Source organism: Actinacidiphila sp. bgisy160 (assembly GCF_057707815.1).
In genome coordinates this window covers 1-56352 of record NZ_JBYIQW010000001.1, presented here as the reverse complement: position 1 = coordinate 56352, position 56352 = coordinate 1, and the positions used below count along the sequence as shown (strand labels likewise).

Here is a 56352-nt window from a genome sequence, read left to right as displayed (position 1 = left end):
ACATCGTGTTGTTGCTGGCCGCCGTGTGGTTCGCGATCGTGGGCTACCGCCAGGGATTCGTCGTCGGCGTGATGTCGGTGGTCGGGTTCCTCGGCGGTGGTCTGGTCGCGGTCTACGTACTGCCCGCGATCTGGAACGCGGTCACCGGCAACGCCCAGCCCGGCACGGTGGCGGTCGTCGCGGCGGTGGTCCTGATCATCGTGTGCGCCTCGGTGGGCCAGGCCTTCACCACGCACCTCGGCAACAAGGCCCGTACGCACATCAGCTGGTCCCCGGCGCGGGCGATCGACGCCGTCGGCGGCGCCCTGGTCAACGTCCTGGCGATGCTGCTCGTCGCCTGGCTCATCGGTTCCGCGCTCGCCACCACCACCACGCTGCCCAGCCTCGGCCGCGAGGTCCGCTCCTCCCGGGTGCTGCTGGGGGTGGCGCAGATCGTGCCGCGCGAGGCCGACAACTGGTTCGCCGACTTCAGCTCGGTGCTCGCGCAGAACGGACTGCCCCAGGTCTTCTCGCCGTTCGGCAACGAGCCGATCACCGCCGTCCCCGCTCCGGACCCGGCGCTCGCCGACAGCGCGGTCGTCGGCCGCGCGCGGCGCAGCATCGTCAAGGTCGTCGGCACGGCACCGAGCTGCGGCAAGGTGCTGGAGGGCACCGGCTTCGTCTTCGCGCCGCACCGCGTGATGACCAACGCCCACGTCGTCGGCGGCGTCGACAACCCGACGGTGCAGATCGGCGGCGAGGGCCGGGTGTACGACGGCAAGGTCGTGCTCTACGACTGGCAGCGCGACATCGCGGTCATCGACGTACCGTCCCTGGACGCGCCCGCGTTGTCCTTCAGCACCACCGACGCCCGGTCACGGGACGACGCGATCGTGGCCGGCTTCCCGGAGAACGGCGGCTTCGACGTGCGAGCCGCCCGGGTGCGCGGCCGTATCCCCGCCTCGGGCCCGGACATCTACCACCGGGGCACCGTGGAGCGCGACGTCTACTCCCTGTACACGCTCGTCCGCCAGGGCAACTCGGGCGGACCGCTGCTCACCCCCGAGGGGCGGGTCTACGGCGTGGTGTTCGCCAAGTCCCTCGACGACGCGGACACCGGCTACGCCCTGACGGCGGACGAGGTCGGGCCGGACGTCCGGGCCGGCCGTACGGCGAACCGGCAGGTCGACACACAGGGCTGCGCCCTGTAGGCCTGCCGGGGGAGCCTGCCGGCCGGTGCGGGGCCGGGCGGTCAGTCGCTGCGGGTATGCCTCAGCCGAGCGCCCACCCAGCGGGCGCGGCGCCTGAGGATATGGGGAATACCGAGTCGGGAGCCTCCGGACCGATGGTCCGGGGCCTGCGTCCCGGTGGTGATCCGCGCTCCGTCGGCGCGGCGGTCGCGTGACACGTCACGGTAGTCGTGCGTCCAGCCCATACCGAGCTGTCTGCCCGGGGTCCATGGTCGGTAACCGCCTGGCGCTCCATCAGTTGGCCTATGCGCCCGGCATTTGGCTGATCGTCGTACGAGATTAACGATCCGGTTCGGGGTCCTTGAGCCAGTTGACCAGCTCGGTCGAGAACGCCGCCGGATCCTCCTCATGGGGGAAGTGCCCCAGACCGTCGAAGAGCCGCCAGCGGTACGGCGCCTCCACGTACTCCCCGCTGCCCGCGGCGTGCCGGGCCCGCATCGCCGGGTCGAGTGAACCGTGCAGATGCAGCGTGGGCACCCGCACCGGACGCTTCATGCGGCGGTTGAACTGGAAGCCGTCCACGCGGGCCAGTGAGCGCACCATCCAGCGGTACGGCTCGATCGAGCAGTGCGCCGTCGACGGGATGAGCATCGCCCGGCGGTAGGCGTCCACCGTCTCGTCCTCCGGCAGCCGGGGCCCCGACCAGTCCCGCAGCAGCCGTCCCACCAACGCCGCGTCGTCCGCGACCAGCTGCCGCTCCGGGATGAACGGCCGCTGGAACCCCCACACGTAGCCGCCGGCCGCGCTGTGCCGCAGGTCCGTCAGCATCGCCGACCGCCAGCGCCGGGGATGCGGCATGGAGCACACCGCCAGCCGCCGGACGAGCTTGGGCCGCATCGCCGCCGCCGTCCACGCCAGGTAACCGCCGAGGTCGTGCCCGACCAGCGCGGCGTCCGGCTCACCGAGCGAGCGGATCACGCCGGTGACGTCGAGCGCCAGGTTCGCGGGGTCGTAGCCGCGCGGTGTGCGGTCACTGCCGCCCACTCCGCGCAGGTCCATGGCGACCGCGCGGAAGCCCGCGTCGGCCAGCGCCATCAGCTGGTGCCGCCAGGTCCACCAGAACTGCGGGAAGCCGTGCAGCAGCAGCACCAGCGGGCCGTCACCGAGCTCGGCGATGTGGAAGCGGGCACCGTTCGCGGCGACGTCCCGGTGGGTCCAGGGCCCGTCGATGCGTACCACCGGGGAACTGTCAGCGACCGTCATGCCCTGAGCGTGTCACACCTTGGCCTCAACCGCGGCCCCCGTCGTGCCGGAGTGGGCGCTCCGGGGGTGCGGCTTGACACCCTGCAGCACCGCCGCCGTCTCCTTTGCCGAGGCGATGCTGCGCTCCGGCTTCTTGATCTTCTTGAACTTCGAGCGCGCCATCAGGCCCAGCACACCGGCCAGCACCAGATAGGCCGCGCCGACGATCAGGAACGACCAGGCGAGGCCCAGCCCGAGGTTGTGGATGCCGTACGCCGCCGCGAAGCTCAGCACCGGCAGCGAGAAGAGCGCCAGGATGCCGGCCGCGCCCACCGCGCCGCCGCCCATGCCGGCGCGCTTCATGTCCTGCCTCAGCTCGGCCTTGGCGAGGGCGACCTCCTCGTGGACCAGCTCGGACAGGTCCGCCGTCGCCGAGGCGAAGAGCTGACCGAGGCTACGGCTTCCGTTGGGGCTCACGGTCACCCCCACGTTCACGGGCTCGTCCGCTCGGCTCATCGGGTCCTCCGTCGTCGTCATGGTGCGTCAGTCGTCATCCGGGGCAAACGGGTTACCCCCCGATCATGCCCGACTCATCCTCGCCGCTGCCCCCGGAGCGCGCCACTTCCGCGAGCCTGCGGTGCTCGGCCGCCTTCGCCTCGTGGATCGCGGCCATGCGCAGGTGGAACTCGGGGTTCGCCCACTCGTAGACGTCGGGGACGCCGTCCCGGTCCTCGTCGCGCTCCTCGTCCTCGCACATGCGCCGGTACTTGGCGTTGCGGAGCTTCAGCAGCACCGCGGCGAGCACCGCGGCGATGAACGACCCGAGCAGGACGGCCGCCTTGACCTCCTCGGTCAGCAGCTGGTCGCCCTCGAAGGCCAGCTCGCCGATGAGCAGGGAGACCGTGAAGCCGATCCCCGCGAGCGTGGCGACGGCCAGCACGTCGGCCCAGGCCAGGTCGGGGTTGAGCGCCGCGCGGGTGAAGCGTGCGGCCAGCCAGGTGCCGCCGATCACGCCGAGCGGCTTGCCGACGACCAGTCCCAGCACCACGCCCAGCGTCTCGGGGCGGCCGAACACCTCGGCGACCGCGCTGCCGGCGATCGGCACCCCCGCGGAGAAGAGCGCGAACAGCGGCACCGCGAGTCCGGCCGACAGCGGCCGTACGAGGTGCTCGATCCGCTCTCCGGGGGACCGCTCCTCGCCCTCGCGGCGGTGGCAGCGCAGCATCAGGCCCATCGCGACGCCCGCGATCGTGGCGTGCACCCCGCTGGCGTGCATCAGCGCCCAGTTGACCAGGGCGAGCGGCACGTACACGTACCAGCCGCGCACCTCCTTGTGGAGCAGCAGCCGGAACAGCACGAGCCCGGCGAGGGCCAGCGCCAGCGCGACGAGGTTGATCCCCGAGGTGAAGAAGACCGCGATGATCAGGATCGCGAAGAGGTCGTCCACGACCGCCAGGGTCAGCAGGAACGCGCGCAGCGCCGACGGCAGCGAGGTGCCGAGCACGGCCAGCACCGCGAGGGCGAACGCGATGTCGGTCGCCGTGGGCACCGCCCAGCCCTGCAGGGAGCCGCCGCCGACGCCGTTGACCACCGCGTACACGACCGCGGGCGCGGCCATGCCGCAGACCGCGGCGATGACGGGGAGCGCCGCCGCCGACGGACGGCGCAGCTCGCCCGCGACCAGTTCCCGTTTGAGCTCGATGCCGGCGACGAAGAAGAAGACCGTCAGCAGTCCGTCCGCGGCCCAGTGCCCCACCGACAGGTCCAGGTGCAGCGACTCGGGCCCGAAGGTGAAGGCGACGGTGGACCGGTACGAGGCGCTCAGCGGGCTGTTCGCCCAGATCAGCGCGACGACGGCGGCCAGCAGCAGAATTACGCCGCCCACGGTCTCCGTCCGCAGCGCGTCGGCGACGTAGTTCCGCTCGGGGAGGGGCATCCGGCCCAGGAAGACGGAACGGCGGCGGTTGGTCGCGGTCACGGGGGGTGGACCTCCGGTCGGGCTCGGCATGGCTGATCACCTTGCCGACCAGACCTCCCCGCACGCCCCGATTCACTGTCGCGTTTCTTACGCGCGGTTACCGGGTCGGCGCCGGAGGCTCCGGCGTTCTTCACATTACGGACAATCGCCGGGGGTCGCAGGGGCGCTCCCGCCGCCGGGAAACGGCGAAGAGGCCCCCGCGGGGGCCTCTTCGGTGCGGTGACGCGGAACGGTCAGTCCTCGCTCGCGGCGCTCGGGAGCTTCGTCTGGATGAGGTCCATGACCGTGGAGTCCGTCAGTGTGGTGACGTCCCCCAGCTCCCGGTTCTCGGCGACGTCGCGCAGCAGGCGCCGCATGATCTTGCCGGAGCGGGTCTTCGGCAGCTCGGCCACCGTGAGGATCCGCTTCGGCTTGGCGATCGGGCCGAGCGTCTTGGCGACGTGGTCGCGCAGCTCGGCGATCAGCTCCTCGCCGTCCTCGGACGCGGCGGTGCCGCGCAGGATCACGAAGGCGACGATGGCCTGGCCGGTGGTGGCGTCGGCGGCGCCGACCACGGCCGCCTCGGCGACCTTCGGGTGCGAGACGAGGGCCGACTCGACCTCCGTAGTGGAGATGTTGTGGCCCGAGACGAGCATGACGTCGTCCACCCGGCCCAGCAGCCAGATGTCGCCGTCCTCGTCCTTCTTGGCGCCGTCGCCGGCGAAGTAGCGGCCCTCGAAGCGGGACCAGTAGGTGTCCAGGTAGCGCTGGTCGTCGCCCCAGATGGTGCGGAGCATCGACGGCCACGGCTCGGTGAGGACGAGGTAGCCGCCGGAGCCGTCGGGCACCTCGTTGGCGTCGTCGTCCACGACGGTGGCGGAGATGCCGGGCAGCGGGCGCTGCGCGGAGCCGGGCTTGGTCTCCGTCACGCCGGGCAGGGGGGAGATCATCATGGCGCCGGTCTCGGTCTGCCACCAGGTGTCCACGATCGGGCAACTGCCGCGGCCGATGTGCTCGCGGTACCAGATCCACGCCTCGGGGTTGATCGGCTCGCCGACGCTGCCCAGGACGCGCAGCGAGGACAGGTCGAACTTGGCGGGGATGTCGTCGCCCCACTTCATGAACGTGCGGATCGCCGTGGGGGCGGTGTAGAGGATCGTGACCCCGTACTTCTGGACGATCTCCCAGAAGCGGCCCTGGTGCGGGGTGTCCGGGGTGCCCTCGTACAGCACCTGGGTGGCGCCGTTGGCCAGCGGGCCGTAGACGATGTACGAGTGGCCGGTGACCCAGCCGACGTCGGCGGTGCACCAGTAGACGTCGGTCTCCGGCTTGAGGTCGAAGACCGCGTGGTGGGTGTAGGAGGTCTGCGTCAGGTAGCCACCCGAGGTGTGCAGGATGCCCTTGGGCTTACCGGTGGTGCCGGAGGTGTAGAGGATGAAGAGCAGGTGCTCGGCCTCGAAGGCTTCCGGGGTGTGCTCGGCGGACTGCCGCTCGACCAGTTCGTGCCACCACAGGTCGCGGTCCTCGGTCCAGGCGACCTCCTGGCCGGTGCGGCGCACGACCAGCACCTTCTCCACGCCGCCGGCGCGGGCGACGGCGTCGTCCACGGCGGGCTTCAGCGCGGAGGGCTTGCCGCGGCGGTAGCCGCCGTCGGCGGTGATGACCACCTTGGCGTCGGCGTCCTGGATACGGGCGGCGAGCGCGTCGGCCGAGAAACCGCCGAAGACCACCGAGTGCGCGGCGCCGACGCGGGCGCAGGCCAGCATCGCCACGACGGTTTCGGGGATCATGGGCATGTAGATGGCGACCCGGTCACCGGCCGTCACGCCCAGCTCGGTCAGCGCGTTCGCGGCGCGGCTCACCTCGTCCTTGAGCTCGGCGTAGGTGACGGCCCGGCCGTCGCCGGGCTCGCCCTCGAAATGGATCGCCACCCGGTCGCCGTTGCCGGCCTCGACGTGCCGGTCGACGCAGTTGTAGGCGACGTTCAGGGTGCCGTCGGCGAACCACTTCGCGAACGGCGGGTTGGACCAGTCCAGGGTCTTCGTCGGCTCCTTCGCCCAGGTCAGCCGGCGGGCCTGCGCCGCCCAGAAGCCCAGTCGGTCGTCACCGGCCTGCTGGTAGGCCTCCGCGGTCACATTGGCACCGGCCGCCAGCTCGGCGGGCGGAGCGAACCGGCGCTCCTCCTTCAAAAGGTTGGCCAGGCTCTCGTTGCTCACGCCGTGCTCCTTCGCAGGGTGTCCTCTTGTGTCCCAGGCCATAGCTCACCAGCCGGAGGGGCGAAATGACAAGGGTTCGCGGCAAAAATTGGTTTAGACCTGTCGCGGTGTCATGGGCGCCATGGGCGTCGTGGGTCTCGTGGGTGTTATGGGCGGAGTGCCCGGACATGGGCCGGCCCGCCGTCAGGTGCACGGCGGGCCGGGACGCGCGGGTCGCCTGATGCGGGCGGCCCACTCGGACGGTCTCAGACGGCGTCGAGCACTTCCGGCCGCACGGCGGCGAACGTGCCGGTCCCACCGTCGAGGACGTAGGCCTGGGCCTCGGCGACGTGGAAGTACATGCCGTGCAGCTGGAGTGATCCCTCGGCCACCCTGCGGGCGACGCAGGCATGGGCCATCAGATGGTCCAGCTGCTGTACGACATTGACGAGGCAGAGCCGTTCCAGCTCGTCGGCCACCGGGCGGTCCGCGAGGGCGACCTCGCCGCGTCCGGGCCGGCCGATGCGCTCCAGCCGCGCGAGGCTCGGCCGGCCGTGGCGGAGCCAGCGGGCCAGCGGGGTCTGCGCCCCCGGCTCGTGGCCCGCCCCGCTCAGCAGTGCCTGCATGGCACCGCACCCGGAATGCCCGCACACGGTGATGCTGCCGACCTTCAGCACCTCCACCGCGTACTCGATGGCGGCGCCCACGGAGTCGCAGGAGGCGTCGGCGCCGGGCGGCGGCATCAGGTTTCCCACGTTGCGCACGGTGAACAGGTCACCTGGCCCACTCGAGGTGATCATGCTGGTGACCAGGCGTGAGTCGGCGCAGGTGAGGAAGAGCTGGGTGGGCCGCTGCCCCTCGCGGGCGAGCCGCGCCAACTCGTCCCTGACCAGCGGCGCCGTGTTGCGCTGGAAGGCGCTGAGCCCGCCCACCAACTGCCCGGCGGCCCCCGCCTCCGTGCCCGGCTTGGTGCAGTGGTGGTTGCGCCACGGCGTCCAGGGGCGGCAGGCGTGCGCGCTCGACGGGACCGCGATCGGGGTTCCCGAGCGGCCCGTGAGGGTGGACCAGCCGCCGCGCGCCCGGTGGCCGTCGCACCAGTGCTGCAGCGATTCGTACGCCGCGTGGTCCATGAAGGAGCCGTCCAGGGTGACCACGGCGCGGGTCCCCTCCGGCACCTCCGCCAGCGCCCGGGTCAGCCGGGGCACCGCGAGGAAGGTCAACTGGCCCCGTACGTGCACCTGGTGGACGCCGGACTCCTCCGTCACCGTGATCCTGGTGTGCGTCAGCCGGCGCAGTGACAGGAAGACGGCCACCGCGATGCCGGTCAGGACCCCCTCCAGCACGCCGATCAGCAGCACCGCGCCGAGCGTCGCCGCGTAGACCGGGAACTCCCGGTGCCGTTGCACGTGCTTGATGTGCGCGAAGCTCACCATCTTCATCCCGACCACCATGACCAGGGCGGCGAGGGCGGCGAGCGGGATGTGCTCCAGCAGCCCGGCCAGCAGCCCGGCGCAGAGCAGCACCCACACCCCGTGCAGCGTCGTGGACCGGCGCGTCCGCGCGCCCGCGGCCACGTTCGCCGAGCCGCGGATCGCGCCGCCGGCCACCGGCAGCCCGCCGAGCAGGCCCGAGACCACGTTGGACGCGCCCTGTCCGAGCAGTTCCCGGTTGAGGCGGGCCGGCACGGCGTCCCCGGGCGCCCCGCGCCCGGAGCGCAGCTTGTCGATCGCCACCGCAGACAGCAGGGACTCCATGCTCGCCACCAGGGTGACGGTCAGGACGGCGGCGGCGATACCGAGCACCGGCCCGTGTGGCAGCCCTGGCAGCGCCACCGCCTGCCAGGCGGGCAGGTCGACCCGCGGCACCGCGATGGGCGCGCCGACGGCGGTCGCCGCCGCGACGGCTGCGAGCGGCGCGGGCACCGTGCGCAGTGTCCTGCCGGCCCGCCCGGGCAGGCGCGGCCAGCCGACCAGCACGGTCACCGTGACGCCTGCGATCAGCAGAGCGCCCGGGTGCGGGGATGACAACTGCTGTGGCAGGGCGGTGAGATTGGCGAGCGCCGAGCTGTCCGGGCGGGCGCCGAGCACGACATGAAGCTGGGCGAGCGCGATGGCGGCGCCGATGCCCGCCAGCATGCCGTGCACGATCGCCGGGCTGACGGCGAGCGCAGCCCGGGCCACCCGCAGGGCGCCCAGGGCGAGTTGGGTGAGCCCGGCCAGCACCGTGATGGCACAGGTGGTCCGCCAGCCGTAGCGCTGGACGAGCTCGGCGGTGACCACCACCAGGCTGGTGGCGGCACCGCTGACCTGGAGCGGCGCACCGCCCATCAGCCCCGCGACGATGCCGCCGACCGCGGCGGCGATCAGCCCCGACTCCAGCGGGGCGCCGGTGGCCAGGGCGATGCCCAGCGACAGCGGGACGGCGATCAGGAAGACGGTGACCGAGGCCGACAGGTCGTGCTGCCAGGCAGCGGTCCCGTCGTCGGCGCGGAGCGTTGGTGGCGGCAGATCCAGCGGTGGGATCTGCGACTGCTGCGGCTGTGGTTCTGGCGTGGCGTGCATGTTCCCGTCTCCTCCGGGGCGGCGCGGCTGCGTCCGGCTGGTGCGCGTACGCGGTCGTGGTCACGGCTGTTGCGGCGGGTGCTTCGGCCTTGCGAGTAACGGAATGCGATTGCCCGAACACTCTCAAGAGTCGGTAAATGGAGAGTAATGCAGACAAAGGGTCCGTGGATGAGGATTCGCCCGAACGGGCGAACGATTACCCGGTGAGAGTGAACCGTTCGCCCAGGACGAAGCCCGGATCGACCTGGGAGGCGAGGTCCGCGCCGGTCCTCGCGTTGCCCCAGCTCTCCGCGTTCTTGAGGTGGAAGTGGACCATCTGGCGGGTGTAGCGCCCCCAGTCGCGCCGCTCGTACGTGGCGTCCGCGGCGTCACGCATCGACCGCAGCGCGGCGCGGTTGGGCTCCTCCAGTTCCCCGAAGCACGGGGGGCGGCCCTTCTCCATGGCGCGGACCCAGTCCGAGTGCCCGACGGTGACCAGCAGGTCGTCGCCCACGTGCGAGCGCAGGAAGTCCACGTCGTCCGGGCCCTGCACCTTGTTGCCGACGACGTGCAGGGCGACCCCGAAGTCCCGGGCGTACTCCTTGTACTGGCGGTAGACCGCCACGCCCTTGCGGGTGGGCTCGGCGACGAGGAAGGTCATGTCGAAGCGGGTGAACATGCCGGAGGCGAAGGAGTCGCTGCCGGCCGTCATGTCGACGACGACGTACTCCTCGCGGCCGTCGACCAGATGGTTGAGGAACAGCTCCACCGCCCCGACCTTCGAGTGGTAGCAGGCCACCCCCAGGTCGGACTCGTCGAAGGGGCCGGTGACCATCAGTCGCGCCTCGCCGCCGTCGAGCGCGACGGGCCGGGCGCAGGCGGCGTAGACCGGGTTGTCCTCGGTGATCCGCAGCAGGCGGGAGCCCTCGCCGGGCGGGGTGGTCTTGATCATCGTCTCCGCGGACGCGATCCGCGGGTTGGTGCCACGCAGGTACTCCTTGATCTCCGGGAGGTGGGCGCCCATCGCCGGAAGGACGGCGGCCTCCTCCTCGTCGAGGCCGAGCGCCGGGCCGAGGTGCTGGTTGATGTCGGCGTCGACGGCCACGACGGGGGCGTGGGCGGCGGCGAGGTGGCGGATGAAGAGGGAGGACAGCGTGGTCTTGCCGCTGCCGCCCTTTCCGACGAAAGCGATCTTCATGTTCGTTAAGCGTAGTGACGGGGCGCGTCGCATGCGGATTCCGCCGCGGGAGTTCACCCGTCGGTGGACATCCGGGCTTGTCTGGGCTGCCCCCGCGGCCCGTCCTGGCTCCGGTCAGGGGTGGCGCGGGAGCCCGCGGCGCGCGTGACGATGCCCACTCGCCCACCGAGGCGCCGCCGGGGGTGCGTAGGGTCGTGGGTATGGGTACGACAGCTGATCCGCTCGCCGTTCTCGGTTCGCTCCCCGGTGTCGCCGAGTCGGTGGACACCGTACGGAATGCCGTGGACCAGGTCTACGGGCACCGGGTGATGCGCCGCCGCTCCGAGGAGGTGTCCTCGGAGGCGGCGCTGCGCGGCGCCCGCGGTTCCGCGGCGCTCGCCGGCGCCGACTGGGCGCTGGAAGAGGTGCGCAGGCGCAGCGACTTCTCCTCCGATGACGAGTCGCGCGCGGTGGGCGCCGCGCTGCGGCTCACCGCCGAGGCCGGCCAGTTGCTCTCCGTCTGGCGCCGGTCGCCGCTGCAGGCGCTGGCCCGGCTGCACCTGGTCGCGGCCGGCGGCGTCTCACCGGACGAGACGGTCGGCCGGCCGCGGCAGACGGGCGAGAAGGTCGAGGAACCGCTCCTGGACGTCGCCGAGTTCCCGCTGCCCGACACCGCGGAGGTCGTCGCGCGCCTCGACGGGCTCGCCGACCTGCTGCTGTCGGGCAGCCAGGCGCCGGCGCTGGTCGTTGCCGCGGTCGTGCACGGCGAGTTGCTGTGCCTGCGGCCCTTCGGCTCGTACAACGGCATCGTGGCGCGGGCCGCGCAGCGCGTCGTCCTCGTCGGGAGCGGTCTGGACCCCAAGTCCATCTGCCCGGCCGAGGTCGGCCACGCCGAACTCGGGCGCGCGGACTACCTGAAGGCGCTGCGGGGCTACGTCTCCGGCACGCCCGAGGGCATGGCGGCCTGGATCTCGCACTGCGGGCAGGCCGTGGGTCTGGGCGTACGGGAGAGCGTGGCGGTCTGCGAGGCCCTGCAGCGCGGCGCCGCGTAGCACGTAGCACCCGCCGGCCGCGCCCGGCGGGATCCGGGGGCACAAGGTTGCGGCGGCACCGCGTGGGTGCCGCCGCTGGCATGACGGTCGGGTTACCAGGCGTGCACGATGTCTGCCCATCAGGTCGGGGACTTTGCCCGTACCTGGTGCGGCCGGCCCGGTCAGCGGGTCCGCGTCGCGTGGGTTCCCAGCTGTCATGCTCGGTCCGTGGGGCCTGATTCGACGGGGTTCCTCGCGGAAGTCCGTGGTCTCGCGGGCCGTACAACCTTTCTACTGCACCTTCGGGAGAACCGGAACCCCTCACCGCAGTTCTTTGCTGCATACGGGGTCTGATCAGCGCGATCTCCCCGAAGGGTGCGTTCGGGTGCCTATCAGTACAGGACGGGCCTGCGCCGGCGGGCCGCGTACCACACGAGTCCCGCCGTGGCGGCGGCCGCGCCGACCGCGGCGAGCGCCAGCACCGGACCCGAGGGCATCGTCAGCGCGGGCACCCGCTGGTGCAGCCGGACCGGACGGCTGAAGGTGAGTATCGGCCATTCGCGTGACGCCGCCTCCCGGCGCAGCCCGCGGTCGGGGTTGACCGTGTAGGGGTGGCCGACCGACTCGAGCATCGGGATGTCGGTCACCGAGTCGCTGTAGGCGAAGCAGCGTTTGAGGTCGTAACCCTCGGCCGCCGCGAGCTCGGTGATGGCCCGCGCCTTGGCCGGGCCGTAGACGTAGTGTTCGATCCGGCCGGTGTAGCACCCGTCCTCGACCGCCATCCGGGTGGCGATGACGTGGTCCGCGCCGAGCATCTCGCCGATGGGCTCCACGACCTCGGCGCCCGAGGCGCTGACGATGACGACGTCGCGGCCGGCCAGGTGGTGTTCCTCGATGAGGGAGGCCGCCTCGTCGAAGATGATGGGGTCGATGAGGTCGTGGAGGGTCTCGGCCACGATCTCCCGCACCTGCTGCACGTTCCATCCCCGGCACATGTCGGAGAGGTACTTTCGCATCCCCTCCATCTGGTCGTGGTCTGCGCCGCCGAGCAGATAGACGAACTGGGCGTACGCGGTCCGCAGCACGGCGCGGCGGTTGATGAGGCCGCCTTGGTAGAACGGCCTGCTGAACGCCAAGGTGCTCGACTTGGCGATCACCGTCTTGTCGAGATCGAAGAACGCGGCGGTGCGCGGCGACAGGTGGTTTTCCACGAGGACGAGCATAGGGACCCACCATTCGGCGTAAGCTCCTGCGCGTGGGTTTGCCTGAGAAGGCCATCGGGTACACCATGGAAGTCACGGATCGTTCGCGACCGTGCTAACCCGGTCTGGCTCCTCCCCCCCCGAGTCGGACCGTGGGGACGACCCCCGCTCTCCCCCCCGGCGGGGGTCGTCGCATGTCCGGGGGCATATTCAGGCCTTGAGTCCGGACGCGCCCGGCATGTGATCGGCCCCCCGCGGCTTCCGCGGGGGGCCGGTCTTTTTTCTTGTGCGACTACCGTGAGTGACGGATCGCATTCGTTGCGCTGCCCGGCGGAAGCCACTCGGGTGGGTGGCGGGGATATCCACAACGGCCTGGTTATCCACGGATTACCACCAAGATCATCAATTTTCGGCGACTCACGAGACTCTGGCGGCAAATGCCGCGCCGGAGATGGGTCCGGTGCATGTGCCCGATACCGACGGGACGGGCCGGAACGAGCGAGGGGGACGCCGAGGTGGCCGAATCATTCAACGATGAAACAAAAGGAACGCGTGGCGGGTGGCCGTCCGGGCGGGTGTCCGGACGCCCGCGCGGAAAGGACGAATCCGATGGCGGCCCGCTGATCGTCACCGAGGACGGGGCCCTCCTGGACGACCTGCTGCGTCTGTGCGCCGCGGCCGGCGCGGAGCCGGAGGTCGCCTTCGGGGTCCCGCCGGCGCCGGGCAGCTGGGAGGGTGCGCCGCTGGTGCTCGTCGGCGCCGACGACGTCCGCCGGGTGCCGGACACGGCGCACCGCCGGCGGGGCGTGCTCCTCGTCGGCCGGGACTTGGACGATCCCGACGTGTGGCGCCGCGCCGTGGACGTCGGCGCCGAGCACGTCGTCTTCCTGCCCGACGCCGAGACCTGGCTGGTCGACCGGATCGCCGACGTGGCGGAGGGCGCCGGCGACCCGGCCCTGACGATCGGCGTGGTGGGCGGCCGCGGTGGCGCGGGCGCCAGCACCCTGGCCTGCGCGATGGCCGTCACGGCCGCCCGCTCCGGGCGCCGCACCATGCTCGTCGACGCCGATCCGCTCGGCGGCGGGCTGGACGTGCTGCTCGGGGCCGAACGGGTGGGCGGGCTGCGCTGGCCCGACCTCGCCGAGTCACGGGGCCGGGTCAACAGCGGCGCCCTGGAGGAGTCGCTCCCCTGTACGCACGCCCTGAGCGTGCTCAGCTGGGACCGGGGCGACAGCGTCGTCATCCCGCCGCCGGCCATGCGGTCGGTGATGGGCGCCGCCCGGCGGCGCGGCGGCGTGGTGGTCGTCGACCTGCCGCGCCGGATGGACGAGGCCGTGGCCGAGGCGCTCGCCCAGATCGACGTCGGCCTGCTGGTCGTCCCGGCCGAGTTGCGCGCGGTCGCCGCCGCCGGCCGCGTCGCCTCGCGGATGGCCATGGTGCTGCGGGACCTGCGGGTCGTCGCCCGCGGCCCCTTCGGCTCGGGGCTCACCGACGAGACGCTCGCCGAGCTGGTCGGGCTCCCGCTCGCCGGCGAGCTGCCGCCGGAGCCCGGCCTGCGCCTCGCCCTGGACAGCGGCGAGGCACCGGGAAGCAGCGGCCGGGGCCCGCTGGCAGGGTTCTGCTCGGCCTTCCTCACCGCGGCGCTGCCCGGTGGCGGGAGCGTGGCCGCATGAGCGCCGACGTGATGACACCCGCCCTGCTCGACGCCGTGCGCCTGCGGCTGGCCGCCTCGGGGGACGAGCCCACCCCGGCCGGCGTGGCCGCCGCATTGCGGGCGCAGGGCCGGCTGCTGGGCGACACCGAGGTGCTCGACGTGGTGGCCGCCCTGCGCTCGGAGATGGTCGGCGCCGGGCCCCTGGAGGGGCTGCTCGCCGAGCCGGACGTCACCGATGTCCTGGTGAACGGGCCGGACGAGGTGTGGGCCGACCGGGGCGCCGGACTGGAGCGCACCGACGTGCGGTTCGCGGACGCCGCGGCGGTGCGCAGGCTCGCCCAGCGGCTCGCCTCCGCGGCCGGACGACGCCTGGACGACGCCCGGCCCTGGGTGGACGCCCGGCTGCCGGACGGCACCAGGCTGCACGCGGTGCTGCCGCCGGTGGTGGTCGGCGCCCCGTGCCTGTCCCTGCGCGTCGTCCGCACCCGGGCCTTCACCCTGGACGAGCTGATGGCCGCGGGCAGCATGGACGGCGGTACGGCCGCCCTCCTGCGGGCGGTGCTGGACGCCCGCCTGTCGTACCTGGTCTCCGGCGGCACGGGCTCCGGCAAGACCACACTGCTGAGCTGCCTGCTCGGCCTCGTCCCGCCGGGCGAGCGCATCGTCCTCGCCGAGGACTCCGCCGAGCTGCGGCCGCGCCATCCGCACGTCGTACGGCTGGAGACCCGGCCCGCCAACCAGGAAGGCGCCGGGCTGGTCACCCTGCGGGACCTCGTACGGCAGGCGCTGCGCATGCGGCCGGACCGGTTGGTGGTCGGCGAGGTGCGCGGGCCCGAGGTCCTCGATCTGCTGGGCGCCCTCAACACCGGTCACGAAGGCGAATGGCACGCTGACCGTACACGCACCTCTGCCGAATCGTCAGGACGGCCGATTGGGGCGCGTGAACGACGATGCCCCCGGGATGTACCCGAGGGCGGTCGTTCGGCCGTTCAGCGGCGAGCAGGCGCGGTCAGTGGTGCGCGCGGCGAAGGACGTCGAGCAGTGCGCGGGCGGCGGTGCTGTCCAACGCGTCGCCCGGGTCGTCGAGGTGCTTCGCGGCGATCGCGATCACCTTCCCCAGCGCCGCAGTCATGGGCTCCAGGAACACGGCCCGTTCGGCGTCGCCGATCGCTTCGCCAGCCTCCAAGATCGTCTCAACCACCGCGTGAAGAGCGACGGCGGCTTCGACCTCGGCGACGTCTGCGGCCCGGTCCAAGGGGGAGCCCGGCTTGGTCAGGGCGAACACGGTCTTCCCCGTGAGCGGGTCGGTGCCAAGTCGGCGCGGGGCGGTAGCCTCATGCATGTCATTCGCTCCTCTAAGCGAGTGGCCAAGCCCCGGGACGGTTGCCTCCGTCGCCGGGGTCCTCTCGCCGTTGAGCATACGCGCATTCGCGCATGCGCGGTCGCACGATGACGCACATTCGCGGACGCTAGGCACCATGGATCTTGACCGCTCCGTTCCCGTGTGGCCGCAAGTCGCCGACGAGCTCAGGCGGCGCTTGGACGCGGGTACGTACCCGCCCGGCTCTCGTTTCCCGGCGGTCGTCGACCTCGCGGCCGAGCTGGACGTCGCCGCTTCGACCGTTCAGAAGGCGGTGGCGGCGCTGCGCGCGGAGGGGCGACTGCGGACCGTGCTCGGGCAAGGGTCGTTCGTCGCGGACGTGTAAACGCGAAAACGCCCCCCAGCGGTTCACTGAGGGGCGTCTTAGCAGTTGGCCGGGTCAGTCGGTACCCCCGGCAGCGATCGCGGCGCATCCGCCACACCAGTCCTGCGGGCGGCGGCGAGCCGTCCACGCGTCGCGGTGGGTCGGGTGGAAGTCCTGCTCGTTGTGCGTCACGCACAGAGCCATCCACTTGTCGGCGGCATCGATCAGTCCATACTCGGCGCAGTTCACGGACGCCGTGAGCGCACCGGTCGCGCGGACCTTCGCCGCCCAGCGAGCGCCGGGGATCGTGGCGGCGTCGGCGTTCTTGTCGGAGGCGAAGAGTTTCGTCGTACCCGCCGCCTTCGTGGCGCGGGGCTTGCGGCCCTTCGGGGCCTTCCGCTTGGCCTTGGGCTTCGGAGCCTCGACCGGCGCGGGAGCGATCGGCTTCACGAGCTCAGGCGACCGGCGTTCGCAGACCTTGCACGTCGAACCGGTAATGACCGGCTCGCCGTAGACCCCTTGCTTGCCGCAAGCCGTCCAGCCGGAGGCCAGGATGACGTGCACAGCGGCCCCCCGGCCCATCGCGCGGTGCGTGTGTTCGGTGTTCATTCGGTACCCCTCCGCAGTTGCCTGACTCCGCTCTGTAGCGGCGCCGGGAACATTTGAAGACGCTGTTCGGAGGCTTCTCAAGCTCGTGACCAGGGCAAACGCAAAAAGCCCCGCCCCGGCTCGTGATGAACCAGGGCGGGGCGGCGTGTAAACGGTCTAAGCGACGGCGGCCAGGTACCGGCGTGCGGTCCGCTCGGACACACCGAGTCGGTCGGCCAACATCCGGCCGGTCACGCGTTGGCCAGTGGCGGCCAGCTCGCGGACGGCGTCGCGGACGGCGGACATGTCGGCAGCCGGTGCGGCCGGTCGCCGTTCCGCTGGAGTCGCCTTCGGCCTGTTCGTGACCGTGTCCGGTCGCGTGGCCTGCTGGGCGACTGGGGGCGTGTCCGGGACCGGTGCGGCCGGTCGGTCGGCCGGGGCGTCCTGCGTCGTCAGCGGGTCGGCAGCGGGCGCGTGACGCCGGTGCATCCGCCACACGGTCAACGGGAAGACCGCGTGCAGTCCGGCGGACACCCAGGTGTCGACGGCGGCCAGCGGCTCGACGGTCAGCACACCGGCCACGTTCGCGGCGACGGCTACGGCCACGGACAGCGCGACGTCACGCCGTGTCCGGACAGCCCACACCATGAACAGGTCGACGGCCACGGGCACGGCCGGAGCGACGACCGTCGGCACGCCGTGGGACAGCGCCAGGTCGCGCTCGACGGCGAACGAGATGAACATCGCTGCGGCGAGGGCGGCTACGCGGACGGCGGTGGTTACGGAGATGCGTCTCAAGCGGTCACCTCGATGACCTCGACGGGCCAGCCGGCTACCAGGTCGAGGAGCTCGGGGTCGCGGCGAGCGATCCATTCAAGGACCGGGGCGGCGTTCTTCGACGTGTTGCACTCCGCGCAAGCCGGGACGAGGTTCACCGCGTCGTCGCTACCGCCGTGAGCCTGCGGTATGACGTGGTCGGTGTGCTCGGCAGGGCCGCCGCAGTAAACGCACGTCCACAGGTCCATCGCTTCGATGTGAGGCATTGCGGCGCGGCGGAGCTTCGGGTTGTCGCAGTCGCGGCAGTCGACGTTGAGGCCGTCGGCGCGGGTGCGGTTGTCGCTGAATGCGTCGAGCGGGAGTTGCTCACGGCACTTGCGGCACCGCTTCAGGCCGTCCGGTCGAAGTCGCGCACGGCCAGCAGCTATCTCGGCGTCGGTGCGGGCAGCGAGACGAGCGCGGTGCGCCCGGCTGTCGGCAGCGTGGGCACCCGGATTCGCGGCGCACCGGGCGCGCCCGGCGGCAACGTGGTGCGCCCGGCAGATCGTGTCGATCCCGCCGGGCCTGTGCGCGTGGCGCTTCATGTCGCCCACGTCCGCCAGGTGCGGCCCGACGCGGCACCATGCCTGACCGTCCGGCACGGGGTGTGGCCAGCGGTTATCCCATCGGCCCATGGGTTGTCTCCTTCGTTCGCTTGGATCGCCCCGGATACGCCGAAGCCCCCCGGACGAATCCGAGGGGCGTCAGGCGATGGGAGACGCAACCGGGAGCGACCCGGTCATCGTGGAAGTGGGCCAGCTGGCGGCGGGCCTGCTCAGGCGAGATCAGCGATCCGCCGCCGCAGGTCGTCGCCACTCGTACGGACCTCGGGAGCGTCCACCTCGACGATCGCGTCCAGCATGGTGATCATCTGGTTTTCGGCGATGGTCGGGTAACCCGCCGTGCACCACTTGCAGGGCGCGCCCCGATGCACGTAGCTCCTGTGGCGCGGACACAGCCTCGGGTCGACATGCGCGGGGGCGGCTTCGGCCCTCTTCCGCGCCGCCTGCTGACGGGCACTGGGTCGCTTGGTCACTTTTTCTCCTCGATGGTGTAGCCCATACGGGCGCGAGACTGCGGGGTCATGCCGAGCGATTCGCCGAGCGCCTTGACCTCGCGGATCGTGGCTGCGGTACCGGTGCCGTCGAACAGCGTGCGTTCCAGGTGCACGTACGCGGCCACGAGGCCGATCTCCGACTCCGACCACAGCCACGCGGACGGGGTGGCCCAGAGTTCATCCCAGCGGGACGCCTGCGCGTCCGTGAAGTTGGCACCAGGCGGTATCGCCGGAGTAGGCAAGTCGCAGTAGTTCGGCAGCTTGGTGGTCGACTCGCCGCGCTGGATCGGGTTGCGGCGAGCGGGTTGCTTCATTCCGGGCACACCGGCCACGGTTCACCTCACGTTGTGTGGTCGGGGCACGCCCCGGAAAGTTGATACTGGTCAACAAATGCTCGATTCCCCTCCCCCGCGCGTTGAGCCCCCGGGGTCGAAGGGGCCGCCCGCCGGGTGGGGGTCACAATTAGTGACCGAAGGACTCGCGAGCGGTCTTCCGGCCGTGACACGGCGCGCAAAGCGCTTGCAAGTTGGTCTCGTCGAAGCCCCGTGGGCCCTGGATGCCTAGCCCGTCGATGTGGTCGACGACCTTCGCGGGCGGCGCGGCGATCGCGGGCTGGTGGCTTGAGTCTTCACACCACGGGTGCTCGCGGAGGTAAGCACGGCTGGCACGCAGCCAGCGCGCCTGGTCGGTCGAGCTGCCGTCGTTGTGGCTGTCGCGGTACCTCACCCCGGTAGCGTTGTACCGAGCGTGCGCCCGGCACTTACCCCGGTAGGTCTTGCACTGGCACCCATCCACCGGGCACATCTGTAGCGATGCACGCGCACCCTGAGGGCGCGGCCCTGGCTCACATGGGCACTCGGCGCGGGTGCGGCCCTTGGCCTTCCGGGGCTTAGGTTCCGGCTTGGGTGGCTGCGGTACGGCACCAGGCACCACGCCGCGCCAGTCGCCGTCGGCGGGGATCACCATTCCGGTAGCGAGGAAGTTCGCGGCCACCTCGTCGGCGACCTCGAACGTGTCGCCAGCGCTGAGGACCTTGTCGCCCAGCACCAGCTGGTGGAAAGCGGCGACGCGGAGCAACATCAAGGGCGCTCGCGCAGTCGCTGTACGTCGTCGTCGTGCGCCCACGACATCGGCTCGCCGTTGTACAGCGCGGCGGCTCGCTCGCTCGTGGACATGTCGGCCCACTCCCGCTGCGTGATGCCGGGCGGCGGGTAATCGAGGGGTGACGGGTCGGTCATGTGTACTCCTTGGGTTGGGCGCCGACGGGGCGGCAGCGATCGGCCACCGCCCCGAGCCGGCTGATTGGTCAGGCGGCGCCGTCGACGTACTCGGCTTGGCCCTTGGCGACCAGCGCGGCGGCGTGGTGCTCGTCGATCTCCAGCTCCTGGCCATTGACCGTCGATCGGATCGCACGCTTCGGCTTCGCAACGACGCGGCCGTACGACTCGTCGATGGCTCGGACCTCGGCGGCGCCACGGTCGATCGGGAAGCCGTACAGATCGACGGCGGGGCCCTCGGATGCCGTGACCGGCGTAGCTTCGGTGACGTCCGGGCAGTCGGTGTACAGGCCGAGCTTGTCCCAGTTGGTCACCCACGCGCGCCGGGTGAGAGCGGCCCCGTACACCTGCCGGGCGGCGTCAGCGACCCGCTGGGCGTCGATGTATGCGTTCGCGGCCTTGGACACGTCGGCTTCGACCAGCTCCGCGATCGCGGGCATCTCCCGGCGAACAGCGGCCTTGAGCGCGGCGTCGGCCTTGTGGACCTCGGCGGCGAGCTGTCGGAGGGCGCCGATCACACGCGGGCGGCGGCGCTGGGCGGCTTCCAGGTGCGACGGCTCGTCGAGCGGATCACGACCGGCGGCCATGGCATCGCGACCGGCAGCCTCGTCCTTCGCGATGGCGGCGGCCTCCCAGCTGGACATCAGCAGCTCGGCGTGTTCCGACTCGTAGTCGACGAACCGCTCGTAGGCGGCCTCGCGGGCGTCGAGGAACTTGTGAAGGGGCTTGGGGAGGAAGGCACGGGGCGGGATGCCGGTGATGTCGGCGTAGATCTGGGACACGGGGTCTCCTTCGAGGTGTGTGTAAACGCGGTGTGGATCAGTCGCGCGGCTTGGCGCGCAGGTGGTAGCCATCAGCCCACTTGTTCACGAGGGCCCAGACGACATCGCAGGCGATGTCGGCCGCTTCGTCGTACGGGATATCGACCCAGTCCGGCACGGTGAGTGCTTCGACGAGGCGTGTGTATGCGGCTTCACGGGCTGCGACCGTGGACAAGTCGTCACGGGCATTCACGAGGTGAGCTCCGGCGACACGGCGGACGGTCCTGGCCCAACGCTTGCTCACGGGGCCACGGCTCATGCGGCGTCCGACAGCGCCAGGCCGAACACGTACGTACTGCGTCGACCGTCACGCGTCGTCTTCCGGACGACCCACCCGGCATCACGCAGAAGCCGGACCATCACGCCGAGCGGAACAGTCGCCTGCTGCCGTCGGGTGAGCTCGTCGTTCACGGCCCACATGACGCGGGTGACGTTCTCGTACGAGCCGGGGCGCTGGTCGATGACGTCGGGCAGGACGTCGGCAAGCCGGGCGGCGTGGATCTCGTCGCCGGGGCGAAGGTGCTTGGGGTTCATGGGTGGCTCCAGGCATGGCGAAGGGGCGCGCTGCGCGGTCAGCAGCACGCCCCGGGGCGGTTTGGCGTGTGAGGTTGTGGTCGGCGGCTAGATCGTCAGCAGGACGAGCGCGAGGAGTATCAGGAGCGACGAGCCGGCTGTCCAGCGGAACAGCGCGATCAGGTCGGCGCGGGTGATCGTGGGCATGGGTTCCTTCACGTGCGGGCGCTGCGGATCTCTCGGTCGAGCGCGTAGTTCGCGGCGGCGGCGATCATCGCGGCGCGCTGGCTTGCGGGCAGGTGGTCGGGGCCGCGCAAGTCCGAGGTGAGCTCGTCGAAAGCGCGGGCGCGGGTCTCCGGAGATGCGAGTTCGGCGGCGGTGTAGCCCTTCGACCGCAACGCAGCGCGGGCAGCCCAGCGGATCGCCTTCCAGGCGCGGTACGGCACATGCAGGTAGTCGTCCATGGGCGCTCCTCAGTGGTTGGGCAGCAGGCTCGGGGCGTGGGCGGTGAGCGTTGCGTCGAGGTGGCTGAGGGCTTCGTCGTTCTGACGGCGCCAAAACTCGGCGTCGTCGGGGTCGCCCCGGCGTATGGCGTCGGCGCGGTTCGCGGCAGTCCTCGTCAGGTGCGACCAGTTGGCTGCCAGCATTGGCGGGCACGCGGGATGGGCCAGCATGACTGCGAGGTTGGCGGTCGTGTAAACGGTCGTGGGTGCGGCCATGGGGCCTCCATTCGGGAACGAAAGAACCGCCACCCAGCGCGATGCTGAGTGGCGGTGTTGGTGAGGGGACGGTCGTCGCGTGCTCGGCCGTCAGCGGGGCAGCAGTGGCGTGCTACGGGCGTCGCATGGGACGACGGTTGCCGACGATCGCGGCAGTGTCGGGCTGGCGGCAAAACACACACCAGGTGTCGCCGCGAGTCGTCCAGAACGGTCCGGCGCACGACTCGCACTCGCGGAACTCCTTGGTCACCGGCTTACCGCGCCAGCGAAGCCACGCCGACCGGGCGGCGGCGACGCGGGCGCGGGCACGCTCGCGGAGGTCCGGGTCGATGATGTTCCAGCGGGACCGGCGGTCGACGGCTCCAGCGTCGTACGCGCGGTGGCAGCTACGGCACAGCGGAACGTACGCGTCGAGCGAGTCAGCGTAGGTGCGGCGGCGGCGCTGCGATCCGCGATGCACTCGGGCGTCATCGAGCTTGATCTCGTGCCCGGCGTCGCGGTTCAGAGCCCAGTCGCTGGCTTGCAGGCCACAGATGTAGCAGCAGTGGTACTTCGCTGGACCGCGCTGGAAGGAAGCGCGCTGGTGGACAGCGGTATACGGGTTAGACGGCATGGGAGGACCTCCAAACGGTGGATGGGTCATGCGGGCGGCCCGGAAGTGCGCCAGGCACGAACGGGGTGCTCACGCTGCGGCGAGCGCGCGTCCCGAAGGCGGGCATCGGCGCGGCGGGTGCTCAGGCGAGGCGCGGACGGGGCGCGAGCGAGGGGCGCCGGACAGGGCCGCGTGACGCGTGGTGACGAAGAAACGTCACTTCAGGATTGTTGGCTTAGTGAAACCGACCGACCAAAACTACTTGTTGGAATAGCGAGTGACGGTTCTACGTCACGAACCACCACTCCGGCGGGCAGTGCTCAGCTTTGCGCTAGCGCTCTTTCACCGGCGGTTACGCCCGCAGCGCCTGGGCGCCAACGGCCCCGGAGTCGCACCCCGCGTCATCCGCGAGGGCGGCCCCGAGGCCGTCGCTACCCGTGCCGTCCCCAGGCACCCGCCGCAGCACCGAAGTGCCGCGCCACATGTACTAAGTGGGCCAGCACCTCGGAATTGGCTCGGGTCCGTCCCACATAGTGGAGACCAAATTAGTGACGTCGGCCACAACGCCACTGCTGGGCGTGTAAACGACGAAGGGCGGCGCCCCGGGGTCATCGCCCGAGACACCGCCCGTCGGCCGTCAGTGCCGCCGTCAGTCGGCGAGGTCGACGTGCAGTGCGGCCAGTTCCGCCTCCGCCGGGTCCAGGCCACGAAGCCACGCCGGGCCGTCGTAGTCGATCGTCACCCGCGCCGGGTCGAACCGCTTCGGTGCGCCGGGGGTCGCCGGACGGACGACTACCCGCGTACCCAGGTCGGCCAGCAGTGCCCGGCGGCCCTCCTCGTCGCGTCGCTCCCACTCGTCGGCGACGGTGCCTCCGGCGTCGACCCACCTGCCGACGGAGTGCTCGGCCTCGGCCTTGAGCTCGGCCTGTCGCTTCTCCAGTACTTCCAGCTGGCGGTACGCGATGCGCACCGCTGTGCCGTTCGGGTCAAGCGCCTGCAAGTTAATCGAGAGTCGTTCGATCGACGCGGACACCTCGGAGAGTTGGAGGACGGCGGACCCGTCCGGCTCGGCCCAGCGCATCCGGGTGAAATTGCCGAACCGACGGAGGTAGTCCTCAGTGACCAGCTCCTCCAGGTATCGCGCCGTGACGACGTTCGGGCGGTGGATGCCGCGCTTCCCGACACCGGCACGGCACACGTACGTCGAGTAGTCGACGCCCTTCACGGCTCGCCGCTGCCGGTACATCGGGCCGTCGCACTCGGAGCAGCGGGCGATGTGGAGGAGGACGGACTTCCCGGAGCGGTCGGTGCCGCGCCCCTTGGCCTTTTCGTCCAGCGCCGCGCGGACAGCGGCCCAGGTCTCGGCATCGAGGAGTGCGGGGCCAGCTGATATGGGCTTGCCCTTGTTGTCGAGCACGGGCTGATTGGTCAGGGCACCGCGCTTGGTGCCTGGCGTTGCCTGGATGAGCCACCCCCGTACGGCGGGCGTGTACAGCACGTCGCGGAGGGTGGTCGTGTGCCATTGCTGCCCCCGGAGCTCTCGCCCGGCACGGGCGCGGGCGTGATCTGCGGGCGGGAGTACGCCCCTCTTGTTCAGGTCGCGAGCAAGGGCAGCGATCGGCTCGCCGTTGTGGACGAGCCGGCTGGCACACTCGCGGATGATCGCGGCGGCGGGCTCGTCGATCTCCCACCGCTTAGCGTTGACCGGTCCGACCACCTGGTACCCGTACGGCGGGAGCCCTCCGAGGTGGTTGCCCTTGGAGCGGTGGTGCTCCTTCGACGCGGTGATGCGCGCCTTGATCATGTCGCGCTCGTACTCGGCGAACGACGCGAAGACGTTGACGATAAACCGCGACGTCTCCGGGGTGAGTACGCCGTCCGCCGTGACGATGGTCGTATTCGTGGCTTCGGCGGCTTTCAGGAGCCGTTGAAACTCCCAGACCGACCTCGCGTACCGGTCGAGCTTGGCGGCGAGCACGTAGTCGGCCCTGGGGAGCCGGGTCAGCACCTCACGCATGCCGGGGCGGTCCTCAAGCTGGGACGCGCCGGAGACGTTGGTGTCGGTCGCGATGTGGACGACGGTCCAGCCACGGTCGGCGGCGTACCGCTTGCAGGCGGCGATTCGGTGGTCGGGCGCCTCGTCGGCGAACAGGCGAGATAGGCGGTCGTAGATCACGACGGTAGGCACGGGCGGCCCTTTCCTTGGATGGCTAGGAAGTGGGCCATCCGCCCTGTGCCTGTTCATGCACGGTTTACGCGGCACGCGGGCGGCTGCGGGACGGTCCACGCCAACGCCGCGGGGGATGTGCCCGCCCGGCTGGAGGCGCTGGGTGCCGTGGCGGGTCTGGACCGGGCAGCGCTGCACAGCCAGTTGGCGGCCGCCCTGTCAGTGGTGGTGCATCTGGTGCGGGACCGCTCGGGCCGGCGCCGGGTCGCCGAGATCCACGTCCTGGAGCGCGGGCCGGACGGGATCGTCGGCACGGTGCCGGCCCTGCGCGGTGCCGAACGCGGCCCGGGATGGGACCGGTTGGCCGCGCTCTGCGAGAGGGGGCGGCCATGAGCGCCGCGGTGCTCCTTGCCGCCCTGTCGGCGGGCGCCGCTGCCTGGGTGGTGTGCGCTCGGGACGAAGTCCTGCGCAGGGCGCGGACGTTGCTCGGTGGCGGTCCTGAGGCCCGCGGGACGCCCGGCGGGCTCCTGGGGCCAGTCGGGATCGAAACCCGCCTCAGCGGGCTGCTGGAGCCGTTCCGGGTGCGGTTCGGCTGGCGCCTCGGCCGCGAAGTGCTTCTCCTGCCCGGCGGGTTGGTCGCGGGACTGGCCGCAGGCTCGGTGCTGCCGGTCCTGCTCGGGGCGGCCGCGGTGCCACTCGCCGGGCGCGGGCTGCGCGAGCGGGAGCGGCGGGCCGAGGCGGAACGGCGGGCCGTGGCGGTGGGTGCGCTGTGCGCGGCGGTCGCCGGTGACCTGCGGGCCGGACTGGCCCCGCCCGCCGCGCTGGCCGGTGCGCTGGGCCGTGAGGGTTGGCCGGAGCGTCCCGGCCTCTCGGACGCCGCGCTGCCGTTGCTGGCCGCCGCCCGGTTCGCCGGTGACGTACCCGCGGCGCTGCTGGCGGCCGCCCGGCTGGAGGGCGCCGAGGGGCTTTCCGGCGTCGCCGCGTGCTGGCGGGTGGCGATGGACGGAGGTGCCGGGCTCGCGGACGGCCTGGACCGGATCGCGGCCGCGCTGCGTGCCGAACGCGACCAGCGGGAGGACCTGAGGGCCCAGCTTGCGGCGCCCCGCTCCACCGTGGCGCTGCTGGCCCTGCTGCCCGTCTTCGGGCTGGTCCTTGGCACCGGGCTGGGCGCGGATCCGCTGGGCACCCTGCTGCGCACACCCGCCGGGCTGGGCTGCCTGGCGGCGGGCGGGTCATTGGAGTGGGCCGGGCTCGCCTGGACCGCGCGCATCGTCCGGACCGCGGAGGGCGGGTCATGAGCGGCGACGTCGTCCACAGGCTGGGGATCGTCGTGGCCGTCGCCGCCGCCCTCTGCGTCGCGGGCGCGTTCGCCGCCGCCCGGAGGGAGCGCGCCGCGCGGCGCAGGCTCCGGCTGCTCATGGGCATGGCACCCCCTGCCCGGCGCGGCAGCAGGTGGCCGGGTACGGCCCCCGTCCGGGAATGGGCGCCGGTCGCCGGGGTCGCTCTGGGCGCGTTCGCCCTGGTCGGCGGAATCCCCGGCGCGGCGGCCGGGATCGGTGCCGCTTACGCGATACGTCGCCGGCAGCGGCGGCCCCGGCCCGCCGGGCCCGTGGACCAGGCGCGGGCCGCGCGACAGCTGCCACTGGCGGCCGATCTGATGGCGGCCTGCGTGACGGCCGGGGCGGGTCCCCGCGAGGCCGCCGAGGCCGTCGGGCCGTCCCTCGGAGGGCCGCTCGGGGAGGCGCTCACCCGCGCCGCCGCCGAGCTCCGCCTGGGCGGCGACCCCGCGCAGTGCTGGGGCCGGCTGGACCGGCTCGGCTGCCGAGAGCTCGCCCGGTGCCTGGAGCGGGCCACCACGACGGGAGTGCCGCCCGTCGAGGAGATCGCGCGGCTGGCCGCTGGCTGCCGCGCCGAACACGCCCGTCGCGGGGCGGCGCGCGCACGTCGCGCCGGAGTGCTGGTCACCGCCCCGCTGGGGCTGTGCTTCCTGCCGGCCTTCCTCCTCGTGGGGGTCGCGCCGGTGGTCATGGGGCTGGCGGGGGCGATCCTCGCCGGCACGACGAACTGAAGGGGGAGTCATGCGAGTGAAGCGTTGTCTGAGGAAGCTGAGCCGCCGCTGCCGCACCGGCGAGCGCGGGATGACCACGGCCGAGTACGCCGTGGGCACGCTGGCGGCCTGCGGTTTCGCGGCCGTGCTCTACAAGGTGGTCACCTCGGGCGCGGTCAGTTCCGCGCTCAGCGGGCTCATCAAGCGGGCCCTCGATGTGGCGTTCTGAGCGCCGCGGCGACGCCGGCTACGTCACGGCGGAGGCCGCGGTGGTCATCCCGTCGCTGGTGTTCCTCACGGGGCTGCTGCTGTGGGGGCTGGCCGCGGCGGCCGCGCAGATCCGCTGCGTCGACGCCGCACGGGCCGGAGCGCGCGCGGCCGCCCGCGAGGAGCGGGACGGCGCGGTGCTGCAGGCGGCCCGCACGGCGGCTCCCGCCGGGGCCGTGGTCTTCCTCCACCGGGGCGGCGATGTGGTCCGGGTGACCGTCGAGGTCCGCTCCCTGTCCCTCACGCTCCGCGGGGAGGCGGTCGCCGCCGTGGAGGGAACGGGGGAGCGGCCGTGAGCCGGCGAGCGGACGACCAGGGCTCCGCGACGGTCTGGACGGCGCTTCTGGGGGCGCTGCTGGCGCTGGCCGCGTGCGCCGTGCTGACGTTCGGCGCCGCCGTCGCGGCACGGCACCGCGCGGGGGCGGCCGCGGACCTCGCGGCGCTCGCCGCCGCCGACCACGCCCTGCGGGGTGGCGCGGAGGCCTGTGCCACGGCCGGACGGGTGGCCGCCGCCCAGCACGCCCGGCTGTTGCGCTGTGTGGTCAGCGGTGAGATCGCCGACGTCACGGCCGCGGTCGGGCCCGCCCGGGTGCGCTCCCGGGCCGGGCCTCAGGGCTCCGGATCCGGGGCGGGCGCGGGGACGGCGGGGGCGGGCTCCGACGGGCCCTCCGTCGCAAGGAGCACGTCGAGCAGACGTACCGCGCCCTGCTTGTCCAGCGGGTCGTTGCCGTTGCCGCACTTGGGCGACTGCACACAGGAGGGGCAGCCGAACTCGCACTCGCAGGAGGCGATCGCCTCGCGGGTGGCGGTGAGCCAGCCGCGGGCGGTGCGGAAGGCCCGCTCCGCGAAGCCCGCGCCACCGGGATGGCCGTCGTACACGAAGACGGTCGGCAGCCCGGTGTCCTGGTGGAGCGGCACGGAGACCCCGCCGATGTCCCAGCGGTCGCAGGTGGCGAAGAGCGGGAGGAGACCGATCGAGGCGTGCTCGGCCGCATGGAGGGCGCCGGGCAGCTCCTCGGGGTGGATACGCGCCGCGTCGAGCTGATCGTCGGTGACCGTCCACCACACGGCTCGGGTCCGCAGGGTGCGCGGTGGCAGGTCCAGCCTGGTCTCGCCCATCACCTCGTTGGTGATCAGCCGGCGGCGCAGGAAGGAGACGACCTGATGGGTGACCTCGACGGAGCCGAAGTGGAGGCGGGCCTCGCCCCACTCCTCCACCAGGTCCTCGTCGAGCACGGAGATCGCCGTGGTGTCGCGGGCCATCGTCGAGTACGGCGGGTCGGCCCGCTCCACCAGCGCGACGGAGTCCTCCAGGTCCAGGTGCCGGACGAGATAGGTACGGCCCTGGTGCAGATGGACGGCGCCTTCGTGGACGGTGGTGTGCGCGGCGCCCGCGTCGACGGTGCCGAGCAGGCGCCCGGTCCCGGCCTCGACCACCTGGACGGGCTTGCCGCCCTCGCCTCGGATGTCGGTGAGGTCGGCGGCCCTCTCCCGCCGCGTCCAGAACCAGCCACCGGTACGGCGCCGCAGCAGGCCGCGGCGCTCCAGCTGCGGCAGCAGCCCGGCGGTCTCGGGCCCGAAGAGCGCCAGGTCCTCCTCGCCCAGCGGCAGCTCGGCCGCCGCGGCGCACAGGTGCGGGGCGAGGACGTAGGGGTTGTCGGGGTCGAGCACGGTCGACTCGACGGGACGCCGGAAGAGGGCGTCCGGGTGGTGCACGAGGTAGGTGTCCAGCGGGTCGTCGCGGGCGATCAGCACCGCCAGTGCCCCCTGGCCGGACCGTCCCGCCCGGCCCGCCTGCTGCCACAGGGAGGCCCTGGTGCCCGGGTACCCGGCCAGGAGCACGGCGTCGAGCCCGGAGACGTCCACGCCCAGCTCCAGGGCCGTCGTGGAGGCCAGTCCGAGGAGCCGCCCGGTGTGCAGGTCCCGTTCGATGGCCCGGCGCTCCTGGGGCAGGTAACCGCCCCGGTAGGCGGCGACCCGGCGGGGCAGCCGGCGGTCGATCTCGGCGAGGCGTTCCTGGGCGATGACGGAGATCAGCTCGGCGGCCCGCCGGGAGCGCACGAAGGCGACGGTGCGGGTGCCGTCGAGCACCAGGTCCGTCAGTAGGTCGGCGGCCTCTGCGGTGGCGGTGCGGCGCACCGGGGCGCCGTGCTCCCCGCTGAGCTCGGTGAGCGGGGGCTCCCACAGGGCGAAGGCGACCTCGCCGCGGGGCGAGGCGTCCTCGGTGACCTCGGCGACGGGCACACCGGTCAGCCGGGTGGCGGTGGCGCCGGGGTCGGCGGCGGTCGCGGAGGCGAGGAGGAAGACGGGATCAGCCCCGTAGCGGGCGCAGACGCGCCGCAGCCTGCGTATGACCTGGGCGACGTGCGAGCCGAACACGCCCCGGTAGCTGTGGCACTCGTCGATCACGACGTAGCGCAGCCGCCGGAGGAAGGAGGACCACCGGGAATGGCCCGGCAGGACGCCCAGATGGAGCATGTCGGGGTTGGTGAGCACGTAGGTCGCGTACTGGCGGACCCACTCGCGTTCCTCGAACGGCGTGTCGCCGTCGTAGACCGCCGCGCGCACCGCCTTGCCCAGCGGGGCGGCGAGCTCGGCCACGGCACGGCGCTGGTCGGCCGCCAGGGCCTTCGTGGGTGCCAGGTAGAGCGCGGTGGCACCCCGGCCGTTCGGGGCCTCGGAGCCCTCCAGGAGGGCGCTGAGGACCGGCACGAGGTACGCCAGGGACTTGCCGGAGGCCGTCCCCGTGGCGACCACCGCGGAGGTGCCGGCGAGGGCGTGGGCGGCCACCCGGGCCTGGTGCTCCCAGGGCTGTTCGATGCCGCACGCGCGGACCGCGTCGATCACCTCCGGGCGGATCTGATCAGGCCAATCGGCATGGCGACCCGCCCGCGGGGGCAAGTGCTCCGTATGGGTGATGCGCGCGGCCCTGCCCGCCCCCGTGGCAAGCCGCTCCAGGAGGGCGACGGGGGAGGTACGGCCGTGCGCCGACTGCGGAAGATGATCCTGAGCCATCGGCACTCAGTGTGTCACTGGCATGACGGACAATCGCCGTAAGGCGTCGTGCATGCCCGCTGGTAAGTGATTGAATGCCATCGCGGCTGCCGATCCATGGGGGGCGACCGCTCGATGCAAGGTGCTGGAGGATCCGTGGACCTGTCCCTGTCGACTCGAACCGTCGGCGACCGTACGGTCGTCGAGGTCGGCGGCGAGATTGATGTGTACACCGCACCCAAGCTGCGGGAGCAGCTGGTGGAACTCGTGAACGACGGTAGCTACCACCTGGTCGTGGACATGGAAGGCGTGGACTTCCTGGACTCGACCGGACTGGGTGTGCTCGTCGGCGGGCTCAAGCGGGTTCGCGCGCATGAAGGCTCGCTGCGCCTGGTGTGCAACCAGGAGCGCATTCTCAAGATTTTCCGTATCACCGGCCTGACCAAGGTGTTCCCCATCCACACCTCGGTCGACGAGGCCGTCGCGGCGACCGACTGACGTTCGGCGCCGGACCGCGGGGCTCCGGGCGACGCCGACGCCCGGGCCCCTGTGTTGCCCGCCCACAGGCACGAGGGGGAGGCCATGCCCACCGTAGAACTGCTCTTCAGCGCACTGCCGGAGCACGTCCGCACCGCACGACTGGTGGCGGCTGCGGTAGCCCGCAGGGCAGGGGTGGACGAGGCCGTCCTCGACGAGGTCCGGCTCGCCGTCGGTGAGGCGTGCAGCCGGGCCGTCGGGCTGTACCGCAGCAGCGGTGCGGACCGTCCGGTGCGGGTGGTGCTGACCGAGGAGGAGAAGAAGTTCTCCATCGAGGTCGGCGACAAGTCCTCGGAGGCGGACGACCGCCCGGCCGACGCCGCAAATGTGCCCTCGGCGCGTGGTGACAGCCCCGCCGAGCACCCCGAGTCGCTTCCCGACGGCTCGTCCTCCTCGTCCGACTCCTCCGAGGCGGAGGACGAGGGCCAGATGGGTCTGGCCGTCATCAGTGGCCTCGTCGACGACGTCGAGGTCTTCTCGGGAGAGTACGGCGATGTCATCCGGATGAGCTGGCCGCTGAACCCGGCCGCGCTCTCCTAGCCGCCCCGCCCCTTCACGCGCTCCTCCTGCCGAGCCGCCTGCGAGCTTCACCGCAGGTCAGCTCGGCGTGCGCGGATTCACCCGGTGGTTGATCCACTTACACGGTGACTGTTCACCTTTTCCGGTGATATCTGTGGGCGATCTCCTTTGCTACATCCCCGGCCTCGGCGAATTTCGTTTCCTGCGCCCTGTTTTGATCTAGTTCGGCTCCCTACAATCCGTCCATCTTTGCTCAGCTCACAAGCCTGAGCGTCGCGGCTGCTAAGTCGCCGGAGCCGCGCGCCCACGTGCCAAACGTCAAGGAGGACGAATGGCGGGGCCACTCACCCCTCACCTGCAGGACATCGCTCAACCCCTGGCCGCATCACCCGTACTGACCGACGGCAACCGCAATCTCGTGCTCGTCATCGTGGTGGTGGCACTGGCCGCCCTGGTGCTCGCCGTGGTGCTGGTACGTCAAGTGCTCAGTGCCGACGAGGGCACCGACAGCATGAAGAAGATCGCGGCTGCCGTGCAGGAAGGCGCAAACGCCTACCTCGCACGGCAGTTCCGCACTCTGGGAGCTTTCGCGGTCGTCGCGTTCTTCCTGCTCATGTTGCTGCCCGCGGACACCACGTCGCAGCGCATCGGCCGTAGCGTGTTCTTCCTGGTGGGCGCCGGCTTCTCGGCGGTCACCGGCTACATCGGCATGTGGCTGGCGGTGCGCAGCAACGTCCGCGTGGCCGCGGCCGCACGAGCCGCGACCCCGGCGCAGGGTGAGCCCGCGGCGGACCTGACGACCGTCTCGCACCGCGCGATGAAGATCGCCTTCCGCACCGGCGGTGTGGTCGGCATGTTCACCGTGGGCCTGGGTCTGCTGGGCGCCTCCGTCGTCGTGCTGGTCTACAAGGCCGACGCGCCCAAGGTGCTGGAGGGCTTCGGCTTCGGTGCCGCGCTGCTCGCGATGTTCATGCGTGTCGGCGGCGGGATCTTCACCAAGGCCGCGGACGTCGGCGCCGACCTGGTCGGCAAGGTCGAGCAGGGCATCCCCGAGGACGACCCGCGCAACGCCGCCACCATCGCGGACAACGTCGGCGACAACGTCGGCGACTGCGCAGGCATGGCGGCCGACCTGTTCGAGTCGTACGCCGTCACCCTGGTGGCCGCGCTCATCCTCGGCAAGGTCGCCTTCGGCGACTCCGGTCTGGCCTTCCCGCTGCTGATCCCGGCGATCGGTGTGCTCACCGCCATGATCGGCATCTTCGCGGTGGCCCCCCGCCGCAAGGACCGCAGCGGCATGACCGCCATCAACCGCGGCTTCTTCGTCTCCGCGGTGATCTCGCTGGCGATGGTGGCCGTCGCGGCGTTCGTGTATCTGCCCTCGACGTACGCGGAGCTGGCAAACGTGCCCGGCGACATCGCCTCGCACGGCGGTGACCCGCGCATCCTGGCGCTGGTCGCGGTCGCCATCGGCATCGTGCTGGCGGCGCTCATCCAGCAGCTCACGGGCTACTTCACCGAGACCAACCGGCGCCCGGTGCGGGACATCGGCAAGACGTCCCTGACCGGGCCCGCCACCGTCGTCCTGTCCGGCATCTCCGTCGGTCTGGAGTCGGCGGTGTACTCGGCCGTCCTCATCGGCCTCTCGGTGTACGGCGCCTTCCTGCTGGGCGGTGCCTCGATCTGGCTCGCCCTGTTCGCGGTGGCGCTGGCCGGTACCGGTCTGCTCACCACCGTCGGCGTGATCGTCGCCATGGACACCTTCGGCCCGGTCTCCGACAACGCCCAGGGCATCGCCGAGATGTCCGGCGACGTCCACGGCGAGGGCGCCAAGGTGCTCACCGACCTCGACGCGGTCGGCAACACCACCAAGGCGATCACCAAGGGCATCGCCATCGCGACCGCCGTGCTCGCCGCGACCGCCCTGTTCGGCTCTTTCAAGGAGGCCGTCGACACCGCGGTGCGGGAGGCGAACATCTCCGCCGCAGACCTCAGGTGGCTGGACCTGGACATCTCCCAGCCCAACAACCTGGTCGGCCTGCTGCTCGGTGCGGCCGTCGTCTTCCTCTTCTCCGGACTGGCGATCAACGCCGTGTCCCGGTCCGCCGGCTCGGTGGTCTTCGAGGTGCGCCGGCAGTTCCGCGAGCACCCCGGGATCATGGACTACACGGAGAAGCCCGAGTACGGGCGCGTCGTCGACATCTGCACCAAGGACGCGCTGCGCGAGCTGGCCACCCCCGGTCTGCTCGCCGTCCTCGCCCCGATCGCCGTGGGCTTCGCGCTCGGCATCGGCTCGCTGGGCTCGTACCTCGCCGGGGCCATCGGCGCGGGCACGCTCATGGCGGTGTTCCTGGCCAACTCCGGTGGTGCCTGGGACAACGCGAAGAAGCTCGTCGAGGACGGCCACTACGGGGGCAAGGGCAGCGAGGCCCACGCCGCCACCGTCATCGGCGACACCGTCGGCGACCCCTTCAAGGACACCGCGGGTCCGGCCATCAACCCGCTGCTCAAGGTCATGAACCTGGTGGCGCTGCTGGTCGCCCCCGCGGTGGTGAAGTTCTCCTACGGCGACGACGCCAACCTGGGCGTGCGGATCGGCGCCGCGGCCGTGGCGCTCCTGGTCGTCGTCGCCGCCGTCTACATCTCCAAGCGGCGCGGCATCGCGGTCGGGGATGACGAGGGCGCCGACACCGGCCACGACGACACCGCGAGCACGAAGCGATCAGCCGACCCAAATGCGACGGCCACGGTCTGACGTAGCGTTGGCTCATCCTGATACGGCGGCGGGCGTCATCCTCCGGGGTGGCGCCCGCCGCCTGCGCCCACGTCAGATGCATCACCCTCTTCTTGGTTCATAAGGAGCAATAGTGGGCATATCGAGTGGAAGCGATGTGGCCCGCGGACAAGAGCCGTGTAGGTTCCGGGGCCGTGAAGAACAAACTCGCGGCTGCACTGTCCGTCACGGCTGTGATCCTCGCGACGGGGTCGCTGTCGGGATGCGGCGACGGCGGTAACAAGGAGCTCGACGCCTGGGCGAAGACGGTCTGTGACCAGGCTTCCGCCCAGGTCGAGAAGATCAACGACGCGAACACCCACATCAGCAACACCCCGAGCAACGCCAAGCCGCAGGAGGTCCGGAGCGCCGACTCCACGGCGTTCGGGCAGATCTCGGACGCCTACAAGGCGCTCGCCGGGATCGTGGGCAAGGCCGGCGACCCGCCGGTCGACAACGGCGCCAAGCTCAAGCAGGACGCGGTCAGCGACCTCAATGCGCTGTCCACCGCATACGCGAACCTGCGCGAGCAGGTCGACGCGCTACCCGTCTCCGACCAGGCGAAGTTCGCCGACGGGCTGAAGAGCGTCTCCGACAGCCTGGCCAAGGTGAGCAAGAGCGGCGAGCAGGCGCTCGACACGCTGCGCCAGGGCGAGGTCGGCCAGGCGATGGCGAAGCAGCCCGGCTGCCAGGACTCCGGCGCCACGCCCTCGAAGTCCTGACGGCCCGAGGGCGGGTGGGGTCCACCGGGCGCCCTCTCCGGGGCGACAATGGCAGCGTGAGTACGCAGCCGCCCCCGCAGCCCCTGCCCGCCCCCGACCGCGCCGGCCGCCTCCGCGACGCGCTGCGCGCCGCGGCCTTCACGGCCGACGGCTGCCTCGACCTGCTCGGGGCGACCGCCTACGCCGCGCTCTCGCGGGCGGAGACCGTGCCCGCCCTGCGCGCCACCCGCGGTGGCGGCCCGCTGGAGAGCCTGGTGCGGCTCTTCCTGCTGCAGCAGCCGGTCCCGTACGCGCGGCTGCGGGGCGTGCTGCCCCTCGACGCTGCCCTCGAGGACGGCTGGCTCGTCCGGGACGGCGAAGAAGTGCGCGCCACGGTGGACGTCCGCCCCTACGGCGGCGACGGCGGCGAGGACTGGTACATCGTCTCCGACCTCGGCTGCGCCGTGGGCGGCGCCAACGGCATCCGTACGACGCCCGGCGTGGACCGCGCGGACCTGGTGCTCGGCGTCGGTGGCGCGTCGACCACCCTCGCCGGGATCACCGTACGCACGCCCGTGGCCCGGGCGCTGGACCTCGGCACCGGCTCCGGCATCCAGGCGCTGCACGCCTCCCGCCACGCCACCCGGGTGACCGCGACCGACCTCAACCCCCGCGCCCTGCACTTCACGCGGCTCACCCTCGCCCTGTCGGGCGCCCCCGAGCCGGACGTCAGGCAGGGCAGCCTCTTCGAGCCCGTCGGCGACGAGCGCTACGACCTGATCGTGTCCAACCCGCCGTTCGTCATCTCCCCGGGCAGCCGCTTCACCTACCGCGACGGCGGCATGGCCGGCGACGACCTGTGCCGAACCGTCGTCCGGCAGGCCACCGACCACCTCACCGAGGGCGGGCACCTGCAGCTGCTGGCCAACTGGGAGCACACCGAGGGCGAGGACTGGCGGGACCGCGTCGCCGCCTGGGTGCCCGCCGGCTGCGACGCGTGGATCGTGCAGCGGGAGGTGCAGGACGTCACGCAGTACGCGGAGCTGTGGCTGCGCGACGGTGGCGACCACCTGGCCGGGCCTGAGGCGTACGCCGCCCGTTACGACGCGTGGCTGGACGCCTTCGAGCAGCGCAAGACCCGGGCCGTCGGTTTCGGCTGGATCACCGTGCGCAGGACCGGTTCCGACCGTCCCGTGATCACCGCCGAGGAGTGGCCGCACCCGGTCGAGCAGCCGCTCGGCCCGCACATCGCGGCCTGGTTCGGGCGCCAGGACTTCCTGCGTACCCACGACGACGCGGCGCTGCTCGACGAGCGCTTCCGGCTGGCGGACGAGGTGGTGCAGGAGCAGGTGGGCCTGCCCGGCGCCGAGGACCCGGAGCACGTCGTCCTGCGGGCCAACCGCGGCATGCGGCGCGCGACGAGGGTGGACACGGTCGGCGCGGGCTTCGCGGGCGTCTGCGACGGGACGCTGACGGCCGGTCGGATCCTGGACGCCATCGCCCAGTTGCTGGGCGAGGAGCCGGTGGTGCTGCGGGACCGCACGCCGGAGGCGATCCGGCTGCTGGTGGAGCAGGGCTTCATCGAGCCGGTCTGAGCGGGAGCGCGACGGCCCGCCTCCGCTGCGGAGAGCGGAGGCGGGCCGTCGGGGTGCGACCGGGGATCAGCCCTGCAGGACGCGGCCCTTGGCGTCGGTGCGGTCCTTGCTGGTGAAGAAGAGGATCGCGTCGATGAAGGACCAGATGCCCAGACCACCACAGGTCAGGAGCTGGCCGATCGCCATGCCGGTGTGGCCGGTGTAGAAGCGGCCGATGCCCAGGGTGCCCAGGAAGAGCTGCAGCAGACCGGCGGTGATCTTCGACTTGTCGGACAGCGGCCGACCGGCCGGGTCGTAGCCGTGCGGGGCGTCAGTGGTGGGCGTGGCCATGTGAGGTCGCTCCTTGCGCAAATGGGGACGAGCGGGCGGGAGCGCGCGTTTCCTCAGGATCCGGCCCCCCGCCTCGGATGGCCACATACTTACATCAGAGAATTGACATCCGTCCCACTGATGAACACCCGTCACGCAACCGTGATCACCGCGTTGTCAAACCGCGTTGCGTACGACCGCCCAGGCCACGGCGATCCCCAGGATCGCCATCTGCGCACGCCGACCCAGCGTGGGGTGGTAGGAACGGCCGCGCAGCCCCTCCCTCACCCATCGCGCGTACAGATAAAGAGGAAAGGGACTCGCCAGGAGCATCAGCGCGTTGTCGTGGAAGGCCGCCGAGGGATCGCCGTGCATCAGGTCGTAGACCATGCGGGTCGCTCCGCAGGCGGGACAGAGCAGCCCCGTCAGGAAGTTGAAGGGGCATCGGGGCAGCCAGTGCCCCTCCTGGTGCGGGTTGGTGCCCCACAGGTAGGCGGCGCCAGCCGCGCCCGCGACGAGCGACGCCAAGGGGGCCGTGGCCGGTCGTCCGGCCACGGCCCTGAGCTTGTTCCAGGTCGGAGAGGTCATCGTGCTCAGCTGCGCAGGATGCGGCCCTGGGAGTCGGTGCGGTCGTTGCTCGTCAGGAAGAGGATGCCGTCGATCAGCGCCCAGATGCCGAGGCCGCCGCAGGTGAGGAGCTGCGCGACGCCGATGCCGATGTCACCCACGTAGAAGCGGCCGATGCCCAGGCCGCCCGCCAGCAGTTGCAGCACGCCCGCCACGACCTTGGACTTGTCCGACAGCGGACGGCCGTACATGTCGTAGCCGTACGGGGCGTTGGGGTCACCGGTGTAGGCGCCCTGGGGGTAGCCCTGCGGGTAACCGGGCTGGGGGTGGCCCTGCTGTGGGTAGCCGTAGCCGGGCTGCTGCCCGTAGCCGCCGGGGCCGGCCGGGGGCTGCTGCGGGTATCCGTAACCGTCCTGCTTGGGCTGGCCGTACGGGTTGTTCGGGTCGGACATCGTGGGACTCCCCCTGAGAGAACGTTCGGTGTATCCGGACATCTTGTCAGGCGAGTCAAGACGGTAGGGGGTGAGGCGGCGGCGCGGGCGGAGGGGGACGGTGAGCGGGACGGGCCGCGGCCGGCTCCTCGCGGGACCGGGCCGGCGGACGGGCGGGAGCGGAAGGATTCGGCCAGGCTCTTTCGAGCGGAGTTCACCGATGGTTCCTCCCGTTGTCGCCCCGGCGTGCCACTCTCCATGGCTGCGGGGCGCCGGTCGTGGAGCACCAGAGGGATCCGGGGGCATGTACATGGAAACCGCGCCAGGAATCTTCGCCGGGACGGTGTTCGCGGTATTCGGGGCGGCCCTCGTGGCCTGGACCGTCACCCGGTCGCTGCGGCACCTGCCGGTGGTCCAGGCAGGGGGGCCGGCGTCGGCCGCCGTGGCAGGTTTCTTCGGAGTTGCTTCGCTCCTTGTCGGTCTCTGGCTGTTCCTGATCCTCTGAGCTGGGCAAATCGGACATGGGCGGCAGTCCGTGCGGCAGACAGGACGCTTGTCGGGTTACCGTTCGAGTGGCGTTGCGGACTTTTCCCGTTTGACACGGGACCGGGATGTACGGTCACACTCCGCAGCGAGACCACCTTCGACCCGGAGAGAAGAGCGAAGTTGTCCCCGACCCGCGAGACCGCACAGGGCAGCGGCCGCCGACTCGTGATTGTCGAGTCGCCTGCCAAGGCGAAGACGATCAAGAGCTACCTCGGCCCCGGCTATGTCGTCGAAGCCAGCGTCGGGCACATCCGCGACCTGCCGAACGGGGCCGCCGAGGTGCCGGCGGAGTACAAGGGTCAGCCGTGGGCGCGGCTCGGCGTCAACGTCGACAGCGAGTTCCAGCCGATCTATGTCGTCAACGCGGACAAGAAGGCCCAGGTCAAGAAGCTGAAGGACCTGCTCAAGGAGTCCGACGAGCTCCTGCTCGCCACCGATGAGGACCGCGAGGGCGAGGCCATCGCCTGGCACCTGCAGGAGGTCCTCAAGCCCAAGGTCCCGGTCCGCCGGATGGTCTTCCACGAGATCACCAAGGACGCCATCCAGGAAGCCGTCCGCAACCCTCGCGAGCTGAACCAGACCCTCGTCGACGCCCAGGAGACCCGCCGCATCCTCGACCGCCTCTACGGCTACGAGGTCTCGCCGGTCCTGTGGAAGAAGGTCATGCCGCGCCTGTCGGCCGGCCGCGTCCAGTCCGTCGCCACCCGGCTCGTCGTCCAGCGCGAGCGCGAGCGCATCGCCTTCCGCTCCGCCGAGTACTGGGACCTGTCCGCGACCTTCGCCACCGGCCGGACCGGTGATGCCACCGACCCCGGCACCTTCGGCGCCAAGCTCAACGCCGTCGACGGAAAGCGCGTCGCCCAGGGCCGCGACTTCGGGTCGACCGGGCAGCTCAGGGACGGTACGGGCGTCCTCCACCTGGACGAGGCCGCCGCCCGCGCGCTCGCCGCCGCCCTGGAGGGCGCCGCCTTCTCCGTCCGCTCGGTCGAGTCCAAGCCGTACCGCCGCTCGCCCTACGCGCCCTTCCGCACCACGACGCTGCAGCAGGAGGCCAGCCGCAAGCTCGGCTTCGGCGCCAAGGCCACCATGCAGGTCGCCCAGAAGCTGTACGAGAACGGCTTCATCACCTACATGCGTACGGACTCCACGACCCTGTCGGAGACCGCCATCGCCGCCGCCCGGGCCCAGGTCACCCAGCTCTACGGCGCCGAATACCTGCCGGACAGGCCGCGCGTCTACGCGGGCAAGGTAAAGAACGCCCAGGAGGCGCACGAGGCGATCCGCCCCTCGGGTGATCGTTTCCGCACCCCGGCGGAGACCGGCCTGACCGGTGACCAGTACCGCCTGTACGAGCTGATCTGGATGCGCACCGTCGCCTCCCAGATGAAGGACGCGGTCGGCCAGTCCGTCACCGTCAAGGTCGGCGGCAGCGCCGCCGACGGCCGGGACGTCGAGTTCTCCGCCTCGGGCAAGATCATCACCTTCCACGGCTTCATGAAGGCCTACGTCGAGGGCGCCGACGACCCCAACGCCGAGCTCGACAGCAGCGAGCGCCGGCTCCCCGCCGTCACCGAGGGCGACGCGCTCACCGCGCGGGACATCACCGCCGACGGCCACGCCACCAAGCCGCCCGCCCGCTACACCGAGGCCTCGCTGGTCAAGGAGCTGGAAGAGCGCGAGATCGGACGTCCGTCGACCTACGCGTCGATCATCGGCACCATTCTCGACCGCGGCTACGTCTTCAAGAAGGGCACGGCCCTGGTGCCGTCCTTCCTCTCCTTCGCCGTCGTCGGCCTGCTGGAGAAGCACTTCGGCCGGCTCGTCGACTACGACTTCACCGCCCGCATGGAGGACGACCTCGACCGCATCGCCCGCGGCGAGGCCCAAGCCGTGCCGTGGCTGCGCCGCTTCTACTTCGGCGAGGGCGAGACCCCGGTGGGCGGCGCCGCCGACGCGGGCAACGGCGACGGCGACCACCTCGGCGGCCTCAAGGAGCTGGTCGAGGACCTCGGCGCCATCGACGCCCGCGAGGTCTCCTCCTTCCCCGTCGGCAACGGCATCGTGCTGCGTGTCGGCCGCTACGGCCCGTACGTGGAGAAGCCCAGCGAGGTCGAGGGCGAGACCGGGCAGCGCGTCGACGTCCCCGACGACCTGCCGCCGGACGAGCTGACCGTCGAGCTCGCCGAGGAACTGCTCAACAAGCCGAGCGGCGACTTCGAGCTGGGCACCGACCCCGAGACCGGCCGCCCGATCGTCGCCAAGGCCGGCCGCTACGGCCCGTACGTCACCGAGATCCTCCCCGAGGGCACCCCGAAGACCGGCAAGAACGCGGTCAAGCCGCGGACCGCCTCACTCTTCAAGTCGATGTCCATCGACACGGTCACGCTGCAGGACGCGCTGAGGCTGATGTCGCTGCCCCGGGTCGTCGGCACCGACCCCGAGGGCGTGGAGATCACCGCGCAGAACGGCCGCTACGGCCCGTATCTGAAGAAGGGCACCGACTCGCGCTCCCTGGAGACGGAGGAGCAGCTCTTCACGATCACCCTCGACCAGGCTCTGGCGATCTACGCCCAGCCCAAGGTGCGCGGCCGCGCCGCCGCCAAGCCCCCGCTGAAGGAACTGGGCACCGACCCGGTCAGCGAGCGCCCCGTCGTCGTCAAGGACGGCCGTTTCGGCCCGTACGTCACCGATGGCGAGACCAACGCCACACTGCGCCGCGACGACGACGTCGAGACGATCACGCCCGAGCGCGGCTACGAGCTGCTCGCGGAGAAGCGGGCCAAGGGCCCCGCCAAGAAGACGGCGAAGAAGGCCGTCGCCAAGAAGGCCCCGGCGAAGAAGGCGACCGCGACCAAGACGGCGGCGAAGAAGACGGCCGCCAAGACCACCGCGGCGAAGAAGACCGCGGCGGCCAGGACGACCGCCAAGAAGACCGCGGCCAAGGCCACGACCACGGCGAAGAAGGCCGCGTCCTCGGCCGCGAAGCCCGCCGAGTAGTCCTCGCGGGGACCGCACGGCCGGTGCGGTCCCGGCAGGCGCCCTCCGGGACGGCACCGGGTCCCGATAGGCTGGCGGAATGACGCGATCCGAGCAGCCAACGGACACGTTCGCCGACGAACTCGAGGCCGACTCACGGCAGCGCGCCGTGGGCGCGCTCCTGAAGATCCCGCCCCTGCGCAAGCTGTGGGGCGCTCAGCTCACAGGCACCGTCGGCGACCGGCTCGCGCTGCTGGTCCTGGTCGTCCTGACGGCGCAGGCCGCCGTCGGCGCCCAGTCCTTCGGCGGCGGATACCGCGGCGCGGCCTTCGCCGTCGCGGCCGTCTTCGGCGCGCGCGTCCTGGCGGCCCTGCTCTTCGGCGCCGTTCTGCTCGGCCCGCTGGGCGCCCTCACCGGACCGGGCGGAGTGCTCGACCGCCGGTGGTCGATGATCGGCTCCGACGTCGTGCGCCTGGCGCTGCTGATCGTCGCGCCGCTGTGGATCGACTGGGTGCCGGACAACGCGGTCGCCTGGCTGCTGGTCACCGTCTTCGTCACCGGGGTGGCCGAGCGGCTGTGGACCGTCGCCAAGGACGGTGCCGCTCCCGGTCTGCTGCCCGCGCCCGCGCCGGGCGCGGGAACGGTACGTCCGCTGCCCGACCGCCTCGACGCGCTGCGCCGCCTCGACCAGCGCACGGGCTTCGTCGCCTTCCCGATCGCCGCCGCGAGCCTCGTCGTCGTCACGCTCGTCGGCAACCTGATCGGCCTGGGCGTCGTCTGGTTCGGCGTGCACCAGGCCGCTCTCGCCTCCTACGTCGCCGCCGGGCTGTTCGCCGCCTCCGGCGCCGTGCTCTACCTGCTGGAGCTGCCGGGCGACCAGGCCACCCCGCCGCACTCCCCGCTGCAGGGCCTGCGCAGCAACGACCGCGGGCGCACAGGCGCCGTGCCGCTGCTCGTGCTCGGCACGGCCGCCGTCGCCGGCGCCGTCGCCGCCGCCGTGGCACTCGCCGTGCTGCACGCCGCCGACCTCGGCGGCGGCCCGGTCGGCTACGGCCTCCTCGTGCTGGCGCTCACCGCCGGCCCGGTGCTCGGCATCCGGATCGCCCCGCGCACCTTCCCGGGCCTGTCCAGGCGCCGCCTGCTCGCCATCGCCATCGCCGTCACCGGTCTGGCCCTGCTGCTGACCGGCATCGTGCCCGACCCGACGACCGTGCTGCTGCTGGCGCTGCTCGCCGGCGTCACGGCCGGGATCACCGCCGGCACCGGGCACGTCCTCATCGACCAGGAGACCGAGGAGCCCCGCCGGGCCCGCGCCACCGACCACCTGCACGCGGTCACGCACCTGCTCATGGCGGTCGGCGCCGTCGGCGCCCCCCTGCTGGCCGGCGGCATCGGCCCGCACCGCGTCGTCAACGGGCACTTCACCTTCGACCACGGCGGCGCCGCGTACGCCCTCATGCTGATCGGCGCTCTGCTGCTGCCCGTCGCCGCCCTCGTCCTCGGTAAGACCGACGACCGCCAGGGCGTGCCGCTGCGCCGCGACCTGCGTGAGGCGCTGCGCGGCGGCGACCCCGAGCAGGCACCCGCCCCCACCGGCTTCTTCATCGCCGTCGAGGGCGGCGACGGGGCCGGTAAGTCCACCCAGGTCGAGGCCCTCGCCGAGTGGATCCGCGGCAAGGGCCACGAGGTCGTCGTCACCCGCGAGCCGGGTGCCACGGCGGTCGGCAAGCGACTGCGCTCGATCCTGCTCGACGTCTCCAGCGGCGGGTTGTCCCACCGCGCCGAGGCCCTGCTGTACGCCGCGGACCGCGCCGAGCACGTCGACACCGTCGTACGCCCCGCGCTGGACCGCGGCGCGGTCGTCATCTCCGACCGCTACATCGACTCCTCCGTCGCCTACCAGGGCGCCGGACGCGACCTCGCGCCGACCGAGATCGCCCGCATCTCCCGCTGGGCGACGGACGGGCTCGTCCCGCACCTGACCGTCCTGCTGGACGTGACCCCCGAGGCCGCCCGCGAGCGCTTCACCGAGGCGCCCGACCGGCTCGAGTCCGAACCCGCGGAGTTCCACGACCGCGTGCGCGCCGGCTTCCTCACGCTTGCCGCGGCCGACCCCGCGCGCTACCTGGTCGTCGACGCGGCCCAGGAACCGGAGGCCGTCACGACGGTGATACGGCACCGGCTCGACGAGATCCTCCCCCTGTCGGAGAAGGAGATCGAGGCCCGCGAGGAGGCCCGCCGCCAGGCCGAGGAGGACGCCCGCAGGCGCGCCGAGGAGGAGGCCGCCCGCCGGGCCGAGGAGGAGCGGCTCGAACACGAGCGCCAGGCCCAGCTGGAGAAGCTCCGTGCGGAGCAGGAGGAACGCCGCCGCGCCGAGGAGGAAACCGCCCGCCGTGAGGCCGAGGAGGCCGCGGCGGAGGAGGCCCGCCGCCAGGCCGAGGAGGCCCGCCGCCAGGCGGAGGAGGAGCGCGCCCGCCGCGAGGCCGAGGAGCGCGTCCGCCGCGAGGAGCAGGAACGGCTGCGCCGCCAGGCCGAGGAGGAGGCCCGTCTCCGCGCCGAGGCCGAGGAACGCCGCCTGGAGCGCCAGCGCAAGGCCGAGGAGGCGCTGATGCGGGCCGAGCAGGCCCGCATCGAGGCGGAGGACGCGACGAAGACCGTCGAGACGCCCCGCCCGCAGGCCCCGTCGGCCGACGCGGCCGAGGACGCGGAGACGGCTGTGCTGCGCGCGATGCCCGTCGACGACGAGACGGCGGTCCTGCCGCCGGTCAAGCCGGCCTTTCCGGACTTCACCAAGACCGTCGAGACGCCGCGGCCCGCCGCGCCTTCCGACGTGGAGGAGACCGCGGTCCTGCCGCCCGTTCCCTCCGCCGACCGTGTGCCGCCCGGCATTTTCCGGCCCGAGGAGCCGCAGGCGGCGCCGCGTGGCCCTGACAACGAGCGCACGCGCGAGATGCCGTCCGTCCCCGCGGAGGGGCAGCGCCCCCGCCGTCGGCCCTCGTGGGCCGAGGAGACCCCGCTCGACGACCTCCCCTCCCTCGCGGACGAGTTGCTCGGCCCGCGTGAGGAGGACGACGACCGGGACGGCGGCACCGCCAGGTAGGCGGCGCCCGCTGCGGCCTGTTGCCGTGTGCGCGGCTTCGCCCCGCGGCGCGGCTTCGCCCCGCGGCGCGGCTTCGCCCCGCGGCGCGGCTTCGCCCCGCAGGGCCCGCACCGGGAGAATGGCCCCGTGCGATACCGGTACCTGATCCTCGGCGCCACGGAGGCGCGCACCCCCACCGGGGCGCCGGTGCCCCTGGGCAGCGGCAAGCGACTGCGCGCCCTGCTGGCCGCACTCGCGCTGAACGCCCCGCACGCGGTGTCCCCGCAGGCCCTGATCGCCGAGGTGTGGGGCGGCGAGGGCGACGAGCCGCCCCAGGACGCCTCCGGCGCCCTGCAGGCGCTCGTGTCGAGGCTGCGCCGCGCCCTCGCGCCCGGGGACATGAACGGTGCCAGGGACATCGTCGCCTCCGGCCCCGCCGGCTACCGCCTGCTCACGGCCACCCCGGACGACGTCGACCTCCACCTCTTCGAGCGCCTCGTACGCGACGGCAGCGCCTCCCTCGACGCGGGCGACCCGGCCGCCGCCGCCGAGACCCTGGAGTCCGCGCTCGCACTGTGGCGCGGCCCCGCGCTGGCGGACCTGCCCGACCGGGGTTCCGCCGCCGCGCGGGCGGAGGATCTGCGGCTGACCGCGACGTACCGCCGCATCGAGGCGTGCCTGGCGCTCGGCGGCGCCGCCGAACTGCTGCCGCAGCTACGCGGGCTGGTCGCCGAGCACCCGCTGCACGAGCCGTTCCGGACGCAGTTGATACGGGCGCTGCGCGCGACAGGCCGCCCCGCCGACGCCCTGGCCGCGTACGAAGACACCCGCCTGGCCCTCGCCGACCGCCTCGGCACCGACCCCGGTCCCGAACTCCAAGCACTGCACGCCGAGTTGCTCACCGCACAACCGCGAACGCAGCCGGCCGCCGCCCCGCCCCGCACCGGAAACCTGCGGGCCCGCCTCACCAGCTTCGTCGGCCGCGAGGCCGAACTCGGCGCACTACGCGCGAGCCTGACCGACGGCGGGCACCGCCTGGTGACGCTGACCGGCCCGGGCGGCTCCGGCAAGACGCGGTTGTCGCAAGAGGTGGCGGCCGCGGTGGCCGGGTCATCGGCGTACCCGGACGGGGTGTGGCTGGCGGAGTTCGCCCCGCTGGACCGCCCCAACGCCGTGCCGGACGCCGTGCTGAGCGCGCTCGGGCGCCGTGACACGGCCGTGCTGGCCGCCGCCCGCGAGTTGCGCAGCGCGGGCCAGGAGGCTGACCCGGCCGCGCGGCTCCTGGAGCACTGTGCACACCGCCGAATGCTGCTGGTGCTGGACAACTGCGAGCACGTCATCGACGCCGCGGCCGCGCTCACCGACCAGTTGCTCGCCGCCTGCCCCGGAGTGACCGTGCTCGCCACGAGCCGCGAGCCGCTGGGCCTGCCCGGCGAGACGGTGTGCCCCGTGGAGCCGCTGCCGCTGCCGACCGCGCACCGGCTGTTCGTGGAGCGGGCGGCGGCCGTACGCCCCGGGTTCGATGCGGACCGCGACCACGCGGAGGCGGTGGACGAGATCTGCCGCCGTCTCGACGGGCTTCCGCTGGCCATCGAGCTGGCCGCCGCGCGGCTGCGGGTGCTCACCCCGCGGCAGATCGCGGAGCGCCTCGACGACCGCTTCCGTCTGCTGACCGGCGGCAGCCGCACCGCGCTCCCCCGCCAGCAGACGCTGCGCGCGGTCGTCGACTGGAGCTGGGACCTGCTCGGCGAAGCGGAACGCACGGCGTTGTGCCGACTGAGCGTCTTCGCCGGCGGCTGCACGCTGCAGGCGGCCGAAGCGGTGTGCGGGGAGGAGGCACTGGAGCTGGTCGGCCAGCTCGTCGACAAGTCCCTCGTCGTCGTCGATCACGGCGCGCGGGAGGTGCGCTACCGGCTGCTGGAGACGATCCACGAGTACGCCGCCGAGCGCGCCGCCGGCGAGCCGGCCGACCTGGCGGAGGCGGCGCGCCGGCACACCGCGTACTTCACGGACTTCGCCCGCACCGCCGACTCCGGCATGCGCGGCCCCGACCAGCTGCTGTGGGCGGCCCGCCTGGAGGCGGACCTGGACAACGTCCGGGCCGTGCTGCGCCGCACGATCGAGGCGGGGGACGCGGACGACGCGATCGAAATCGCCCTGGCCATGGGCTGGTTCTGGTGGCTGCGCAACTTCCGCGACGAGGCGCGGGAGTGGCTCGGGCGGCTGATCGCGATCACCGGCCTCCCGGACGACCCCGCCGCCCCCGGCTTCTGGCCGCGCATGAACCTGCGGCTGCTCCACCTGTTCGTGGCCGGCGACACCATGCCCCGCGAGGAGTTGCAGAGCCCAGAGGTGCTGGCGCTGGCCTCGAGGATCATCGAGGTCTACAGCGTGCCCAGCGTCCACTCGGCCCGCTTCCCCGGAGTCCTGTGGCCGTTCTCCGGCTACGTCGTGGGCCGCCACGGGGCGATCCGGGAGCACGCCGACGCGATGGTGGCCACGTGCCGCGTGTACGGCGGCGAATGGGAGCTGGCGGCCGCGCTGATGTTGCGCACGCACATCACGATCGACCTCCCCGGCGGGCTCCCCCGGGCCGACGCGGACTGGCCGGAATTGCTGGAGCTGAGCGAGCGGCTCGGCGACCGCTGGATGCGCGCCCAGGTCTGCGAGGCCGGCGCCGAGATGGCCCTGGCGTACGGGGACTACCCGGCGGCCCGGGCGGACCTGGAGGAGGCGCTTCGGCTCGGTTGTGAGCTGGGCGCGCACGCGGAGGGCATCTTCGTCCGTTCCCGCCTGGGCGAACTGGCCCACCGGGAGGGCGACGACGACCGCGCCGAGAAGCTGCTGCGCCAGGCCGCCGAGGAGGCCGAGCAGTACGGGGTGTGGGACGCCCGCGCGTACATCCGCGCGCTGATGGCGACGATCCTGCTGCGCCGCGGCGAACTCGGGGAGGCCAGGACGCTGGTCGAACTCGCCCACGGCGAGGGCTGGCTGGGTACGCCCCCACCGGACTTCGAGCTGCTCGTGGCGAGCCTCGCGGCCCGGGTCGCCGCCGCCGGGGGCGACCAGGCGGACGCCCTGGCCGGGTTCGCGCGGGCACTGCGCGCGGGGCTGGACGGCTTCTGCGCCGAACCGCGCACGGCGGCGGTGGTCGAATACGCCGCCGAGGTGCTGGTCGCCCTCGGTGATCCTGTACGGGCCGCCCGGCTGCACGGCGCGGCCGACGGGCTGCGGGCGGGTCTGCCGCGTCCGGTGCCGGAGGAGGAGGGGGTGCGCGCGGCGGAAGCGACGGCCCGCGCGGCGCTGGGGGACGGGCCGTACGAGCGGGCCCGCGCCGCGGGCCACGAGCTGGGTGGCGAGGGCGCGTACGCGCTGCTGGCCGAGGCGACCGTCTAGCCGTGCGCGGGGCCGAACCCACGAGGACGGCCGGGGCGACCGGGGAATGGCCGGAGACGGGCCCTTCGTTGCAGCGTTGAGGATTCAACTGACGATTTCGATGACGGAGAGAGCATGAAGGTCGAGATCTACAGCGACATCGCCTGTCCCTGGTGCTACGTCGGCAAGCGCCGCTTCGAGCGGGCGCTGGCCGCCTTCCCGCAGGCCGATCAGGTCGAGGTGGTCTACCGCCCCTTCCAGCTCGCTCCCGACAAGTCCGAGACCCCCGAGCCCCACCGCGCCTACCTCAACGAGCGCTACGGCCCGCAGTCCGCGGCGATGGACGCCCGGCTGGAGGAGCTCGGCCGCGCCGAGGGCCTGGCCTTCGACTTCGACCGCGCCATCGAGAACAACACCCTGCTCGCCCACCGCCTGCTGTGGCACGCCCTGAACGCCTACGGCGCCAAGGAGCAGGCCGCACTCAAGGACCGGCTGCTCGTGGCGCACTTCGCAGAGGGCGCCGACGTCGGCGACCGCGCCACCCTGGCCGCGCTCGCCGCCGAGGCCGGGCTCGACCGCGACCGCGCGGCCGCCTTCCTCGCCTCCGACGAGGGCCTCGAGGAGGTGCTCGCCGAGATCGACGACGCCCGGGGCATCGGTGTGAACGCCGTCCCGACCTTCGTCTTCGAGGGCAAGTGGGCCGTCCAGGGCGGCCAGGAGTCCTCGACCTTCCTGCGCGTGCTGGAGCAGGTCGCGAAGGAGACCGGCGCCGTGCCTGCCGCCCCCGCGACGGACGCCTGCGCCGACGGCGCGTGCGAGGTCCCCGCCGGCTGAACCGGCGGGGATGCGGCGGGCGGACAGGGTTCAGTCGCAGGTGATCCGCGACACCGCCCAGTCCGCCACGTTCACCACCTGGAACCTGTGCGTCGGCTCGACCTGCAGTCGGATGGAGCGGTTGCCAGCGATCGGCACGTGCACCGGCACGCCGGGGTCACCACCGCGCAGCACTTCGGAGCGCCACAGCCACCCGTTATCGCCGTGGACCGAGAAGCGCGCCGCGCCGAAGCCCAGGGCGATGTCGTCGATGCCGACCACGGCGTCGAAGGCGGTGCAGGAGCGGTTGAGGTCGATGGTGACGGTGGACGGCGCGCCGACCGTGACGCCGTCGGAGTAGCGCGTGCCGTCGATGCCGAGGCCCCAGCGCTGCCAGACCCAGTCGCCGAGCCGGATCGTGGGCCGGTCCGACCGGCCGAGGACGCCGTGCTCCAGTGCGCTCAGCCGGTGGACCGTCGGCTCGGGCGCCGGGGTGGGCGTGGGCGGGGGCTCGGCGGTACGGCTGGGCGACGGGGCGGGCGGCTCGCTGCGCGTGGGCGCGGGCGCGAGCTCCTCGACGGGACGCGCCGGAGGCGTCGGGGTCGGTGCGGCGGCCCGTACGGGGGGTAGGACCGGCGGCGTCGGGCTCGGCGCGGGGGAGCGCCGCGACGGTGAGGGGGGCGGCGTGGGAGCCGGCGCCGGTACGACCGGCGCGGCCGAGGGCCTGCTCTCCGCCTGCGGCCGGGGCGTGCTGTCGTCACCGGTCAGGGCGATCGCCACCACCGCACCGGCCGCCGCGAGGGCCAGCCCCGCGGCCACGGCGATCTTCACCGGTGCCGCGGCCCCTTCCGCGGCCACGGCGCCACCGGCACCCGCCGCCGCGCCCCCTCCCGCGCCACCGCCCGAGGTGGCGGCGGCCACGGCACCCGCGCCGGCACCGGCCACCGCGCCACCCGCGGCGACGCCCGCCGCCTTCGCCGCGTACGCGGCGCCGAACCAGCCGACGACCGCGACCGGCAGCAGCCCCTTGAGCGCCGCGTTCACGTCCGCCAGCTCCGCCGCCGCCAGGCGGCACTTGGCACACTCCTCCAGGTGTTTGCGCAGCTCCCGGTCGGCCCGCATCCGCAGACCGCCGCGGGCGTGCGCGCCGAGGCGGTCCGCGTAGCGGGCGCAGGACCCCTGCGCGGTCAGCGCGGACGAGACGTGCGCCTGCAGGTAGGCCTGGCGCAGTCCCTCGCGGGCACGGTGCGCGAGGACCGCCGTCGCGTTGGCCGACAGACCGAGCAACGGCGCGACCTTGCTGGGCGACTCCTCCTCGACCGCGGTGTGCCACAGCACCGCCTGCCAGCGCTCGGGGAGCGTGCGGAAGGCCTGGATGGCCAGCGACCGTTCTGCCTCGTGCATGGCGCGCACGTCCGCGCCCGGCTCCTGGCTGCCCTCGCCCGCCGCGGCACCGGCCGACGTGACCGCGAACACCGCGAAGTCGTCCACCAGTTGCTCCCGCTTGGCGGTGCTGCCCCACGACGCGGCCACCCGCCGCACCGTGGTGAGCAGGTAGGCGCGCACCGCGGCGTCCGGACCGCTGCCGCTGCGGATCGCCTGCAGTGTGCGGGCGAAGACCTCGCCGGTCAGGTCCTCCGCGGTGTGCCGGTCACGGCAGCACCCCCGTGCGTAGCGCCGTACGGCCGCGACGTGCCGCCGGTACAGCTCCTCGTACGCGCTGTCGTCGCCGCCGCGGACACGGGCCACCAGGTCGGCGTCGGACAGCTGCGCCCCCGGAATGTCACCGGCCTCGGGGACGCGCTCCGCCAGCGGCTCCCGCTGCCCGGGTACACGGCCGGACGGCGGGCCCCCACCGGAGTCCGCCCCCGCCCCCGTGGGCGGACCGGACTCCCCGTTTCCTTCATCCACGGGCGTAAGAGTGGCACACGCGTACCGTCCGACGGCCTGTCAAGCACCAGAACCACTCGTCCGGGGAGTTTCACCCCCCGGACGCGACTCATCACCTGAACGGGTCAGCCCTCACGCCCCCGGACGGGAGCGCAGTCCCTCCAGCAGGATGTCCAGCAAGCGGGCCGAGGCGGCCGCCTGCTGGGCGGAGTCCGGCAGCGACGGCGCCGAGGTGGCGATCACCAGCAGCACATCGGCCACCGACACGTCCGCGCGCAGCTCACCGGCCGCCCGCGCCCGCTCCACCAGCTGTCCGACGACCTCCAGCAACGTGGCTATCCCGGCGCCCGACGCGATGTCGTCGGCCCCGCCGCGCTGCTGCGGCACCCGCGTCCCGTCGGCCGCACCGGCCGGCCGCACCTGAAGCACCTGCGGCGGCAGCAGCCGCCCGGCGCCGGAGGCCACCGACGTCCGCAGGAAGCGGGACAGCGCCGACCAGGCTTCCTCCTCCTGGCCCAGGGCCGCGCGCGCCTGCTCCGTCAGCCGCGCCGTCTCCTCCTCGGCTATGCGCCGCACCAGCACGTCCTTGCTGGGGAAGCGCCGGTAGACGGTGCCGACGCCCACCCGGGCCCGCCGCGCCACGTCCTCCATCGGCGCGCCGTACCCCAGCTCGCCGAAGACCTCCCGGGCGGCCCGCAGGACGTGCTCGAGGTTGCGCTGCGCGTCCACGCGCAGCGGGGAAGTACGACTCCCGCCGCCACCGCGCACGACCGGATCCGGATGGCCGCTGACGGTCGCGGTCATCGCCCACTGAGAGTCCTGGATATGCATATGTGTATCCCCCGGTTGATCGCGTCTCCCCCCGGAGACTCCCCACCCCATGATCGCCGGGAGGCGGCGGACGATGCCGCGCGTGCTCCCCGGCGGGATACGAACATAGTTGAGCCCTGGTCAAGAATGAAGGGGGCGCCCACCCACGATCGGAGTACCGCGGCCGCCGATTCTCCGTCCCGGCGGTTCACACCGGTCAGTACCCGCCCGTGACCTGCCCGAGAACAGGATTCGGCCATTCATTGCCGTACGCCCTGTGGACAAACCCCGATGGCCCATTGCCTCATGGAACGATGGCAGCATTCAAGGGGCCGTCCGGCGCGGCAGAAGGATCCGGGATCCCGCGCATCCTGGTCGTCGGCGGCGGATATGTGGGCATGTACACCGCTTTGCGGCTGCAGCGCAGGCTGAAACACGACGAAGCGGAAATCGTCGTGGTCGAACCGCAGCCCTACATGACCTATCAGCCCTTCCTGCCCGAGGCGGCGGCCGGCTCGATCTCCCCCCGCCACGTCGTGGTGCCGCTGCGCCGGGTCCTGGACCGCTGCACGCTGGTCATCGGCGAGGCCCGGCGCATCGACCACGGCAAACGGGTCGCCACGCTCGCCACCCTCGCCACCGACGAGGAGGGCTCCGGCGCGCTGGAGCTGCCGTACGACCACCTGGTGCTGGCGCCCGGCTCGGTCTCCCGCACCCTGCCGATCCGCGGCCTCGCCGAGCACGGCATCGGCTTCAAGACCGTCGAGGAGGCCATCGGGCTGCGCAACCACGTCCTGGAGCAGCTCGACATCGCCTCCTCCACCCGGGACGTCGAGGTTCGCGAGGCCGCCTTGACCTTCGTCTTCGTCGGAGGCGGCTACGCGGGCGTGGAGGCCCTCGGCGAGCTGGAGGACATGGCCCGCTACGCCGTGCGCTACTACCACAACGTCGAGGCCGACGACCTGAAGTGGATTCTGGTGGAGGCCACCGACCGTATCCTCCCCGAGGTCGGCGAGGAGATGGGCAGGTACGCCGTCCGCGAGCTGCGCGGCCGCAACGTCGACATCCGCCTGAACACCCGGCTGGAGTCCTGTGAGAACCGCGTCGCCGCCCTCGACGACGGCTCCCGCGTGCCCACCCGCACCCTGGTGTGGACGGCCGGCGTCAAGCCGCACCCCGTGCTCTCCCGCACCGACCTGCCGCTGAACGGCCGCGGCCGGATCAAGTGCACCGCGGCCCTGCGGATCGCCGGCACCGAGGGCGCCTGGGCCGCGGGCGACGCCGCCGCCGTCCCGGACCTCACCTCCGGCGACCCCGAGGCGCTCTGCGCGCCCAACGCCCAGCACGCGCTGCGCCAGGCCCGGGTCCTGGCGGACAACATCGTCGCGAGCCTGCGCGGGGAGCCGCTGACCGACTACCGTCACCAGTACGCGGGCTCGGTCGCCTCACTCGGCCTCCACAAAGGCGTGGCGCAGGTCTATGGGCGCAAACTCAAGGGCTACCCCGCCTGGTTCATGCACCGCGCGTACCACCTCAGCCGGATGCCCACCTTCAACCGCAAGGCGCGCATCCTGGCCGAATGGGTCCTGTCCGGGCTCTTCAAACGGGAGATCGTCTCGCTGGGCTCGCTGGAGAACCCCCGCGCGGAGTTCGAGCTCGCCGCGGAGACCGGCCGCAAGCCCGACGCGCCCTGACCGCCAGTGCGGATGCGGTGGCCGATTCCCCCGGAGCGGTGGGTCGGCCACACTGGACCCGTGACCAAGCGTGCGTCAGCACCTGCAAAGAGTGACAAATACGAGGAATCGGACGTTTGAACCTCACGCGCTGGAGCGCCCGGCTCCCCGGAACACAACGACGCAATGCCCAGGCGGCGGCCGCCGGATCCGAACCCCCGTCCGGCGGAGCGGTCCCCCCGGCGCGCGGGGAGGCCGCCGAGCACCCCGACGCGCCGGCGCACACCCTCGACGCCCTCCCCGTACGCGAGGTGCTGGGCCGGCTGCCCGCCCTCATCGCGGTCACGCACGGAGCCACTCACCACCTCGGTTATGTCAACGAGGCCTGGGCCGAGGTCTTCGGCCCCCGCGCCCCCGGGGAGCCCGCCCGCGAGTCCCTTCCCGAGCTCGCCGAGCTCGGCCTGCTCCCCCTGATGGACCAGGTCTTCCGCAGCGGCAAGCCGCGTACCGTCAAGGCCCGCAAGGTCGCCACCGCCACCCGGCAGGGTTACTTCACGCTCACCTGCAGCCCCGTCCCGGTGAAGGACGGCGGCGCCACCGGCGGGGTCCTGGTCTTCGCCACCGACGTCACCGACCAGGTCCAGTCCGCCGAACGCCTGCGCGAGAGCGAGCGCCGCCTCCACGCGACCGCCGTGACCCTCCAGCGCAGCCTGCTCCCCCAAGAGCTCGAACAGCCCGACGACCTGCGCGTCGCGGCCACCTACCAGCCCGGCGGCACCGACGCCGCCGTCGGCGGCGACTGGTACGACGTCATCACCCTCGGCGCAGGCCGCACCGCCCTGGTCATCGGCGACGTCATGGGCCGCGGCGTGCGCGCCGCCGCCGTCATGGGCCAGCTCCGCACCGCGGTCCGCGCCTACGCGCGCCTCGACCTCCCCCCGCACGAGGTCATCCAGCTCCTCGACGGCCTCGCCGCCGAGATCGACGCCACCCAGATCGCCACCTGCGTCTACGCCGTGCACGACCCCAGCGAGGGACGGCTGTCGTACGCCTCCGCCGGCCACCTGCCGATCGTCGTCCGCGACGCCGACGGCACCGTCCGCCGCGCCGACGAACCCACGGGCCCGCCGCTCGGCACCGGCGGCTGGGTCCACACCTCCGGATCCGTCCCCCTCGGGCCCGGCGCCACCGCCGTGCTCTACACCGACGGACTCATCGAGCGCCGCGGCGAGGACATCGACGAGGGCGTCTCCGCCCTGATGAACGCCGTCGCCGGCGCCACCGGCAGCCCCCAGGTCATCTGCGACCGCCTGCTGCGCGCCCTCGGCGTCACTTCCGAGCACGCCGACGACGTCGCCGTGCTCGTCATGCAGTACCCGCAGCGCGAGGGCAACGACTCCGAGCTGTTCCGCAACGCCTCCCTGGAGCTGCTCGGCGGCATCGAGGCGGCCCCCCGCGCCCGTGCCTTCGCCCAGGGCGTGCTGACCTCGTGGCGTTTTCCCGTCGAACTCGTTGACCTCGGTGTCCTCGCCGCCAGCGAACTGGTCGCCAACTCGCTCCAGCACGGCGTCCCGCCCATGCGGCTGCGGCTGCGGCGCACCGACCGGCGCCTGATCATCGAGGTGACCGACGGCGACGACCACCTGCCGCGCCGCCGTCGCGCCGAACCGGCCGACGAGGCCGGCCGGGGCATCTCCATCATCGCCACCATCGCCTCCGCCTGGGGATCCCGGCGGACCCCCGGCGGAGGCAAGGCGGTGTGGTGCGAGTTCGCGCTCCCCACCTGACGGAGGATCACGCGGCCAGCACGGGCTCCCGCATCGGCGCGTCCTGTCCGACGGTGAGCCGCCGGCCCAGCCGTACGGAGAGCACGCTGACCGCCAGCGAGCACGCGACCAGCATCACGATGTACTCGGTGTACATCCCGCCGCCCGCCATGAGCCCGCCGACCGCGGGCCCCACGGCCAGCGCCAGCTGCTTCACCAGGGCGAACGCCGCGTTGTACTGGCCGACCATCCGCTCCGGCGCCATGTCCGCCACCAGCGGCGCGACCGTCGGCGACAGCATCGCCTCACCGAGCCCGAACAGCGCGTACGTGCCGATCAGCATGGCCGTCGCGACCCCGTGCGCGGAACCGGTCAGCCCCGAAAGCCCGGCGACGACCCACGCCACGGCCCACAGCACACCGACCGCCGCGATCACCCGGCTGCGCCGCCGCCGCTCCACCGGCCGCAGAACGAGGAACTGCGCCACCACGATCGCCGCGGTGTTCGCGGCAAGGGCGACGCCCAGCGTCGCCGGCGACACCTTCGTCACCTCGACCGCGTACGCCGACAGGCCCGACTCGAACTGCCCGTAGCAGGCGAAGAACAGCACCCCGCCCAGCACGCACAGCTGCACCATCGCCCGGTCGGCGAACAGCGCCCGCCAGCCCCCGGCCGCCTTGTCCGTCGGCGCCGCCTCCATGCGCGCCGCCTTCGGCAGCCGTACGGAGGCCGCCACGACACCGAGGACCACGAACATCGCGGCCTCGACCGAGAACAGCAGGGTGAAGGAGCCCGGCCGCGAGGTGTCGACCAGCAACCCGCCGAACAGGCCGCCGACGCCCAGCCCGAGGTTGCTCAGGAAGAACTGCGTCGCGAAGGCCCGTGACCGCGACCTCGGGGTGGAGCACCACACGATGAGCGTGGCCAGTGCCGGCTGCATCACCGCGATGCCGGCGCCCATCACCGCGGACGCGGCGATCACCAGGGGCGCGCTCGACGCCAGCCCGAAGCCCATGGAGCCCACCGCCGCCGCGAAGGCACCGGTCAGCAGCACGGGCAGCGGGCCGCTCCGGTCGATCGTCCGGCCGGTGAACGGCAGCACAGCGAGCGCGGCGACGGCGAACGCGGACAGCACGACACCGGCCGTGCCCGCTCCCAGGTCCCGCACCCGCGCCACGTAGACGAACAGGAACGGGACGGTGAAACCGTTGCCGAACGCGCTCAGCGCGTTGCCCATCTGGATCCGGCGCAGCGCGGCGCCCATCGCGGTGGTCACACTCACCCCTTAGGTCAGTAGTCCTCGAACTTGAAGACTTCAAGATTAAATTTCGAAGCTAAACAGTACATGCCAGAAGCCTTTAGGGCCAATGAGTTTCGTGGGACACTCCTGCCATGACGAGCGCAGCCGACGGCCCTGCCGGCACCCCGCAGGAGCTGGACCTCGATGAGCAGATCGCGATCTACCAGCGTGAATACCCCGAGGTGGACCCCCAGGTCGAGAAGATCGTCACGGCTCTGGGCAGGCTCAACCGCCGTATGAACGTGGGCTACGGCCGACACCTGTCGGCCGTCGGCATCACCAGCGCCGAGTGGGAGGTCCTCAAGGCCCTTGTGGTGGTGGGACGTCCGTACCGACTCGGCCCCGGCGACCTGGCCAAGCGGCTCGGCCTCACCCCCGCCGCCATGACCCACCGCATCGACCGCATGGTCTCGGAGGGCCTGGTCACCCGGGAGCGGGACGAGAGCAACCGCGTCCGTGTCATCGTCGAGCTCACCGACCTCGGCCGCAGCAAGTGGCTGGAGACGATGCGCATGGCCTCCGTCTTCGAGGCGGATCTCCTCCAGGACCTCGCGCCGGACGAACACAACGTCCTCGGCGACCTTCTGACCCGCATCCTCCGCCGCGTCGAGGCCGACCAGCCCGATGCCGGCGGCCGCCTGAAGGACCTCGACTGACCCGGCTGCCCCGGTTTGACAGCCGTACGGGGGATCCGTAATGTTCTCCGGGTTGCCCGCTGGTGAACACCGGCTCCGGTCGGCCCCGGGCAGCCATCCCGCAAGACCTACCTCGACGAACGGCCCTGTGCCGTCTCGTTCGTGCGTGCGTTTTTCGGAATGAGGATCGACGGAATTGCTCGATTGGCGTCGGGCGCCACTGATCCGCTAATGTCTCACCAGTCGGAACGGCCCAACGGCCGCGAGGACAAGCCCCGCTGACCGGGGATCAGGCCGGAAACGGTCTGATAGAGTCGGAAAAGCCGAAAAGCGAGAGCCGGACGGCG

General features: G+C 72.4%; 51 protein-coding genes and 1 pseudogene (1 of these 52 only partly in view). 24 read left to right on the top strand and 28 right to left on the bottom strand.

Going from position 1 to position 56352, the window contains the following annotated elements:
• Positions 1-1190, top strand: partial view of a MarP family serine protease gene (locus AC3EUJ_RS00260; RefSeq protein ID WP_431958798.1) — the 3' portion only. 13 nt of this gene lie to the left of the window's left edge; the window shows 1190 of its 1203 coding nt (coding positions 14-1203); its start codon lies beyond the left edge, outside the window; its stop codon occupies positions 1188-1190.
• A 41-nt stretch (positions 1191-1231) separates the two neighbouring features.
• On the opposite strand, the gene AC3EUJ_RS00255 is transcribed toward AC3EUJ_RS00260, so the two are convergent.
• From AC3EUJ_RS00255 to AC3EUJ_RS00225, 7 genes are all read right to left on the bottom strand, one after another.
• A complete protein-coding gene (locus tag AC3EUJ_RS00255) occupies positions 1232-1414 on the bottom strand; it encodes a hypothetical protein (protein WP_431958797.1) in 183 nt (60 codons plus the stop codon).
• 94 nt (positions 1415-1508) lie between these two features.
• Positions 1509-2432 (bottom strand): alpha/beta fold hydrolase, encoded by a 924-nt coding sequence (locus AC3EUJ_RS00250; protein WP_431958796.1) that lies wholly within the window; start codon positions 2430-2432, stop codon positions 1509-1511.
• Positions 2433-2444: 12 nt separating this feature from the next.
• The gene (locus AC3EUJ_RS00245; protein WP_431958795.1) at positions 2445-2927 is read right to left on the bottom strand and encodes a phage holin family protein; all 483 of its coding nucleotides are present in this window, start codon (positions 2925-2927) and stop codon (positions 2445-2447) included.
• Positions 2928-2979: 52 nt separating this feature from the next.
• Positions 2980-4419, bottom strand: a complete 1440-nt coding sequence (gene nhaA / locus AC3EUJ_RS00240; RefSeq protein ID WP_431958794.1) for a Na+/H+ antiporter NhaA — start codon at positions 4417-4419, stop codon at positions 2980-2982.
• A gap of 203 nt (positions 4420-4622) precedes the next feature.
• Entirely contained in the window at positions 4623-6584 is a 1962-nt protein-coding gene (gene acs / locus AC3EUJ_RS00235; RefSeq protein ID WP_431958793.1) for an acetate--CoA ligase, read from the bottom strand.
• A gap of 245 nt (positions 6585-6829) precedes the next feature.
• The gene (locus tag AC3EUJ_RS00230) at positions 6830-9124 is read right to left on the bottom strand and encodes a SulP family inorganic anion transporter (protein ID WP_431958792.1); all 2295 of its coding nucleotides are present in this window, start codon (positions 9122-9124) and stop codon (positions 6830-6832) included.
• 196 nt (positions 9125-9320) lie between these two features.
• Positions 9321-10301, bottom strand: a complete 981-nt coding sequence (locus AC3EUJ_RS00225) for an ATP-binding protein (RefSeq protein ID WP_431958791.1) — start codon at positions 10299-10301, stop codon at positions 9321-9323.
• Between the two features lie 200 nt (positions 10302-10501).
• On the opposite strand from AC3EUJ_RS00225, the gene AC3EUJ_RS00220 reads away from it, so the two are divergent.
• Positions 10502-11332, top strand: coding sequence for a Fic family protein (locus AC3EUJ_RS00220; protein WP_431958790.1), 831 nt, complete (start codon positions 10502-10504; stop codon positions 11330-11332).
• A 371-nt stretch (positions 11333-11703) separates the two neighbouring features.
• On the opposite strand, the gene AC3EUJ_RS00215 is transcribed toward AC3EUJ_RS00220, so the two are convergent.
• The gene (locus AC3EUJ_RS00215) at positions 11704-12534 is read right to left on the bottom strand and encodes an HAD family hydrolase (protein WP_431958789.1); all 831 of its coding nucleotides are present in this window, start codon (positions 12532-12534) and stop codon (positions 11704-11706) included.
• A 554-nt stretch (positions 12535-13088) separates the two neighbouring features.
• Here AC3EUJ_RS00215 and ssd point away from each other — a divergent pair.
• The 3 genes from ssd (at position 13089) to AC3EUJ_RS00200 (ending at position 15873) form a co-directional block, all read left to right on the top strand.
• A complete protein-coding gene (gene ssd / locus AC3EUJ_RS00210) occupies positions 13089-14186 on the top strand; it encodes a septum site-determining protein Ssd (RefSeq protein ID WP_431958788.1) in 1098 nt (365 codons plus the stop codon).
• On the top strand, positions 14183-15466 hold the full coding sequence (locus tag AC3EUJ_RS00205) for a TadA family conjugal transfer-associated ATPase (RefSeq protein WP_431958787.1): 1284 nt from the start codon (positions 14183-14185) through the stop codon (positions 15464-15466). Before ssd ends, AC3EUJ_RS00205 begins: the two co-directional genes overlap by 4 nt.
• Positions 15467-15645: 179 nt before the next feature.
• The gene (locus tag AC3EUJ_RS00200) at positions 15646-15873 is read left to right on the top strand and encodes a GntR family transcriptional regulator (RefSeq protein ID WP_431958786.1); all 228 of its coding nucleotides are present in this window, start codon (positions 15646-15648) and stop codon (positions 15871-15873) included.
• Between the two features lie 54 nt (positions 15874-15927).
• Here AC3EUJ_RS00200 and AC3EUJ_RS00195 read toward each other — a convergent pair whose 3' ends face one another.
• The 13 genes from AC3EUJ_RS00195 to AC3EUJ_RS00135 all read right to left on the bottom strand — a co-directional run bounded on the left by AC3EUJ_RS00195 (position 15928) and on the right by AC3EUJ_RS00135 (position 24423).
• Positions 15928-16461, bottom strand: a complete 534-nt coding sequence (locus AC3EUJ_RS00195) for a hypothetical protein (protein WP_431958785.1) — start codon at positions 16459-16461, stop codon at positions 15928-15930.
• A 156-nt stretch (positions 16462-16617) separates the two neighbouring features.
• Entirely contained in the window at positions 16618-17238 is a 621-nt protein-coding gene (locus AC3EUJ_RS00190; protein WP_431958784.1) for a helix-turn-helix domain-containing protein, read from the bottom strand.
• Positions 17235-17801, bottom strand: coding sequence for an HNH endonuclease (locus AC3EUJ_RS00185; protein WP_431959215.1), 567 nt, complete (start codon positions 17799-17801; stop codon positions 17235-17237). The genes AC3EUJ_RS00190 and AC3EUJ_RS00185 overlap by 4 nt, the downstream gene beginning before the upstream one ends.
• Before the next feature lie 230 nt (positions 17802-18031).
• Entirely contained in the window at positions 18032-18190 is a 159-nt protein-coding gene (locus AC3EUJ_RS00180; RefSeq protein WP_431958783.1) for a hypothetical protein, read from the bottom strand.
• A gap of 98 nt (positions 18191-18288) precedes the next feature.
• Positions 18289-18627: a hypothetical protein gene (locus tag AC3EUJ_RS00175; protein WP_431958782.1), complete on the bottom strand. Its 339-nt coding sequence runs from the start codon at positions 18625-18627 to the stop codon at positions 18289-18291.
• A gap of 765 nt (positions 18628-19392) precedes the next feature.
• Entirely contained in the window at positions 19393-19551 is a 159-nt protein-coding gene (locus AC3EUJ_RS00170; RefSeq protein WP_431958781.1) for a hypothetical protein, read from the bottom strand.
• 68 nt (positions 19552-19619) lie between these two features.
• Entirely contained in the window at positions 19620-20372 is a 753-nt protein-coding gene (locus AC3EUJ_RS00165; RefSeq protein WP_431958780.1) for a hypothetical protein, read from the bottom strand.
• A 37-nt stretch (positions 20373-20409) separates the two neighbouring features.
• A complete protein-coding gene (locus AC3EUJ_RS00160) occupies positions 20410-20655 on the bottom strand; it encodes a hypothetical protein (RefSeq protein WP_488180929.1) in 246 nt (81 codons plus the stop codon).
• Between the two features lie 11 nt (positions 20656-20666).
• On the bottom strand, positions 20667-20945 hold the full coding sequence (locus tag AC3EUJ_RS00155; RefSeq protein ID WP_431958778.1) for a hypothetical protein: 279 nt from the start codon (positions 20943-20945) through the stop codon (positions 20667-20669).
• 194 nt (positions 20946-21139) lie between these two features.
• Complete coding sequence (locus tag AC3EUJ_RS00150) at positions 21140-21388, bottom strand: hypothetical protein (RefSeq protein WP_431958777.1); 249 nt, start codon at positions 21386-21388, stop codon at positions 21140-21142.
• A gap of 9 nt (positions 21389-21397) precedes the next feature.
• Positions 21398-21643, bottom strand: coding sequence for a hypothetical protein (locus AC3EUJ_RS00145; protein WP_431958776.1), 246 nt, complete (start codon positions 21641-21643; stop codon positions 21398-21400).
• A gap of 112 nt (positions 21644-21755) precedes the next feature.
• A complete protein-coding gene (locus AC3EUJ_RS00140) occupies positions 21756-22256 on the bottom strand; it encodes a hypothetical protein (protein WP_431958775.1) in 501 nt (166 codons plus the stop codon).
• A gap of 628 nt (positions 22257-22884) precedes the next feature.
• A complete protein-coding gene (locus AC3EUJ_RS00135; protein ID WP_431958774.1) occupies positions 22885-24423 on the bottom strand; it encodes a recombinase family protein in 1539 nt (512 codons plus the stop codon).
• 45 nt (positions 24424-24468) lie between these two features.
• Between AC3EUJ_RS00135 and AC3EUJ_RS00130 the strand changes: the two genes are divergently transcribed.
• The 6 genes and pseudogenes from AC3EUJ_RS00130 to AC3EUJ_RS00105 form a co-directional block, all read left to right on the top strand.
• On the top strand, positions 24469-24795 hold the full coding sequence (locus AC3EUJ_RS00130; protein ID WP_431958773.1) for an ATPase, T2SS/T4P/T4SS family: 327 nt from the start codon (positions 24469-24471) through the stop codon (positions 24793-24795).
• Positions 24792-25700, top strand: coding sequence for a type II secretion system F family protein (locus tag AC3EUJ_RS00125; RefSeq protein WP_431958772.1), 909 nt, complete (start codon positions 24792-24794; stop codon positions 25698-25700). Before AC3EUJ_RS00130 ends, AC3EUJ_RS00125 begins: the two co-directional genes overlap by 4 nt.
• Positions 25697-26470, top strand: coding sequence for a type II secretion system F family protein (locus tag AC3EUJ_RS00120; protein ID WP_431958771.1), 774 nt, complete (start codon positions 25697-25699; stop codon positions 26468-26470). The genes AC3EUJ_RS00125 and AC3EUJ_RS00120 overlap by 4 nt, the downstream gene beginning before the upstream one ends.
• A gap of 10 nt (positions 26471-26480) precedes the next feature.
• Positions 26481-26678 (top strand): DUF4244 domain-containing protein, encoded by a 198-nt coding sequence (locus tag AC3EUJ_RS00115; RefSeq protein ID WP_431958770.1) that lies wholly within the window; start codon positions 26481-26483, stop codon positions 26676-26678.
• Positions 26665-27012: a TadE family type IV pilus minor pilin gene (locus tag AC3EUJ_RS00110; RefSeq protein ID WP_431958769.1), complete on the top strand. Its 348-nt coding sequence runs from the start codon at positions 26665-26667 to the stop codon at positions 27010-27012. The genes AC3EUJ_RS00115 and AC3EUJ_RS00110 overlap by 14 nt, the downstream gene beginning before the upstream one ends.
• A pseudogene (locus AC3EUJ_RS00105) lies at positions 27009-27269 on the top strand (Rv3654c family TadE-like protein); the annotation flags it as partial. The gene AC3EUJ_RS00110 and the pseudogene AC3EUJ_RS00105, both read left to right, overlap by 4 nt.
• 56 nt (positions 27270-27325) lie before the next feature.
• Here the strand turns inward: AC3EUJ_RS00105 and AC3EUJ_RS00100 are convergent.
• Entirely contained in the window at positions 27326-29731 is a 2406-nt protein-coding gene (locus AC3EUJ_RS00100) for a DEAD/DEAH box helicase (protein WP_431958768.1), read from the bottom strand.
• A gap of 135 nt (positions 29732-29866) precedes the next feature.
• Here AC3EUJ_RS00100 and bldG point away from each other — a divergent pair, with 135 nt between their 5' ends.
• From bldG to AC3EUJ_RS00075, 5 genes are all read left to right on the top strand, one after another.
• Complete coding sequence (gene bldG, locus AC3EUJ_RS00095) at positions 29867-30208, top strand: anti-sigma factor antagonist BldG (protein WP_018562186.1); 342 nt, start codon at positions 29867-29869, stop codon at positions 30206-30208.
• 84 nt (positions 30209-30292) lie between these two features.
• A complete protein-coding gene (locus AC3EUJ_RS00090; RefSeq protein ID WP_431958767.1) occupies positions 30293-30787 on the top strand; it encodes an ATP-binding protein in 495 nt (164 codons plus the stop codon).
• A 310-nt stretch (positions 30788-31097) separates the two neighbouring features.
• Entirely contained in the window at positions 31098-33521 is a 2424-nt protein-coding gene (locus AC3EUJ_RS00085) for a sodium-translocating pyrophosphatase (protein WP_431958766.1), read from the top strand.
• A gap of 173 nt (positions 33522-33694) precedes the next feature.
• A complete protein-coding gene (locus tag AC3EUJ_RS00080) occupies positions 33695-34261 on the top strand; it encodes a small secreted protein (protein ID WP_431958765.1) in 567 nt (188 codons plus the stop codon).
• Positions 34262-34317: 56 nt separating this feature from the next.
• Complete coding sequence (locus AC3EUJ_RS00075) at positions 34318-35835, top strand: DUF7059 domain-containing protein (protein ID WP_431958764.1); 1518 nt, start codon at positions 34318-34320, stop codon at positions 35833-35835.
• Positions 35836-35901: 66 nt separating this feature from the next.
• Here the strand turns inward: AC3EUJ_RS00075 and AC3EUJ_RS00070 are convergent, their stop codons facing one another.
• The 3 genes from AC3EUJ_RS00070 to AC3EUJ_RS00060 form a co-directional block, all read right to left on the bottom strand.
• On the bottom strand, positions 35902-36165 hold the full coding sequence (locus AC3EUJ_RS00070; protein ID WP_431958763.1) for a TM2 domain-containing protein: 264 nt from the start codon (positions 36163-36165) through the stop codon (positions 35902-35904).
• Positions 36166-36321: 156 nt separating this feature from the next.
• On the bottom strand, positions 36322-36732 hold the full coding sequence (locus AC3EUJ_RS00065) for a DUF2752 domain-containing protein (protein ID WP_431958762.1): 411 nt from the start codon (positions 36730-36732) through the stop codon (positions 36322-36324).
• Positions 36733-36737: 5 nt separating this feature from the next.
• On the bottom strand, positions 36738-37163 hold the full coding sequence (locus AC3EUJ_RS00060; protein ID WP_431958761.1) for a TM2 domain-containing protein: 426 nt from the start codon (positions 37161-37163) through the stop codon (positions 36738-36740).
• A 283-nt stretch (positions 37164-37446) separates the two neighbouring features.
• Between AC3EUJ_RS00060 and AC3EUJ_RS00055 the strand changes: the two genes are divergently transcribed.
• The 5 genes from AC3EUJ_RS00055 (at position 37447) to AC3EUJ_RS00035 (ending at position 47952) form a co-directional block, all read left to right on the top strand.
• Positions 37447-37647, top strand: coding sequence for a hypothetical protein (locus tag AC3EUJ_RS00055; protein ID WP_431958760.1), 201 nt, complete (start codon positions 37447-37449; stop codon positions 37645-37647).
• Positions 37648-37808: 161 nt separating this feature from the next.
• A complete protein-coding gene (topA, locus tag AC3EUJ_RS00050) occupies positions 37809-40685 on the top strand; it encodes a type I DNA topoisomerase (RefSeq protein WP_431958759.1) in 2877 nt (958 codons plus the stop codon).
• A 79-nt stretch (positions 40686-40764) separates the two neighbouring features.
• Entirely contained in the window at positions 40765-43764 is a 3000-nt protein-coding gene (tmk, locus tag AC3EUJ_RS00045) for a dTMP kinase (RefSeq protein WP_431958758.1), read from the top strand.
• Positions 43765-43890: 126 nt separating this feature from the next.
• Entirely contained in the window at positions 43891-47139 is a 3249-nt protein-coding gene (locus tag AC3EUJ_RS00040; protein WP_431958757.1) for an AfsR/SARP family transcriptional regulator, read from the top strand.
• Positions 47140-47253: 114 nt separating this feature from the next.
• Entirely contained in the window at positions 47254-47952 is a 699-nt protein-coding gene (locus AC3EUJ_RS00035; RefSeq protein WP_431958756.1) for a DsbA family oxidoreductase, read from the top strand.
• A 30-nt stretch (positions 47953-47982) separates the two neighbouring features.
• Here AC3EUJ_RS00035 and AC3EUJ_RS00030 read toward each other — a convergent pair whose 3' ends face one another.
• Positions 47983-49842 carry a sigma-70 family RNA polymerase sigma factor gene (locus AC3EUJ_RS00030; protein ID WP_431958755.1) on the bottom strand — a complete coding sequence of 620 codons (1860 nt, stop codon included), beginning with the start codon at positions 49840-49842 and terminating at the stop codon, positions 47983-47985.
• A 111-nt stretch (positions 49843-49953) separates the two neighbouring features.
• Complete coding sequence (locus tag AC3EUJ_RS00025; RefSeq protein ID WP_431958754.1) at positions 49954-50652, bottom strand: TetR/AcrR family transcriptional regulator; 699 nt, start codon at positions 50650-50652, stop codon at positions 49954-49956.
• A 293-nt stretch (positions 50653-50945) separates the two neighbouring features.
• Here AC3EUJ_RS00025 and AC3EUJ_RS00020 point away from each other — a divergent pair, with 293 nt between their 5' ends.
• Both AC3EUJ_RS00020 and AC3EUJ_RS00015 read left to right on the top strand, forming a co-directional pair.
• Entirely contained in the window at positions 50946-52325 is a 1380-nt protein-coding gene (locus AC3EUJ_RS00020; RefSeq protein ID WP_431958753.1) for an NAD(P)/FAD-dependent oxidoreductase, read from the top strand.
• Positions 52326-52441: 116 nt separating this feature from the next.
• Entirely contained in the window at positions 52442-54091 is a 1650-nt protein-coding gene (locus AC3EUJ_RS00015) for an ATP-binding SpoIIE family protein phosphatase (RefSeq protein WP_431958752.1), read from the top strand.
• Positions 54092-54098: 7 nt separating this feature from the next.
• Here AC3EUJ_RS00015 and AC3EUJ_RS00010 read toward each other — a convergent pair whose 3' ends face one another.
• On the bottom strand, positions 54099-55346 hold the full coding sequence (locus AC3EUJ_RS00010; protein WP_431958751.1) for an MFS transporter: 1248 nt from the start codon (positions 55344-55346) through the stop codon (positions 54099-54101).
• A 116-nt stretch (positions 55347-55462) separates the two neighbouring features.
• Between AC3EUJ_RS00010 and AC3EUJ_RS00005 the strand changes: the two genes are divergently transcribed.
• Complete coding sequence (locus tag AC3EUJ_RS00005; RefSeq protein ID WP_431958750.1) at positions 55463-56026, top strand: MarR family winged helix-turn-helix transcriptional regulator; 564 nt, start codon at positions 55463-55465, stop codon at positions 56024-56026.
• Positions 56027-56352: the final 326 nt, after the last annotated feature.

Coding starts and splice junctions, on each gene's coding strand:
- AC3EUJ_RS00255 (WP_431958797.1), bottom strand. CDS start 1,414: ATGGGCTGGACGCACGACTACCGTGACGTGTCACGCGACCGCCGCGCC.
- AC3EUJ_RS00250 (WP_431958796.1), bottom strand. CDS start 2,432: ATGACGGTCGCTGACAGTTCCCCGGTGGTACGCATCGACGGGCCCTGG.
- AC3EUJ_RS00245 (WP_431958795.1), bottom strand. CDS start 2,927: ATGAGCCGAGCGGACGAGCCCGTGAACGTGGGGGTGACCGTGAGCCCC.
- nhaA (WP_431958794.1), bottom strand. CDS start 4,419: ATGCCGAGCCCGACCGGAGGTCCACCCCCCGTGACCGCGACCAACCGC.
- AC3EUJ_RS00230 (WP_431958792.1), bottom strand. CDS start 9,124: ATGCACGCCACGCCAGAACCACAGCCGCAGCAGTCGCAGATCCCACCG.
- AC3EUJ_RS00225 (WP_431958791.1), bottom strand. CDS start 10,301: ATGAAGATCGCTTTCGTCGGAAAGGGCGGCAGCGGCAAGACCACGCTG.
- AC3EUJ_RS00220 (WP_431958790.1), top strand. CDS start 10,502: ATGGGTACGACAGCTGATCCGCTCGCCGTTCTCGGTTCGCTCCCCGGT.
- AC3EUJ_RS00215 (WP_431958789.1), bottom strand. CDS start 12,534: ATGCTCGTCCTCGTGGAAAACCACCTGTCGCCGCGCACCGCCGCGTTC.
- AC3EUJ_RS00205 (WP_431958787.1), top strand. CDS start 14,183: ATGAGCGCCGACGTGATGACACCCGCCCTGCTCGACGCCGTGCGCCTG.
- AC3EUJ_RS00200 (WP_431958786.1), top strand. CDS start 15,646: ATGGATCTTGACCGCTCCGTTCCCGTGTGGCCGCAAGTCGCCGACGAG.
- AC3EUJ_RS00195 (WP_431958785.1), bottom strand. CDS start 16,461: ATGAACACCGAACACACGCACCGCGCGATGGGCCGGGGGGCCGCTGTG.
- AC3EUJ_RS00185 (WP_431959215.1), bottom strand. CDS start 17,801: ATGAAGCGCCACGCGCACAGGCCCGGCGGGATCGACACGATCTGCCGG.
- AC3EUJ_RS00175 (WP_431958782.1), bottom strand. CDS start 18,627: ATGAAGCAACCCGCTCGCCGCAACCCGATCCAGCGCGGCGAGTCGACC.
- AC3EUJ_RS00170 (WP_431958781.1), bottom strand. CDS start 19,551: ATGACCGACCCGTCACCCCTCGATTACCCGCCGCCCGGCATCACGCAG.
- AC3EUJ_RS00155 (WP_431958778.1), bottom strand. CDS start 20,945: ATGAACCCCAAGCACCTTCGCCCCGGCGACGAGATCCACGCCGCCCGG.
- AC3EUJ_RS00150 (WP_431958777.1), bottom strand. CDS start 21,388: ATGGACGACTACCTGCATGTGCCGTACCGCGCCTGGAAGGCGATCCGC.
- AC3EUJ_RS00145 (WP_431958776.1), bottom strand. CDS start 21,643: ATGGCCGCACCCACGACCGTTTACACGACCGCCAACCTCGCAGTCATG.
- AC3EUJ_RS00140 (WP_431958775.1), bottom strand. CDS start 22,256: ATGCCGTCTAACCCGTATACCGCTGTCCACCAGCGCGCTTCCTTCCAG.
- AC3EUJ_RS00125 (WP_431958772.1), top strand. CDS start 24,792: ATGAGCGCCGCGGTGCTCCTTGCCGCCCTGTCGGCGGGCGCCGCTGCC.
- AC3EUJ_RS00120 (WP_431958771.1), top strand. CDS start 25,697: ATGAGCGGCGACGTCGTCCACAGGCTGGGGATCGTCGTGGCCGTCGCC.
- AC3EUJ_RS00115 (WP_431958770.1), top strand. CDS start 26,481: ATGCGAGTGAAGCGTTGTCTGAGGAAGCTGAGCCGCCGCTGCCGCACC.
- AC3EUJ_RS00110 (WP_431958769.1), top strand. CDS start 26,665: ATGTGGCGTTCTGAGCGCCGCGGCGACGCCGGCTACGTCACGGCGGAG.
- AC3EUJ_RS00100 (WP_431958768.1), bottom strand. CDS start 29,731: ATGGCTCAGGATCATCTTCCGCAGTCGGCGCACGGCCGTACCTCCCCC.
- AC3EUJ_RS00090 (WP_431958767.1), top strand. CDS start 30,293: ATGCCCACCGTAGAACTGCTCTTCAGCGCACTGCCGGAGCACGTCCGC.
- AC3EUJ_RS00085 (WP_431958766.1), top strand. CDS start 31,098: ATGGCGGGGCCACTCACCCCTCACCTGCAGGACATCGCTCAACCCCTG.
- AC3EUJ_RS00070 (WP_431958763.1), bottom strand. CDS start 36,165: ATGGCCACGCCCACCACTGACGCCCCGCACGGCTACGACCCGGCCGGT.
- AC3EUJ_RS00065 (WP_431958762.1), bottom strand. CDS start 36,732: ATGACCTCTCCGACCTGGAACAAGCTCAGGGCCGTGGCCGGACGACCG.
- AC3EUJ_RS00060 (WP_431958761.1), bottom strand. CDS start 37,163: ATGTCCGACCCGAACAACCCGTACGGCCAGCCCAAGCAGGACGGTTAC.
- AC3EUJ_RS00055 (WP_431958760.1), top strand. CDS start 37,447: ATGTACATGGAAACCGCGCCAGGAATCTTCGCCGGGACGGTGTTCGCG.
- tmk (WP_431958758.1), top strand. CDS start 40,765: ATGACGCGATCCGAGCAGCCAACGGACACGTTCGCCGACGAACTCGAG.
- AC3EUJ_RS00035 (WP_431958756.1), top strand. CDS start 47,254: ATGAAGGTCGAGATCTACAGCGACATCGCCTGTCCCTGGTGCTACGTC.
- AC3EUJ_RS00025 (WP_431958754.1), bottom strand. CDS start 50,652: ATGCATATCCAGGACTCTCAGTGGGCGATGACCGCGACCGTCAGCGGC.
- AC3EUJ_RS00020 (WP_431958753.1), top strand. CDS start 50,946: ATGGCAGCATTCAAGGGGCCGTCCGGCGCGGCAGAAGGATCCGGGATC.
- AC3EUJ_RS00005 (WP_431958750.1), top strand. CDS start 55,463: ATGACGAGCGCAGCCGACGGCCCTGCCGGCACCCCGCAGGAGCTGGAC.